At 54.5% G+C, this 57,671-nt stretch carries 53 protein-coding genes, 3 tRNA genes and 2 pseudogenes (1 of these 58 only partly in view); 17 read left to right on the top strand and 41 right to left on the bottom strand.

Going from position 1 to position 57,671, the window contains the following annotated elements; translation table 11 throughout:
* Positions 1 to 6: the end of a flagellar biosynthesis anti-sigma factor FlgM gene (gene flgM, locus C8D90_RS01015; protein WP_115456558.1), read on the top strand. Its footprint begins 294 nt before the window's first position; only the last 6 of its 300 coding nucleotides appear in the window; its start codon lies off the left edge, out of view; it ends in the stop codon at positions 4 to 6.
* 5 nt (positions 7 to 11) lie between these two features.
* Positions 12 to 440, top strand: coding sequence for a flagella synthesis protein FlgN (locus C8D90_RS01010; RefSeq protein WP_196238475.1), 429 nt, complete (start codon positions 12 to 14; stop codon positions 438 to 440).
* A 4-nt stretch (positions 441 to 444) separates the two neighbouring features.
* Here the strand turns inward: C8D90_RS01010 and C8D90_RS01005 are convergent, their stop codons facing one another.
* The 14 genes from C8D90_RS01005 to flhB all read right to left on the bottom strand — a co-directional run bounded on the left by C8D90_RS01005 (position 445) and on the right by flhB (position 16,545).
* Entirely contained in the window at positions 445 to 819 is a 375-nt protein-coding gene (locus C8D90_RS01005; protein WP_115456556.1) for a thioredoxin domain-containing protein, read from the bottom strand.
* Positions 820 to 833: 14 nt separating this feature from the next.
* On the bottom strand, positions 834 to 2,099 hold the full coding sequence (locus C8D90_RS01000; RefSeq protein WP_115456555.1) for a hypothetical protein: 1,266 nt from the start codon (positions 2,097 to 2,099) through the stop codon (positions 834 to 836).
* Between the two features lie 106 nt (positions 2,100 to 2,205).
* Positions 2,206 to 3,198 carry a hypothetical protein gene (locus tag C8D90_RS00995; RefSeq protein ID WP_115456554.1) on the bottom strand — a complete coding sequence of 331 codons (993 nt, stop codon included), beginning with the start codon at positions 3,196 to 3,198 and terminating at the stop codon, positions 2,206 to 2,208.
* Positions 3,199 to 3,216: 18 nt separating this feature from the next.
* Positions 3,217 to 4,209: a beta propeller repeat protein gene (locus C8D90_RS00990; protein WP_115456553.1), complete on the bottom strand. Its 993-nt coding sequence runs from the start codon at positions 4,207 to 4,209 to the stop codon at positions 3,217 to 3,219.
* Between the two features lie 26 nt (positions 4,210 to 4,235).
* Entirely contained in the window at positions 4,236 to 5,213 is a 978-nt protein-coding gene (locus C8D90_RS00985; RefSeq protein ID WP_147291307.1) for a beta propeller repeat protein, read from the bottom strand.
* A 71-nt stretch (positions 5,214 to 5,284) separates the two neighbouring features.
* Complete coding sequence (locus tag C8D90_RS21920; RefSeq protein ID WP_147291306.1) at positions 5,285 to 6,277, bottom strand: hypothetical protein; 993 nt, start codon at positions 6,275 to 6,277, stop codon at positions 5,285 to 5,287.
* Positions 6,278 to 6,294: 17 nt separating this feature from the next.
* Complete coding sequence (locus C8D90_RS00980; protein ID WP_162844338.1) at positions 6,295 to 7,563, bottom strand: PAAR-like domain-containing protein; 1,269 nt, start codon at positions 7,561 to 7,563, stop codon at positions 6,295 to 6,297.
* Positions 7,564 to 7,574: 11 nt separating this feature from the next.
* Complete coding sequence (locus tag C8D90_RS00975) at positions 7,575 to 8,582, bottom strand: hypothetical protein (RefSeq protein ID WP_115456550.1); 1,008 nt, start codon at positions 8,580 to 8,582, stop codon at positions 7,575 to 7,577.
* Positions 8,579 to 9,688, bottom strand: coding sequence for a DUF2169 family type VI secretion system accessory protein (locus tag C8D90_RS00970; RefSeq protein ID WP_115456549.1), 1,110 nt, complete (start codon positions 9,686 to 9,688; stop codon positions 8,579 to 8,581). Before C8D90_RS00970 ends, C8D90_RS00975 begins: the two co-directional genes overlap by 4 nt.
* Before the next feature lie 14 nt (positions 9,689 to 9,702).
* Complete coding sequence (locus C8D90_RS00965; protein WP_115456548.1) at positions 9,703 to 10,245, bottom strand: DUF6484 domain-containing protein; 543 nt, start codon at positions 10,243 to 10,245, stop codon at positions 9,703 to 9,705.
* A gap of 4 nt (positions 10,246 to 10,249) precedes the next feature.
* A complete protein-coding gene (locus tag C8D90_RS00960; RefSeq protein ID WP_115456547.1) occupies positions 10,250 to 12,529 on the bottom strand; it encodes a type VI secretion system Vgr family protein in 2,280 nt (759 codons plus the stop codon).
* Between the two features lie 392 nt (positions 12,530 to 12,921).
* Positions 12,922 to 13,323, bottom strand: coding sequence for a flagellar protein FlhE (locus tag C8D90_RS00955; protein WP_115456546.1), 402 nt, complete (start codon positions 13,321 to 13,323; stop codon positions 12,922 to 12,924).
* Positions 13,320 to 15,401: a flagellar biosynthesis protein FlhA gene (flhA, locus tag C8D90_RS00950; RefSeq protein ID WP_115456545.1), complete on the bottom strand. Its 2,082-nt coding sequence runs from the start codon at positions 15,399 to 15,401 to the stop codon at positions 13,320 to 13,322. The genes C8D90_RS00955 and flhA overlap by 4 nt, the downstream gene beginning before the upstream one ends.
* Complete coding sequence (gene flhB / locus C8D90_RS00945) at positions 15,394 to 16,545, bottom strand: flagellar biosynthesis protein FlhB (RefSeq protein WP_115456544.1); 1,152 nt, start codon at positions 16,543 to 16,545, stop codon at positions 15,394 to 15,396. The genes flhA and flhB overlap by 8 nt, the downstream gene beginning before the upstream one ends.
* A 180-nt stretch (positions 16,546 to 16,725) precedes the next feature.
* Here flhB and C8D90_RS00940 point away from each other — a divergent pair, with 180 nt between their 5' ends.
* Positions 16,726 to 17,157: an Rrf2 family transcriptional regulator gene (locus tag C8D90_RS00940; protein ID WP_115456543.1), complete on the top strand. Its 432-nt coding sequence runs from the start codon at positions 16,726 to 16,728 to the stop codon at positions 17,155 to 17,157.
* Positions 17,158 to 17,347: 190 nt separating this feature from the next.
* On the opposite strand, the gene C8D90_RS00935 is transcribed toward C8D90_RS00940, so the two are convergent.
* Entirely contained in the window at positions 17,348 to 17,917 is a 570-nt protein-coding gene (locus tag C8D90_RS00935) for a DedA family protein (RefSeq protein WP_115456542.1), read from the bottom strand.
* Positions 17,918 to 18,178: 261 nt separating this feature from the next.
* On the opposite strand from C8D90_RS00935, the gene chaA reads away from it, so the two are divergent.
* The 6 genes from chaA (at position 18,179) to C8D90_RS00905 (ending at position 26,713) form a co-directional block, all read left to right on the top strand.
* On the top strand, positions 18,179 to 19,288 hold the full coding sequence (gene chaA, locus C8D90_RS00930; protein WP_115456541.1) for a sodium-potassium/proton antiporter ChaA: 1,110 nt from the start codon (positions 18,179 to 18,181) through the stop codon (positions 19,286 to 19,288).
* Between the two features lie 849 nt (positions 19,289 to 20,137).
* A complete protein-coding gene (locus C8D90_RS00925) occupies positions 20,138 to 20,665 on the top strand; it encodes a fimbrial protein (RefSeq protein WP_115456540.1) in 528 nt (175 codons plus the stop codon).
* Positions 20,666 to 20,801: 136 nt separating this feature from the next.
* A complete protein-coding gene (locus C8D90_RS00920; RefSeq protein WP_115456539.1) occupies positions 20,802 to 21,497 on the top strand; it encodes a fimbrial biogenesis chaperone in 696 nt (231 codons plus the stop codon).
* Positions 21,498 to 21,546: 49 nt separating this feature from the next.
* Positions 21,547 to 24,102 carry a fimbria/pilus outer membrane usher protein gene (locus C8D90_RS00915; RefSeq protein ID WP_115456538.1) on the top strand — a complete coding sequence of 852 codons (2,556 nt, stop codon included), beginning with the start codon at positions 21,547 to 21,549 and terminating at the stop codon, positions 24,100 to 24,102.
* 532 nt (positions 24,103 to 24,634) lie between these two features.
* On the top strand, positions 24,635 to 25,966 hold the full coding sequence (locus tag C8D90_RS00910; protein ID WP_115456537.1) for a fimbrial protein: 1,332 nt from the start codon (positions 24,635 to 24,637) through the stop codon (positions 25,964 to 25,966).
* Between the two features lie 18 nt (positions 25,967 to 25,984).
* Positions 25,985 to 26,713 carry a fimbrial biogenesis chaperone gene (locus C8D90_RS00905; RefSeq protein ID WP_115456536.1) on the top strand — a complete coding sequence of 243 codons (729 nt, stop codon included), beginning with the start codon at positions 25,985 to 25,987 and terminating at the stop codon, positions 26,711 to 26,713.
* Positions 26,714 to 26,820: 107 nt separating this feature from the next.
* Here the strand turns inward: C8D90_RS00905 and phoH are convergent, their stop codons facing one another.
* From phoH to efeU, 4 genes are all read right to left on the bottom strand, one after another.
* Positions 26,821 to 27,609 carry a phosphate starvation-inducible protein PhoH gene (phoH, locus tag C8D90_RS00900; RefSeq protein ID WP_115456535.1) on the bottom strand — a complete coding sequence of 263 codons (789 nt, stop codon included), beginning with the start codon at positions 27,607 to 27,609 and terminating at the stop codon, positions 26,821 to 26,823.
* Between the two features lie 478 nt (positions 27,610 to 28,087).
* A complete protein-coding gene (efeB, locus tag C8D90_RS00890) occupies positions 28,088 to 29,335 on the bottom strand; it encodes an iron uptake transporter deferrochelatase/peroxidase subunit (RefSeq protein WP_115457216.1) in 1,248 nt (415 codons plus the stop codon).
* A 79-nt stretch (positions 29,336 to 29,414) separates the two neighbouring features.
* Positions 29,415 to 30,554, bottom strand: a complete 1,140-nt coding sequence (efeO, locus tag C8D90_RS00885; RefSeq protein WP_115456533.1) for an iron uptake system protein EfeO — start codon at positions 30,552 to 30,554, stop codon at positions 29,415 to 29,417.
* A 31-nt stretch (positions 30,555 to 30,585) separates the two neighbouring features.
* Positions 30,586 to 31,419 carry an iron uptake transporter permease EfeU gene (efeU, locus tag C8D90_RS00880; protein WP_115456532.1) on the bottom strand — a complete coding sequence of 278 codons (834 nt, stop codon included), beginning with the start codon at positions 31,417 to 31,419 and terminating at the stop codon, positions 30,586 to 30,588.
* 380 nt (positions 31,420 to 31,799) lie between these two features.
* Here efeU and C8D90_RS00875 point away from each other — a divergent pair, with 380 nt between their 5' ends.
* Complete coding sequence (locus tag C8D90_RS00875) at positions 31,800 to 33,428, top strand: phosphoethanolamine transferase (RefSeq protein WP_115456531.1); 1,629 nt, start codon at positions 31,800 to 31,802, stop codon at positions 33,426 to 33,428.
* Between the two features lie 51 nt (positions 33,429 to 33,479).
* Here the strand turns inward: C8D90_RS00875 and C8D90_RS00870 are convergent, their stop codons facing one another.
* The 4 genes from C8D90_RS00870 to C8D90_RS00855 form a co-directional block, all read right to left on the bottom strand.
* The gene (locus tag C8D90_RS00870) at positions 33,480 to 35,987 is read right to left on the bottom strand and encodes a PEP/pyruvate-binding domain-containing protein (RefSeq protein ID WP_115456530.1); all 2,508 of its coding nucleotides are present in this window, start codon (positions 35,985 to 35,987) and stop codon (positions 33,480 to 33,482) included.
* Positions 35,987 to 36,889, bottom strand: coding sequence for a phosphatase PAP2 family protein (locus C8D90_RS00865; protein WP_115456529.1), 903 nt, complete (start codon positions 36,887 to 36,889; stop codon positions 35,987 to 35,989). The genes C8D90_RS00870 and C8D90_RS00865 overlap by 1 nt, the downstream gene beginning before the upstream one ends.
* Positions 36,886 to 37,974, bottom strand: a complete 1,089-nt coding sequence (locus tag C8D90_RS00860; protein ID WP_115456528.1) for a lysophospholipid acyltransferase family protein — start codon at positions 37,972 to 37,974, stop codon at positions 36,886 to 36,888. The genes C8D90_RS00865 and C8D90_RS00860 overlap by 4 nt, the downstream gene beginning before the upstream one ends.
* A 122-nt stretch (positions 37,975 to 38,096) precedes the next feature.
* Complete coding sequence (locus C8D90_RS00855; RefSeq protein WP_115456527.1) at positions 38,097 to 38,576, bottom strand: SAM-dependent methyltransferase; 480 nt, start codon at positions 38,574 to 38,576, stop codon at positions 38,097 to 38,099.
* 472 nt (positions 38,577 to 39,048) lie between these two features.
* Between C8D90_RS00855 and C8D90_RS00850 the strand changes: the two genes are divergently transcribed.
* Positions 39,049 to 39,567: a fimbrial protein gene (locus C8D90_RS00850; protein WP_115456526.1), complete on the top strand. Its 519-nt coding sequence runs from the start codon at positions 39,049 to 39,051 to the stop codon at positions 39,565 to 39,567.
* Positions 39,568 to 40,029: 462 nt separating this feature from the next.
* Entirely contained in the window at positions 40,030 to 40,227 is a 198-nt protein-coding gene (locus C8D90_RS00840; protein WP_115456525.1) for a DNA polymerase III subunit theta, read from the top strand.
* A 325-nt stretch (positions 40,228 to 40,552) separates the two neighbouring features.
* On the opposite strand, the gene C8D90_RS00835 is transcribed toward C8D90_RS00840, so the two are convergent.
* The 17 genes and pseudogenes from C8D90_RS00835 to C8D90_RS00760 form a co-directional block, all read right to left on the bottom strand.
* Positions 40,553 to 41,032: an anti-virulence regulator CigR family protein gene (locus tag C8D90_RS00835; protein ID WP_115456524.1), complete on the bottom strand. Its 480-nt coding sequence runs from the start codon at positions 41,030 to 41,032 to the stop codon at positions 40,553 to 40,555.
* A 635-nt stretch (positions 41,033 to 41,667) separates the two neighbouring features.
* Complete coding sequence (locus C8D90_RS00830; protein ID WP_115456523.1) at positions 41,668 to 43,311, bottom strand: phage tail fiber protein; 1,644 nt, start codon at positions 43,309 to 43,311, stop codon at positions 41,668 to 41,670.
* A gap of 51 nt (positions 43,312 to 43,362) precedes the next feature.
* Complete coding sequence (gene gpJ / locus C8D90_RS00825) at positions 43,363 to 46,716, bottom strand: TipJ family phage tail tip protein (protein ID WP_221810633.1); 3,354 nt, start codon at positions 46,714 to 46,716, stop codon at positions 43,363 to 43,365.
* A 54-nt stretch (positions 46,717 to 46,770) separates the two neighbouring features.
* The gene (locus tag C8D90_RS00820) at positions 46,771 to 47,400 is read right to left on the bottom strand and encodes a tail assembly protein (RefSeq protein ID WP_170143772.1); all 630 of its coding nucleotides are present in this window, start codon (positions 47,398 to 47,400) and stop codon (positions 46,771 to 46,773) included.
* Positions 47,388 to 48,107, bottom strand: coding sequence for a C40 family peptidase (locus tag C8D90_RS00815; protein ID WP_115456522.1), 720 nt, complete (start codon positions 48,105 to 48,107; stop codon positions 47,388 to 47,390). The genes C8D90_RS00820 and C8D90_RS00815 overlap by 13 nt, the downstream gene beginning before the upstream one ends.
* Before the next feature lie 2 nt (positions 48,108 to 48,109).
* A complete protein-coding gene (locus C8D90_RS00810; protein ID WP_115456521.1) occupies positions 48,110 to 48,859 on the bottom strand; it encodes a phage minor tail protein L in 750 nt (249 codons plus the stop codon).
* Positions 48,856 to 49,191 (bottom strand): phage tail protein, encoded by a 336-nt coding sequence (locus tag C8D90_RS00805; RefSeq protein WP_115456520.1) that lies wholly within the window; start codon positions 49,189 to 49,191, stop codon positions 48,856 to 48,858. Before C8D90_RS00805 ends, C8D90_RS00810 begins: the two co-directional genes overlap by 4 nt.
* Positions 49,191 to 50,372 (bottom strand): phage tail tape measure protein, encoded by a 1,182-nt coding sequence (locus tag C8D90_RS00800; protein WP_115456519.1) that lies wholly within the window; start codon positions 50,370 to 50,372, stop codon positions 49,191 to 49,193. Before C8D90_RS00800 ends, C8D90_RS00805 begins: the two co-directional genes overlap by 1 nt.
* A gap of 10 nt (positions 50,373 to 50,382) precedes the next feature.
* Positions 50,383 to 50,673, bottom strand: a complete 291-nt coding sequence (locus C8D90_RS00795; protein WP_115456518.1) for a phage tail assembly protein T — start codon at positions 50,671 to 50,673, stop codon at positions 50,383 to 50,385.
* A gap of 23 nt (positions 50,674 to 50,696) precedes the next feature.
* A complete protein-coding gene (locus C8D90_RS00790) occupies positions 50,697 to 51,095 on the bottom strand; it encodes a phage tail assembly chaperone (protein WP_115456517.1) in 399 nt (132 codons plus the stop codon).
* The gene (locus C8D90_RS00785; RefSeq protein WP_115456516.1) at positions 51,092 to 51,541 is read right to left on the bottom strand and encodes a phage tail tube protein; all 450 of its coding nucleotides are present in this window, start codon (positions 51,539 to 51,541) and stop codon (positions 51,092 to 51,094) included. The genes C8D90_RS00790 and C8D90_RS00785 overlap by 4 nt, the downstream gene beginning before the upstream one ends.
* A gap of 58 nt (positions 51,542 to 51,599) precedes the next feature.
* Positions 51,600 to 52,007 carry a phage tail terminator protein gene (gene gpU, locus C8D90_RS00780; RefSeq protein WP_115456515.1) on the bottom strand — a complete coding sequence of 136 codons (408 nt, stop codon included), beginning with the start codon at positions 52,005 to 52,007 and terminating at the stop codon, positions 51,600 to 51,602.
* On the bottom strand, positions 51,991 to 52,128 hold the full coding sequence (locus C8D90_RS22070) for a hypothetical protein (protein ID WP_162844337.1): 138 nt from the start codon (positions 52,126 to 52,128) through the stop codon (positions 51,991 to 51,993). The genes gpU and C8D90_RS22070 overlap by 17 nt, the downstream gene beginning before the upstream one ends.
* Positions 52,115 to 52,438: a phage holin family protein gene (locus C8D90_RS00775; protein WP_162844336.1), complete on the bottom strand. Its 324-nt coding sequence runs from the start codon at positions 52,436 to 52,438 to the stop codon at positions 52,115 to 52,117. Before C8D90_RS00775 ends, C8D90_RS22070 begins: the two co-directional genes overlap by 14 nt.
* Before the next feature lie 189 nt (positions 52,439 to 52,627).
* Positions 52,628 to 52,885: a transcriptional regulator gene (locus C8D90_RS00770; protein WP_115456514.1), complete on the bottom strand. Its 258-nt coding sequence runs from the start codon at positions 52,883 to 52,885 to the stop codon at positions 52,628 to 52,630.
* 396 nt (positions 52,886 to 53,281) lie between these two features.
* The gene (locus tag C8D90_RS00765) at positions 53,282 to 53,980 is read right to left on the bottom strand and encodes an XRE family transcriptional regulator (protein WP_115456513.1); all 699 of its coding nucleotides are present in this window, start codon (positions 53,978 to 53,980) and stop codon (positions 53,282 to 53,284) included.
* Between the two features lie 79 nt (positions 53,981 to 54,059).
* A pseudogene (locus C8D90_RS00760) lies at positions 54,060 to 54,245 on the bottom strand (transposase); the annotation flags it as partial.
* Between the two features lie 14 nt (positions 54,246 to 54,259).
* Between C8D90_RS00760 and C8D90_RS22185 the strand changes: the two are divergent.
* Positions 54,260 to 54,433 (top strand): annotated as a pseudogene (locus C8D90_RS22185) (tyrosine-type recombinase/integrase); the annotation flags it as partial.
* 113 nt (positions 54,434 to 54,546) lie between these two features.
* On the opposite strand, the gene C8D90_RS00750 reads toward C8D90_RS22185, so the two are convergent.
* Positions 54,547 to 54,636, bottom strand: a tRNA-Ser gene (locus C8D90_RS00750).
* 91 nt (positions 54,637 to 54,727) lie between these two features.
* Here C8D90_RS00750 and mtfA point away from each other — a divergent pair.
* The 4 genes from mtfA (at position 54,728) to C8D90_RS00725 (ending at position 57,645) form a co-directional block, all read left to right on the top strand.
* Entirely contained in the window at positions 54,728 to 55,498 is a 771-nt protein-coding gene (gene mtfA / locus C8D90_RS00745) for a DgsA anti-repressor MtfA (protein ID WP_115457212.1), read from the top strand.
* Between the two features lie 118 nt (positions 55,499 to 55,616).
* Positions 55,617 to 55,692 (top strand) — tRNA-Asn (locus C8D90_RS00740).
* A gap of 240 nt (positions 55,693 to 55,932) precedes the next feature.
* Positions 55,933 to 57,384, top strand: a complete 1,452-nt coding sequence (locus tag C8D90_RS00730) for an AMP nucleosidase (RefSeq protein WP_115456511.1) — start codon at positions 55,933 to 55,935, stop codon at positions 57,382 to 57,384.
* A 185-nt stretch (positions 57,385 to 57,569) separates the two neighbouring features.
* Positions 57,570 to 57,645: transfer RNA gene (locus tag C8D90_RS00725), tRNA-Asn, on the top strand.
* The last annotated feature ends 26 nt before the right edge of the window (positions 57,646 to 57,671 follow it).

Here is a 57,671-nt window from a genome sequence, read left to right as displayed (position 1 = left end):
AAGTAATTTTCATGCCAGGATTATCCGACACGCTGGAACAAATTCACACCACGCTGGGTACGCTCGGCGAGGTGCTGACGCAAGAACAGGAACAACTGTGCGCGGGCCGCATCGATGCGGTGCGCCTGCAATCATGCACCCAGCGTAAAGAAACGCTGCTCGCCACCCTGCGGCACCTGGACACCCGGCGGCGCGGCGACAGTGAGATTCCCCCGCCTTATGAAGATCACCCTGCGCTTTCCGCCCGCTGGCAGGCCATCCGCGAGCTGACTCAGCGCCTGCAACACATGAATCAACATAACGGCCGCCTGCTGGAACAGCACCTGCAAAGAAATCAGGAGATGCTTGGCACGCTGCGCGGCCGCCACGGCCCCTCGCTGTACGGCCCCGACGGGCAGGCGCACCCCGGCCCGATGCCGGGCAAAAAACTGGGCGTCTGAACCTTTACAGCGGCTCGGTGAGAAAATCGCGGATGCCGGGATCGTCAATCCGGCCGCTGACCCCGGAACCGCGAATCAGCGCCAGCAGCGTTGATTTATCCGGCCTGAACGTCCCCAAAAACGCCACCCCTTCACGATGGTGAATCAGCAGCACCGGCAGGGTTTCCAGATCCACTTCGGTAACCATGTCAAAGTGCTCGTCAATATCCAGCCAGACAAAACACCCCGTATGCGAATTTTCCCTGGCCGCTTCCTCAAACACGGCCCGCCACTCTTCACAGTTATTGCACCAGGCGGCGCACATGCAGACAATAAGCGGCAGCCCGTGGTTGAGTGCGGCAACGATGGCCGGCTGATCTTTTTCCGGGTAATACAGCATGATCGCGCTCCTTATTATCCGTAAACCGTAGTGCGATCCAGGTCGCCCAGCGTAACCAGATGCCAGCGGGCACAAAGCACCTCCAGCATTGATGCATCCGCATCGGCGAGGATGCGGCGGCAGGCTTCGGCAACAACCGGCATGCCGAGCAATACCCGTTTCCCTTCCGGGCGCCAGGTTGAGACGTAGCGCGCCACGGCGTCGGGGTCCGGCGTGGACAGTTCCCCGGTCAGTTGCGTCAGGTGCGCGCTGATGTCGTCCGCCTCGTCTTCGTCGCTCTCTTCCGCCTCATCGTGATTAAAGATCAGATAGCTGTCATCATCGATATCCAGCCCGGTGATCAGGCTGACGGCCCACCAGCTCAGGGGAGCCAGCGCTTCCTGACGCATCAGGTCAAGAAGCCGGGGCACGGACTGCGGATCGCCGTGGTGAGCGAGAAAAAGGATTTTCAGGTAGTCGGGCAGCACGTTCAGCGCGTCGTTAACTTGCGCTCCGGCTGCCGGCGCGATATGCCCCGCCAGCCGTACCAGGAATTCGATCAGGTGCTGCCAGGCCGGTTCGTCCATGTCCTCCGGCTGCGGCGTATTCAGGCAGGCATGCAACACGCCCATCACCAGGGGGAACAGCGTGCGGGTGTCGGTTTTGGCGGCGAACAGCGCCAAAACGGCGGCGCGCCGCACCAGAAAAGATTCATCCTTGCAGGCATGATAAAGATAGGAATTCCACGGCGGCAGCGGAACCTCAGCCAGATAACGGCAAGCCATCGCCCGGATCAGGGCGTAATCGCTGTCGAACCAGGCATGCAGCAATTCATCGTTCAGCGGCAACCGCCCGGCGGCGTACAGGCCGGCGGCCACCGCCTGCCACAGCGGCTGGGGTGAATTCAGCCATATTTCCAGGCGCTCGCCATAGGCGGTGGCCGGTAGCTGACTCAGGGCGGAAATCACGCCCGGCGCGGCGACGCCTGCCGGCATTGCTTCCAACTGCGGGATTAAGGCGGCGATGCGTTTATCATCACCGGAGCCGTATGCCAGCCAGGCCGCGACAAAGGCTTCCCCTTCCGTCTGCCAGGTTTCCAGATTTTCCAGCGCCTCCGCCCATCCGGCGTCTTCTCCGTAGCGCAGGCCGTCGAGGTGCGCGCTCAGCAGGCGGTGAAAGTAGGCCAGCTTTTCCTGATCGACGGAGTGCGAAAAGGTGCTGTGCTCCGTCAGGTACCAGTAAAAGGCCGCATCTGACGCGTGCTGGCGAAGAAGCGGGGGAATGACGAGAGGAATGGTCATAAAAGGCATCCTTGTCTTGATCAATCTTTGCCTGAAAAATATGATTTTGACCGCTATTTTAAAGGCTGAATCTGTTTTTTGCTGTCGATGGGTTCACTAAAACCCGCTAGTTAAAACGGGGAATGATATTGTGCCAATGTTCGCCGTCATAAGTCCAGGCTTCATAGGCTCCGGCGACTAAAAGCATATCATCAGATGAATCAATATTTCCCCCTAAAGATATTCTCTTGCCTTGATAAAAAATATCATGATGCAAATGCTTTCCGTCCCAAAACAGCAGGCGATAATCATAGGCCAGCCAGAGTTTATTATCGAACCAACGGAGCGTGTTCATTTTCTCGGGTTGTTCGAATGTGCATATTTGTTCCCAGTGGTGATTTTTTCCTTTCCAGAGGGCGTTTCTGGCACCGATATAGACATTACCGTCCTGGGCGCAGCAGACGGTGTAAAGGAAATCATTTGCTGGGAAGTTACAGTTACTCCATTGTTCACCATCGTATTTCCAGACATCCCCTTTCCCGCCTGCAGCATAAATATCTTTCGCGGAAAATCCGTCAATATCCTGAAACCCACAGTTTTTATCTTTCGCTTCTCCCATCGGCCCTATTGGGGGGTAAAAACCGTTTCTGACGTTTTCCCATTTACCCACAGCTGCACGCTTATAAAGAAGCCTCCGGCTGCAGGCCGCCCAGGTATCTCCGGCAATACAACGCAGTTTTTCACAAACCGGAAGGCCGCCTTCATTCAAGGTTTCATAAGGCCAGCGCGGCTTCCCGCCCCCTAATGGCAGCACTGTTCCGTCAATGTCATTTGACAGCATGAGCAACTGGTTGTTTTGTTTTCGGTCAATACCAAGAACCGGCATATCAAAATCATCTAATTCGACAAAACCTAATTTTAAATGCGTGCTTTCGCTATTCAGCACACCTATCAGGCGGGTGGTAATTTCTCTATCATTTAGAGATACAGCATCATCGCTGCTGATGTCTTTTCTTGCTAAGAAGTAAAGGCTGTCTTTATCTTTTATTATACACCCGGTAAATGTATATCCGGAGCACACACCGTTAATGTAGTCTTTCTTGGGTAGTTTTCCGAACATCAGACCTCCATGGCGAATTTAATTAAACTCAGGAATAATGTTATGCCAGTCTTTCCCATCGTAGGTCCATGCGGAATAAGAACATGCGACCAGTAACATGTCGTCAGAGGCGTCAATGGCACCGCTTAGTGGTAATTTTTTACCATTATGGGTAATGTCATTATGTAATTTCTGTCCGTCCCACATAATCAATTTATAGTCGTATGCCAGCCAGAGTTTTTCGTCGAACCAACGCAGGTCGTTCATTGCCCCCGGATGTTTAAAGGTGCAAACAAGCTCCCATTGATCGTCCTTACCTTTCCAGAGTGCTTTTCTGGCGCCAACATAGACATACCCGTCTTTAGCGCAGCACACGGTATACAGATTATCGTCGGTTGGGAAAGCGCACTGACGCCATGTTTTGCCGTCGTACTTCCAGATATCCCCTTTTCCTCCTGCGGCATAAACGTCTTTTTCTGAAAAGCCATCGATATCATTGAAGCCACAGTCCGGATTATTCATTTCGCCATAAGGCTCTATGCCCGTCCCAAAGCCATTGCTGATTCTTTTCCACACTCCCATATTTGTTCTTTTATATACCAACCGTCTGTTGCCGGCGACCCAACTGTAGCCATCAATGCACCGAATTCTTTTACATCCGGGTAAAGAACCTTCTTGTAACGACTCATAAGGCCACGTTTTTTGTCCGCCGCCGATTGGTAATACCGTTCCGTCGTTGTCATTAGCTATCACAATGACCTGATTTTTGGGAACAACGGAAATGCCCAGAACAGGATGGTTGAAATCATCAACACCGAGCCCGCCCAACCGCAAAAACTCACCATCTCCTTCCGCTGCAGCAATAACCCGGCCAGGAATCTCGTAGTCATGCAGTGAAGAAGCCTCATCAGAAGTCAGGTCCTTTCTTGCAAGAAAATAAACCCTATTTGGATCGTTGATAACAGCAGCAAGGAGGATCTGTCCACTACAGACCTCTTTAACCTGTTCTGACCTCGCCGTTTTCCTAATCATGATCGATAGCAATGCTCCCCGACAGCTTAATTAAACTTAGGAATAATGTTATGCCAATCTTTTCCATCGTAGGTCCATGCGGAATAAGAGCATGCAACCAGTAACATGTCGTCAGAGGCATCAATGGCACCGCCGAGTGATATCTTTTCCCCATTATGGATAATGTCATTATGCAGTTTCTGCCCATCCCACATAATTAATTTATAGTCATATGCCAGCCAAAGTTTATCGGCAAACCAACGTAAATCATTCATTTCACTCTGGCGTTCAAATATACAAACCTGTTCCCATTGGTTATCTTTACCTTTCCAGAGTGCTTTTCTGGCGCCAACATAGACATAGCCATCTTTTGTACAGCACACGGTATACAGATTATCGTTAGTTGGGAAACCGCATTGATTCCATGTTTTTCCGTCATACTTCCAGATATCCCCTTTACCCCCTACGGCATAAACTTCTTTTTCTGAAAAGCCATCAATGTCATTGAAACCATAACTGAACGCATCTTTTTTGCTCAGATCCAAGCCTTCAGTAACGTTTTCCCACTTACCAATATCCACCCGTTTATAGACTTTACGATTTATACCTACTGCCCATGTATAGCCATCAATAGGACGGAGTCGTTTGCATTGCGGATAACCATTCTTTTGCAGTATTTCAAATGGCCAAAACTCTTTGCCGCCACCCATCGGTAAAATTGAACCGTCGCGATCGCTTGCCGCAAGCAAACCCTGGTTTACCGGCTTTTGTGAGATACCAATTATCGGTTGCGCGAATTTTTTTATTTCATTGGCCGCGATCAGTAAATCATCTTCATCTGGGTTTTCTTCCAGTACAATGATTCTTGTGGGGATTTTATGATCCTCGAGATCTGAGGCATCTTCTTCGCTCATATCTGCGCGAGCGAGGATGTAGGCGAGATCGTTGTAGCGAATGGCACAGTCCAGGAATATCTGCCCTTTGCACATATTCGATATATTCGCATTATCCAGAATCTTCTTCACCCCACCCTCGCAAAAATGAAAAAATATTGTTCACATCTATCTTTAGATGCATGTAATGCTTACCAGATTATTCAGTTAAAATTAGGAATAATATTGTACCAATCCTTTCCATCATAAGTCCAAGTTTCATATGATCGGGTAACAAACAGCATATTTTCAGATGAGTCAATATTACCACCTAAAGATATTTTTTTATCTTTATAAATAATATCGCTGTGCAAGTCACTCCCATCCCAATAAAGTAAACGATAGTCATAGGCGAGCCATAATTTATTATCAAACCACCTAAGATCATTCATTTCCTCTGGCTTTTCAAATTCACATATTCTCTCCCAGTGATGTTCCTTCCCACGCCAAAGTCCATTTCTGGCACCAACATACACATTACCATCTTTAGCACAACAAACTGTACATAAATAGTCATTGGTTGGAAATCCGCATTGGCTCCAGGAATCTCCATCAAATCGCCATATATCGCCTTTTCCTCCTACTGCGTATATTTCTTTTTCAGAAAATCCATCAATATCTTTGAAACCACAATCTTTATTCTTCGTCTCACCAAGAGGACTCATGCTTGCATCAAAACCTTTCCTTACATTAACCCACTGGCCAATATCTGTTCGTTTAAAAACAAGCCGTCTGCTACAAGCAGCCCAAGTATAACCGTCAATACAGCGTAAACGCCGGCACATTGGCATACCCTTTTTAAGCAGTGTTTCAAATGGCCAAGTGTCCTTCCCTCCACCTATAGGTAAAATACTGCCATGGTTATCATTAGCCAGTAATAAAGCTTGAGCAATAGGTTTTAATGAAATACCGATTTGAGGGAGCTCAAAGTTATTAATATCTACAGCGCCAACTTGTAATTCGTTACAATCCTGTCGTTCATGTAGTAAAATAACTCGTGTTGGTATTTCATAGTCATTACCCTCCGCAGCCTCATCTTCAGTAAGATCTTTTCTTGCTAAAAGGTATACAATATCATCAGTTCTGATTGCACAGCCAACAAAAATATGCCCCTGGCATACATCTTCAATATTTGATTGTGATATAATCTTTTTCATATTTTCTCTTCTTTAAATTAAATACTCATAGATGTCTGGTTTGCCCTTTGCTGGACTTTCTGAGCAACAATTTTAATGATGTCTGATTTTTCATTTTGCGTAAACTCGTTTGCCGTATTACCGACAGGCCCCATCTCGTTCTTACACTCTTTATAATAACTTTTCAGTTGTTCTTGTATACAAGATTTTGAACATCCAGAGTTAGAAGAAAACGTATCAATGACCGATTGAGCGCCAACATCAATTGCCTCATCCATACTCAGCGTTATTAAATCCAGATCTTTTCCTGTAGCCAGCATTTTATCAACTACAGCCTCTCTCATTCGACTACCGAACGCCTCATGCATTTCTTTATGAGATCCGCGGCTATGAGTAGTCCCCTCTACGCATATACAAGGAGCACTTCCATAGCCATATTTCTTACATTCGGCAGTTTTTGCCATAGCATGGGGCACTACATGATGACCTGTTTGACCATTACAGCATCCTTTAGAATGTCCATTTTTTGATTTATCCCCATTAGCTTTAGTTTTAGTAACCAATTCACATTTCTTGGCTGACAAGCAATCATTCTCTTTTGCACTTCTTGTTTGTGCATTAGCAAAATCATCAAGGCTCGTAAATGCCTCTCTATCCAAGTTAACACTTTCAAGTGCCGTACTTAAAACAGTCAATGGGTCATTTTCATTACCTTTACTATTTTCAGCAGAAGTCGTTACCGGTTTTATCTGCAGTAGCCCATCACTACAATGCTGATCTGTCCAGTCCTGCCCTTTCTCAACGCCTTCAGCACATTTCGTATTTATCTTATTTCTTTCATGTTTACACGGATCACCATCAGATCCAGCCACAATCGCTTTAGACAAAAAAGGAAACGTCGCCGTATTCCCTGGCTTGGAGCCATGGTTATGTGTCATCAGGTCGATATTACGGCATACCCCTTTTCCCTCGACCTTTACATTCATCGACCATTGGTTGTAATACGTTTTCCCTTTAATCTTTCGCGTCAACAATCCCTTCTGTAACGCAGGCGTTGCCGGTTCATCCCCCGTACTCGTAGAAAAATAAGAGCGATCGGTCAGGGCGATCGGCGAACGTTTGATACGAACCGTGGACGAGCCTTTTGCCAGCGAGGAAGGCGATGCCGAGTTGGGATAAGTCACCAACAAGGGTCCAGCCGGTGGCGTAGGCGGAGTCCAGCAAGGATCGGGAAAAGCAACGGATGTTTTACCACTGGAAGCTTTACAGCTAATTTCATCGCCATTGGCATATACATGGGTACTCATAATCATCCCTCTTAATATTCTACGGTCAGCACCACCCGATACCCCGAATCCGCACTAAAATGCACCAACCCACTGCGCCCCGGCGCGTCCTTCCCTGTCATTAACTCGGACAGATAAGCCAAAATCAGCGGCCCTACCGCCGCACCGGTTTCGCCCAGGCTGCTGGCCGGCGTCAGGTTGGGGAAGTCGGCGACGGGCTCGTCGAAGCAGCGGGTCAGCGCCAGCGAGATCTCCTTGAAATAGTAAGCCTCGCCGCTGATGTCGCCGATGTGAAACTGGTAACCGCTCAGCGCTTTACCGCTCTGTGCCTGTGCCATACGAATCGCGGCCGTCATGCCTTCCGCGCGGTGGACCTTTTCGTCCTGGAGCCAATGCGCCTCTTCCTGCGCAATGCCGACGCCGGTGATCCGCACGCCCCGTTCTCCGGGCCGGACGGCAGTCACCACCACCGCGCCCGCGCCTTCGCCGGGGATAAATCCGTGGTTATCGCCGCTCAGCAAGCGGTCGTCGTTCAGGTAATAGTTCAGGGTTTCCGGTTGAAAATAGCTGTCTACGCCGACGATCAGGGCATATTCCGACTGTTTATTGGCGAACAGCGCCCTGGCATAGGTCAGCGCGGACCCCAGCGCGGATTTACCGTGCGGGAAAACCCGCGAGGTGCGGTGGAATGAATGGGAAATACCGTTGACCGTCTGCTTCGCCCACAGGGCATTAATTCCCGGCCGGTTTTGCTCCGGCAGCAGCAGAATCAGCGTCATCGCCTGCGGCGGTATGCCGGGCAAGCGTTGCAGGCACTCCTGCGTCACCCGCTCAAACATCCAGGTGTAGCGCTCCGGTCCCCACAAGGGGTTTTGATACAGCTGCGCGCCGATCACCGGTTTTCCGCCGGCGCCGACAAAATCCGTCTCGTGAAAATGGTCGATCTCCGCCCGAATCGCCGCGCTGGCGGCCGGAGCTGAGTAGCCCACGGAACAGCACATGCCCCCGGCGATAATGCGGAGCTGCGGCATCTGAATCATACGTCACGCTCCCGCGTCTTTCCGTCGCTGCAACTGCCGCATCCCGCCAGCCCCATCGTTTTCTTGGCCCACCACTCTTTACACACCGGGCCGATGGAAATGGTGTCGAACTCTTTCAGCTTGCGCTTAATCGGCAAAGTTACCCGCCAGACCACCGAAAAACGGCCTTCATCCGGCTCAAAATAGAGGGTGTCCACCACCACGTCGGGCTTGATGACCTGATAATCAACCGTCAGCACCTGCACCGGCATGTTGTCCAGACGCGGCAGCCGGAAACGCACTGCGGGGCGGCCCGGCATCATATGCTGCAACATCACCTCTTCACCGCCGCGCGGGAAATCAATTTGCTGATCTTCCGGCACCGACTGGTGGTAGCGGATATCAAAATCGCGCGGCAGCAGGGGGAAATCATTCCGGCGCCAGTTATCGTCGTAGGTTCCGGCGTAACGCCGCCGCTGCGGATGGTTGCGCGGCAAAGCGGAAAATGCGACCGGGCGCACGCCGTCATCCGGCTTACGCACCTCGTCGCCCGGCACCAGCAGGCTGGGCAGCGGCAAACCGGCCACCAGATTAGCCGGCGCTTTGCTGGCATAACCAGTGCCGACGCCATTATCCATATACATTTCTATTTGCGTCTGCCCGTCATGCTGCCAAAAATGCATGCCGCCAAAGGCGTTGCCGTAGTGCAACGGCATGGAGGTGAAAGGTTGCATCTCGCTGGCCTGCCAGCCCAGCACGGCCGGAAGCCAGTTGCGGCTCCCGCATACCCGCAGTTGTTTCGCCATCGAACCAACCTTCGCCGCCACGGTCAGCGCTTTCACCGGGCGGCCATCCGGCGCGTGGGCGCTGGCGTTAAAGACCACGTCGCACTTCTGCTTGCGCAGGCAAAAATCATGTTCCGCCAGCGGCGCGGTGGTGCCCGGATCGCCGACGTAGCTGTCGGCGGTCAGCAAAGGCTGCGCGGGGATCTGCGGGCGCGGCTTTTTATCGTTGGCGGGAATGCGGTACGTCGCCTTGATCGCCAGCACCAGGTGCTCGCGGCCTTCGTTGTCCAGGGCTACGTTGATGTCCGCGACGGTATGCTTCGCGGCGTTGACTATTTCCATATCACCGGCGCTCCTTAGTTAACCTGCACGGACCCCGCACGTATGCGCTGTGTCGCTCTGGCCTGGCTGTCGATATACAGCCCGCGGATATGAATGACGCCGTCCGCGCGCAGCACGATGCGTGAAGCCCCGCACTGCAGCACCAGCTCCTGCTGCGCGTCGATCTTGACCCGCTCACGTTCGCCGTCGCGGATCACCGTCACGGCCGGCTCAGGCAGCGCGGCGCTCGCCGTTTGTTCCGCACCGGCATACAACAGGCCCATGATCAGCGGCTTGTTGCCGTCGCCGTCAATAAACTGCACGGCGCAGGTTTTCCCTGTCTCATTCTCAGTGATCGCACACACGGAAACGGCACTCATTTCATCCGGTTTCAGGGCCGGAACCACGACCCGTAATCCGCCGGGGCCGGCGCTGACGATTCTGCCCAGCATGATATGCGGCAACAGCGAACCCTGACCGCCCGCGTTCACCGGATGGTGCAGCAGCGACTCCAGCGCCGACGCCGGGCATTCTTCCCCGGCGGCAGGCAGCGGAACATCCTGTCGTACTTCCTTCATCGCGTCAGTTCTCCAGCACTTTTTTGCCTTTCAGCACAATATTGCCGCCGGCTTTAAAGCCTTGTTCACCGTCGGTTTTCATGTTGAATTTCTTGCCGTTGATGCTGATATTGCCGTTTTTGTCGAGCTTGATGTGCGACTTGCCGCAGATCAGCTCGATGGTTTTTCCGGCCATGATCTTGATGTTGCCGTCGGCATCCACCGAATAGTTAACGCCGGTTTTGGTGTTGAAGTTCTTCGCGACCGTGGTCGATTTATCCTTCGCCACGCTCTGTTTATAGCTGTTGCCGACCAGCACCGTTTTGCTCAGGCCGATCTCCTCCGCCTGCGCCAGACCAACGCTGGTGTTCATCGCGCCGGCAACGGAAATCTGGTACGCGGCGCCGATGGTCAGCGCTTTGGCCGCGCCGATGCTCTCTGCTTTGGCGATAGCGACGGTTTCCACCTGGTTGGAAAGCACCGTCAGCGTGTCGTTGCCCGACACCGTTTTGCTGCGGCTGCCGCCGATGGTGACGGTTTCATCGCTGCCGACGCTCTCCGTGCGGGTGCCGCCGATGGAAATCTCTTCCGTACCGTCCACCGTTTCGGCGCGGTTGGAGTGGATCGTGATGGTTTCGTTGCCGTCCACCTCTTCCGTCCGGTTCTGATGCACGGTCACGCTTTCGTTGCCGTCCACTTCCTCGGTACGGTGACGCTTGATAAAGCTGCTTTCATCCTGGCCGATGGTTTTGGTGCGGTTCACGCCGACGTCCAGGGTTTCATTCTTCTCGATGTCGGTATCCATATTGCGCTCGGCATGGATCCAGACCTGCTCTTCGCCCATCTTGTCTTCAAAACGCAGGGCGTTGGCGGTGTCTTTATGGCCGGTTTTGCTGCGGCTGTAGAACCCCATCTGGGTGGCGTTGCCCGGCAAATCCCAGGGCGGCATGTTGGCTTCGTTATACACGCGGCCGATGATGATGGGACGATCCGGATCGCCGTTGATGAAGTCCACCACCACTTCGTCGTTCAGACGCGGGATCTGCACCGCGCCGAACCCCTGCCCGGCCCAGCTGCTGGCGACGCGCACCCAGCAGGAGCTGGTGTCATCGCCCTTGGCGTAGCGGTCCCAGTGGAACTTCACTTTGACGCGGCCGTATTTGTCGGTCCAGATGGTTTCGCCTTCAGGACAAACAACGCGCGCCGTCTGCGGCCCCTGGGTTTTCGGCCATTTGGTCACGCGCGGGCTGCGCCACACCACGTCGGACGGCACCACGGTGAAGTCGGTACGTTGCCCGCGCACGGTATCCGGGCCGCTGGCGTAGGCGTTATCCCACAGGTTGTAGTGACTGCGCACGATCAGGTATTCGCGGTTGTCGGCGTCCCTCGGCGCTTTGAACAGCGTCAGCGTTTTGCCCGGCGTCATCATGCTGGAGGTGGCGGACGCCTTCATTTTTTCATGCTGCGCCGCGCTTTCCTGCTGGCGCACCGTCGCGTAGGACTGCGCATGGGAACGATCGATAAAGCGTCCGGGCCATTCAAACTGCTCGGCGCGCTCCGGCGAGTAGGAGTCCGGGTTGGATTTGGTTTCCAGCAGGGAGGCATAAGGCTTGTGAAAATCGTAGTCGTCCACGCTGAGGTAGTTCGGCGTGACGGAATCATAAACCTGCCATTCATCCACGCAGACGTCATCGATCAGCGACGAAGCGGCGGTGCCGCGGAAGGGAACGGCCGCCAGCGCGATCGGGTTGTGCGCCTCCGGCGCATCCGCCAGCACCAGCGTATGGCCGTCTTCACTGTGTTCGAAATAATAATAGATCCCTTCGTGCTCCATCAGGCGGCTGATAAAATCGAAGGCGCTCTCATTATACTGAACGCAGTAGCCCCACTGGCGATAGCTGTTACGCAACTGGTTATCAAAGCGAATATTATAATCACCGAGCACCTGCAAAATAATATCTGCCGCGGTTTTATCCTGAAAAATACGGAAGTCTCTCGTCTTGCTCAGATACCATAACCGGGGCCACACTTCCGCCTGATAAATATAATAGCGCGATGATTCCGGCTCTTTTCCTTTCAAAGCCAGCGACATAATATCGCCATTCAGCCAGTGATCGGGCAAATTATACTGTTTTATCTGTAAACCCAGCGGTTTACCCAGTAATGACTTCAAATCAATCTGCCCGTCTTTGCTGACTAACTCAACGGTATAGTGGAAAAGCGTGGAAAGTTCCTCTTTTCCCTGCATAGAGCGAAATAACAGCTTATCCGCCAACGGGGTATGTGCAACGACCATTCGGTCCATGATGTCTGATCCTGTGTCGTATTCGGGGATAACGGCATGATTTTCATGGCTGAAAATCAGTTTCGTCCGCAAGATGGTGATTATTTATCTTTGTGATACTTGGTATTATATTGAATAACGTCGTGATGAAAAGAAGTTCTCACGAGAAATGATATATTTGTGTGATCGCTAATGGATGAATAATTTAAGCCGCTTGCTTTCAGCGTAATCAGGAGAATTCTTAACGGGGTTTTATTGCCTGATACTTATTAGATAAGTATGATCTTTCGAAATATATTCAGATAAGATATACGATTATCAATATGCGATATTTAAATTAATAAAACACCCTTTATATAGACGTTAATATCAGCAACGGATGCAATATCTTTCATTCATACCTGGCCCGTTCGTCACTGATAATTGACGATGACCTGATTCGAGGTGACGCGTAACGGCGGATAAAGCACGCCCTTTCCTTCGACATGATAAACAAAGCGCAGCGGCGCGCCGGCGGGCGCGCCGGACAATGCGTTGCTACGCCCATGCGCCGAGCCCAGCCATATGCAACGCTGCGGCGTGCACAATTTTACCCTGAGCCCGTCCGGCGACGGATTCAGCAACTGAAAACGCCAGACGACCTCACGAATGCTTGCCTGCGCGGGAACCGCGCCCGACGGTGCGAGCGGCGGAGAAGAGGCCGCCACGCCGCGCCAGCTGATCCCCGGGCCGGTATCATCCGCCGACCAGCTGCCGCTGGCGGCATACGCGCCGCCGCTCAGCAGCATCAGCACCAGGCCATGGCACAGCCTCATTCCGCCGCCCCGATGGTCGACGTCATGCGGATCTGCCGGTTATCGCTGATTTCCATATTGGACAGCACCACCATCTGCGGCAGGCTGCGTTGCAGGAAGCGCGACAATAAGGGGCGCAGCGCATGGTTCACCAGCAATACCGGCGGCGCACCAAGCAGTTCCTGGCGTTGCAGCGCTTCACGCGCCTGCTCCAGCAGGCGATCCGCCAGCCCCGGTTCCAGGCCGCCGCCGCCCTGCAATGCCTGCAGCAGCAGGCGTTCCAGCGCCGTGTCCAGCCCGATAACCTGAATCTCGCCGTCGCCGGGGAACCATTGCTGGGTAATGGCGCGCCCCAGTGCCACGCGCACCGCGGCGGTCAGTTCATACGGATCGGGCTGCGCGGCGGCATGCTCCGCCAGCGTTTCCAGAATGGTGCGCATATCACGGATAGACACCCTTTCACCCAGCAGGTTTTGCAGCACCTTATGCAGCGTGGTCAGGGTCAGTACGCCCGGGATCAGATCCTCCGTCAGCTTGGGCATCTCTTTGCTGACCCTGTCCAGCAGTTGCTGCGCTTCCTGACGACCGAACAATTCACTGGCGTGCAGCCCGATCAGGTGATTGAGGTGCGTCGCCACGACCGTCGCAGCCTCTACCACGGTGAACCCCTGAATCTGCGCCTGCTCGCGCAGTGCGCCGTCAATCCAGACCGCGGGCAGGCCAAAGGCAGGATCCGTGGTCGGGTCGCCGCTGAGTTCTCCGGCGGCGTTGCCCGGATTGATCGCCAGCCAGCGGCCGGGATGCGCTTCGCCGTGCCCCATTTCGATGCCTTTCAGCAGGATGCGGTAGCCGGAAGGCGTCATCTCCAGGTTGTCACGGATATGCACCACCGGCGGCAGGAAGCCCATCGACTGGGCAAATTTTTTGCGAATACTGCGGATGCGCCCCAACAGCTCGCCGTTTTGCTGGAAATCGACCAAAGGAATCAGGCGATAGCCGACCTCCAGCCCCAGCGGATCTTCCAGCTGAACGTCTTCCCAACTGGCCTCAACCGCGGCGGGCGTATCCATGACGGGAACGGCGGCCACCGCCTCTTCCCGGACGCCTTCACGCTTGCGCACCCACCACGCCAGCCCCAGCAGCGCGCCGGTGAACAACAGAAACACCAGGTTGGGCATCCCCGGCACCAGCCCCAGCAGGCCGAGCACCGAGGCGCTGAGCAACATCACGCGCGGATTGGAGAACAGCTGCGTCATCATCTGTTCGCCGACGTCCTGATTGGTGCTGACGCGGGTAACGATGACGCCGGCGGCGGTGGAAATCACCAGCGCGGGGATCTGCGCCACCAGGCCGTCGCCGATGGTCAACAGGGTGTAGGTTTCCGCTGCGTCCCCCACCGGCATGTTGTGCTGAATCACCCCAATCAGCAGTCCGCCAATCACGTTAAGCGCCATGATCAGCAGGCCGGCTATGGCGTCGCCGCGCACGAACTTACTGGCGCCGTCCATTGAACCGTAAAAATCCGCCTCCTGGGTCACTTCCGCGCGGCGTTTCTTCGCTTCGTCTTCGCCAATCAGGCCGGCGTTGAGATCGGCGTCGATCGCCATCTGCTTGCCCGGCATGCCGTCCAGCACGAAACGCGCGCCAACTTCGGCAATACGCCCCGCCCCCTTGGTGATAACCATAAAGTTGATCACCACCAGAATAATGAACACCAGGATCCCGATGGCGAAGTTGCCGCCCACCAGGAAATGGCCGAATGCTTCAATCACCCGCCCGGCCGCCGCGCTCCCCGTGTGGCCCTCCATCAGCACCACGCGCGTGGAAGCCACGTTGAGCGACAGGCGCAGCAGCGTCGAGAACAGCAGCACTGTCGGGAAAGCGGCGAACTCCAGCGTGCGCTGGGTAAACATCGCCACCAGCAGCACCATGATGGACAACGCAATGTTGAAGGTGAACAGCAGATCCAGGATGAACGGCGGCAGCGGCAGCACCATCATCGAGAGGATCATCAGGATCAGGATGGGGCCGGCCAGTATTTGCCACTGCGTACTTTTCATGGCGCCCGGCAGGCGAAGGAGTGTGGCCAGGTTAGGCATCTGGGGTTGTGTCTCCGGCAAAGTCCAGTGCTTCCGGCACCGGCAGGTTTTCAGGTTTCTTCGGCGCCTGGCCGCCTTCGAGCCGCCAGCGTTTCAGTTGATAGACCCAGGCCAGCACTTCCGCCACCGCGGCGTACAGCGTGGAGGGTATTTGCTGGCCGATCTCGGCGTGGCGGTAGAGCGCCCGCGCCAGCGGCGGCGCTTCGAGCTGCGGGATGCGGTGTTCATTGCCGACTTCCCGGATACGCAGGGCGATCTCGCCCGCGCCTTTCGCCAGCACGTTGGGCGCGCTCATCCGCCCTTCCTGATAGCGCAACGCGACCGCATAGTGCGTCGGGTTGGTGATGATGACATCGGCCTTCGGCACGTCGCTCATCATGCGCCGCCGCGCCGCCGCGCGCTGTTGCTGACGGATGCGGCTTTTAACGTGGGGATCGCCTTCCTGCTCTTTAAACTCTTCCTTAAGTTCCTGCTTGGTCATGCGCAGTTTTTTCAGGTTGCTCCAGATCTGATAAAACACGTCGAACGCCACCATCGGCACCAGCCCCAGCACGATCAGCAGCGCACATTGCCCTATCAGGCCGAGGGCTTCGCGCAATGCGACCAGCGGCGGCATGGTCATCAGCGTGAAGAACTGCGGCCAGTAGTGCCACAGAAAACCGCCGACGATGCCGCCGACCATACCGGCCTTCAGCACCGCTTTAAGCAGTTCCGCCAGCGCCTGTACGGAGAACATGCGTTTGAATCCGCTGATCGGATTAAGCTTTTTCAGGTCAAAACTGATGGACTGTGGGCTGAACAGGAAACCGCCGATCAACATCGGCGAAATCCAGCCCACCAGCGCCAGCCCGAACACAACAGGAAACAGGGCGATGGCCGCCTGCTGCAATAACGTTCCCAACTGGCGCAGCATCTGCTTGTCGTTGCTGATCATCAGAGGGTCGAACTCCATTCCCTGCGCCACCATGCTGCCCAGTTGTTGCGCCAGCGTTCCTCCGCCCAGCAATAGCAAGGCCGTCCCGACGGCCAGCATCAGGATAGATGTTAATTCACGCGAACGCGGAACCTGTCCCTTCTCGCGGGCCTTTTCCACCCGGTGGGGTGTGGGGGCCTCTGTTTTCTCCAGATCGCTATCTTCAGCCACGGGGATGATCGGGTAATGGGTAAGTGGAAGTAGCATGGCAGAGAATGCGGGTAACGATGGCGGGAACAGAGGGGGGAAATGCGGGCTGATTCAGGCATTGGGCGGGCCGCCGCGCAGGAATCTCCGCTGCGGAAAGCCGGTTTGTGGTACAATCGTTCAGTTCGTCACCACGGGGAAACTATGAAATTAACCACCTATACCGACTTCGGTCTGCGCGCCCTGATGTTTCTGGCGCTGTTGCCGCCGGGGCAGCGTTCCAACGTCGCCGATATCTCCACCTATTATGATATTTCGCGTAATCATATGGTGAAAGTGGTCGGCCAGCTTGCTTCGCTGGGATACGTGCGCGCCATCCGAGGAAAGAACGGCGGCATTGAGCTGGCACGCGCGCCGCAGGAGGTTAACGTCGGTAAGGTTATCCGCGAGCTGGAGAACAATCTTGACGGCATCGATTGCAGCGCGCCTTACTGCAAGCTGATCCACGTCTGCCGTTTGCAGCGGGCGCTGAAAGCGGGCATGGAGGCATTTCTCACGGCAATGGAAGACTACACGCTGGCGGATCTGGTGGAAAACCGCGAAGAGTTAATCACCGTACTGAAGCTGGGTGAGTAGCCCCGGTACGGCAACTCACGCAGTTCCCAATCCTGTTTCCCCCCCACCAAACGTTGTTCTTTACCAGAATAGCCATGCTTGCCGCCTTAAACATGCATTTCAAAATCAATGTATAAGCCATATAATAAGCATTTAATATGCAACTTACTGTATACGGGCAACGTTAAAAATAAGCGGTGGGTGCAGACCGTCAGGCGTCGTGTTTATGGCGCTGTTTGAACAATTTCACGCCAATTAACAGCAGAAGCAGGCAGATTGCCAGAATCAGAAAAGCGATGCGGCGCTGATGTTGATCGGCAAACAGGCGATGCAGCAGTTCAGTGGCGCCGTAGCCCAGCGTGACGATGCAAAATGCCCACACCACCGCGCCAATCAGGTTGAGCAGAATAAATTTGCCCGGACGCACGCCGGCGGAGCCGATGACGATGGGGCCGATGGTACGAAAACCATAGGCGAAGCGCATACCGAGGATCAGCAACGTTTCATGCGCATGGACCTTTTGCCGGAACTGTGCGATACGCGCCTGTTGGCGCCGGAAGCGTTGCAGAATGCGCGAGCCGAAACGGCGGCCGATAAAATACAGCCCCATATCACCGATACAGGCGCCGGCCATCGTTAACAGCAGCACCAGCGGATAAGACAGGATATGCTTATGCGCCGCGGCGCCCGCCAGAAACGCGATGGTTTCACCTTCCAGAATACTGCCCACGACCACCGCAATATAACCGTAATCGGCGATCCACTGACCGGCTTCCGTCATCGTTGACCCCTCTTTATTTCGCAACACCGGTCATGATAGCGGTAAAGACGCCACACCGACAGAATTCTCCGACTTCAGCTATCATTATTCACACTCATTAACCGTGATGCACATCTGCTAACTTCGTAAAAATGCGTAAAAAATTATTTTGATAATTGCTTTTTTGATAGGATAAACATACTTTTTTCGACCTATCGATTGTCTTTTACGATTGATCGCCTGCTTATAAAATTATTCGCAGATAAAAAGGAGAGCCCCACCATGAAGTCTCACACCGAAGCGTGCCAAGGCAAGACCCGGCATACGGAATACACGCTGGCCTTGCCCATCATCGCTTTAGTTATCCTGGCGCTTTGGGGAAACGTCACCAACTTTGCGGCAATTGCGGGGATTAACATCCTGGCGCTGGTCGCCATCCTGAGCAGCGCCTTCAGCGTTGTGCGTCACGCAGACGTACTGGCCCACCGCCTGGGCGAGCCATACGGTTCGCTGATCCTCAGCCTTTCCGTCGTGATTTTGGAAGTCAGCCTGATTTCCGCACTGATGGCAACCGGCGACGCCGCGCCCGCGCTGATGCGCGACACGCTGTACTCCATCATTATGATCGTCACCGGCGGCCTGGTTGGTTTTGCCCTGCTGCTGGGCGGCCGCAAGTTCGCCACGCAGTTCGTTAATCTTGCCGGTATCAAGCAGTATCTGATTACCCTGATCCCGCTGGCCATTATCGTGCTGGTGTTCCCGTTCAGCCTGCCGGGCGGAAACTTCACCATCGCTCAGGCGCTGGTCGTTGCCGCGATTTCCGCGGCTATGTACGGCGTATTCCTGCTGATTCAGACGAAAACGCATCAGAGCCTGTTTGTTTACGAACATGAAGATGACGGCGACGACCCGAACGATCCTCACCACGGTAAACCGTCGGCGCACAGCAGCGCCTGGCATACAATTTGGTTGATCGTACACCTGATCGCCGTTATCGCCGTCACCAAGCTGAACGCCAACCCGCTGGAAAGCCTGCTCACGACGCTGAACGCGCCGGCGCAGTTTACCGGTTTCCTGGTTGCGCTGCTTATTTTGTCACCGGAAGGGCTGGGCGCGATGAAGGCCGTGCTGGCGAATCAGGTACAACGCGCCATGAACCTGTTCTTCGGCTCGGTATTGGCCACGATTTCCCTGACGGTACCCGCGGTAACGCTTATCGCTACCCTGACAGGGCAAACGCTGGTTTTCGCCCTGGACACGCCACAGATGGTCGTGATGCTGGCTTCCCTGATGCTTTGCCAGGTTTCTTTCAGTACCGGAAGAACCAACGTGCTCAATGGCGCAGCGCATCTGGCATTGTTCGTCGCCTATCTGATGACGATTATGCTCTGACGCTGACGAAACAGGATAAAGCACGGTACGGTTACGTGCTTTATTCCTATTCGCCATCCTTACCAATTTAGTTCCTCATAGCCCAGAAACAGCGGTATTTCACTGGCATGACGCCTCTTTCACATAAGCGTAATCAAACTCTCTCATGTCGTTAAGATTTTTCTATCACCCACTCATAAGTTAATTCCTAAACCAGGATAAAACCGACCTCCACGATATATCGCATTTTTTATCAAACGTAAGATTATCATTCGAAACCGCATCGCAACTATATGATTTTTATTGTTATTTTTCTCTATGGCGCTTTTTAAAATATTAGTAATATTTTTTGCGACAAGTCAGAATAAAACACCAGCATTTGGTAATTTTTTATATCTTTTTAGACTTAAACCCCAAGAGCATCACTTCTGTAAGAAAAATCTAATGAATTTCAGCATTAACCGCCCTCCCCCTTGAATGTAAGATTAATCCAATATAAGATGATTCTCATTGAAATCTAACGGATATTTTTTGCACATAGGGAAATGCCTACCATGATAATAGTCGGCTTTATTTGTACTATTTATACTGCAGCCACTCCCTAATTCAGTAGTCTGATCCATACCTATTTAGTTATTGTCTCCTGGTATGCTGGGGGGCCACGCTATACACAGGGAAATAAGATAAACGGAGGTTGATCGGGAAAATATTCATTGTTGCTGTTATTCAGGTTTCAAATAAGCAAACCATGAATCATTTTACAGTTTTAAAAGATATCGCCAAATATTTCTGAGCTGTCAGTGGCCTGCCGCTGCAGAAATATAGCAGGATTGCACATTTACTCAATATGGATTAATCAGGAAAATACAAATGAAAAAGATTCTTTTAGCAACGCTGGTCTGCCTGCCCATCACCGGTTTTGCCGCCAGTGAAAATACCATTCAATTCCAGGGCGAAGTTACCGATCAAACGTGTTCCGTTGCTATTAACGGCATGGAAGCTAACCCGACTATTCTGCTGCCGACCGTTCCGGCCAGCGCACTGGACGCATCAGCCAAGGTTGCCGGTCTGACCCCGTTCACCATCTCCCTGACCGGTTGCACCGCATCCGCCACGGGTGACCAGAACGTAGACACCGTATTCGTTGCCAACAACCTGACCGCTGATGGCCGTATCGGCAACACCGGTGACGCAGAGAACGTTACGCTGCAACTGGTTGATCCGGCGGCTCCGACTACCGCTCTGGACGTAACCGGCACCACCGGGGCTCCGGGCCTGGTCATCAAGAAAGACGCTGAAACCGCTTCCTATGACTTCGGCGTTCAATACTACGCTGAAGGCGCCGCCAAAGCCGGTAGCGTGCTGGGCAGCGTACAATACGCTGTATCTTACAAGTAATTGTGAGCGCCGGTGTCCTTTCGGGGGCACCGCTTCTTTCAGAGCAGACTTTTAATAATCATTAATAATAGACATCTCTCTTAATTAAGCAGCTATTTTTGCGACGCCTCCTTATTATTTGCACCGGGTTATTACAATGAAAAAAATCATTACTTTCGCCTTTATTGCTGCACTGCCGGCCTTTGTAAATGCCAGCGCCGTCCTGGAAAACACCCGTATCATTTATGCCGGTAATAAAGACGGAAAAACGGTAAAAATATCCAATAACGATCCGACGCCTTATATCGTTCAGGTCTGGACGGACAGCGGCAACGTTAATGCTAAACCTACCGATCCCAATGCGCCCTTCGTCGTGCTGCCGCCCAGCTTTAAAATGTCACCGAACAGCGTACAAACGGTCAAAATGATCTACAGCGGTTCAGCACCGGCTCAGGACCGGGAGTCCGTGTTTTATTTCAATATGGTGCAGGTTCCGCCGGTCAAGCAGAACCAAAACGCCATGGCATTAATCCTGAAAAACCGGGTGAAAATCTTCTACCGCCCTGCCGGGCTTCCCGCTCCGAGCAAAAGCGTGCTGGAGAACGGCCTGAGTTTTCACGCCGATGCGCGCGGCGTCAGCATCAATAATCAATCGCCTTATTTCGTTTCCGTGGCCAGCGCAAAAATGACCTGTTCCGGCAGCCAAACATCGCTTGCTGCCGACATGATTGCGCCCAAAAGCAATAACGTCCACTGGAAAGGTAAAACAGCCGGTCGGGCAGGATGCGCGATCGAGTACACGTATATAAACGACTACGGCGGACAGGTAACGGCCAGCGCGAAAGTACAATAATTTTCCCAACCTGATTTTGGGTCGTCTGATAAAGGACTTTTCAGGCATCATGTTGAATAAATTCCTCACATATGAATACCTTTTCGCGCTGCTGTTGCTAACCTCCGCCAGCGCCGCCGCAGCGGAAACCGCTGTGCCTGAAACGACCGAGGTTCAGGACGGTGAATTCTATTTCGACCAGAATATGCTGGTCGGCGGCGGTAATGTAGAAAACCTCAACCTGCTGAAGTCCACTGCTAATGTCGCCCCCGGCGAGTATCAGGTAGACATTTACCTGAACGGGGAGTTTGTCTCCAACCGTATCGTGGAATTCAAAGCGGATGCCCGTCAAAACGGACTCTCCCCCTGCCTGGATAAACAATACCTGGCCGACGCCGGCGTCCTGACCAGCGAAATCAGCAATATCCCCTCCTGCTCGTTACCCGATCTGGTAACAGGGGCCACCACGGATTTCAAAGAGAACGAGCTGCGCCTCAACCTGTTTGTTCCCCAGGCCAAAATGCGCCGTACCCCGCGGGGCGCCGTGCCGGCATCAAGCCTGGATGCGGGTAACAGCATGCTGTTCCTCAACTACGACGCCAACTATTACCGCAGCCGGTCCAGCGGACAAACCTCAGATTCCGGCTACGTCGGCCTGAACAGCGGCTTCAACCTCGGGCTGTGGCAGTTGCGCCAGCAGTCCAACTTCACCAGCTATCAAGGCAGCGGTTCACGCACCAACAAGTTTAAGTCACTGAATACTTATCTGCAGCGCCCGCTGCTGGGCCTGCAAAGCCAGATGACCCTGGGCGATGTTTACACCTCGGGCAGCCAGTTCGGCAGTCTGGGGATGCGCGGCGCGAAGCTGGCGTCTGACGATCGCATGCTGCCGGATTCCCAGCGCGGCTACGCGCCGACGATCCGCGGCATCGCCAACACCAACGCCAAAGTGGTGGTCAAGCAGTCAGGCAACGTGATCTACCAGACCAGCGTGCCGCCGGGTGATTTCGCCATTGACGATCTCTACCCCACCAACTATCAGGGGGACCTGGATGTTGAGATCCAGGAAGCAGACGGACGCATCAGCTCGTTCACCGTGCCGTTCAGCGCGGTGCCGGAATCAGTGCGTCCCGGCCAGTTCAAATATGACCTGGCCCTGGGCCGGGTGCGCAACATCAGCAACAGCAATGATTTCGTCGCGGATATCGTCGGGCGTTTTGGTATTTCCAATAACCTGACGCTGTCCACCGGCGTGCGCGGCGCAGAAGGATACCGCGCAGCCCTGCTGGGCACCGTGTTCACCAACACCACCGGCGCTTACGGTGTGAACGCCATCTACTCCAATGCCGAGGTGCCGGATAAAGGCACGCAGAACGGCTGGCGTTTCTCGCTGAACTACAGCAAAACCTTTACGCCAACCAACACCAACATCGCCCTGGCCGCCTTCCGTTATTCTACCAAGGGCTTTTACGATCTGAGCGACGTACTGGGCCTGCGCGCCGCGCAGTCTAAGGGCAGTAACTGGGTTTCCAGCTCTTATCAGCAAAAAAATCAGTTCACCGCCACCGTCAGTCAGTCGCTGGATCAATACGGCCATATCTACTTTTCCGGCTCCACCAGCAACTATCGCGGCGGGCGCAGCAACGACACACAGCTGCAGACCGGCTATAACTTCTCGTTGAACAACGTGTCTTACAGCCTGTCTTATTCGCGTCAGAAAACCGGGCGGACCTACTACGGTACCCAAAACGACGCCAACACGGCGCAAAGCTACAACGGCAGTACGGAAAACGTCATCATGTTTTCCTTTTCCATGCCACTCGGCGGTTCGAACTCGTGGTCAACGTCTTACAGCCGCCAATCCGGCAACAGCAAAGGCTATCAGCTTCAGTCCAGCCTCAGCGGCTCTGCGGGGGCGGAAAACTCACTCAGCTACGGCATCACCGCCGCCTATGACGATCAGCAATACAGCAGCGGCGAAGGCAGCCTCAGCGGCTCGCTGCAAAAGCGCTTCGCCAATGTCACGATGGGCGCCACGGCGGCCACCGGCCGTAACTACACCCAGGGCGGCCTGAGCGCGCGCGGCGCGGCGGTCCTGCACGGCGGCGGCCTTTCGCTGGGGCCATACCTCAGCGACTCCTTCGCCCTGGTCGAAGCCAAAGGCGCGGAAGGCGCTGTGATCAAGAACGCACAGGGCGCGCGTATCGGCAGCAACGGTTATGCGCTGATGCCGTCGCTGACGCCCTACCGCTTCAACGAAGTCGTGCTGGACCCGCAGGGTATCAGCAACAACAACATTGAGCTGGAGAGTCAGTCCAGCCGCATCGCCCCTTACGCCGGCGCGATGGTGAAAGTAAAAGTGAAAACGACGGAGGGTTATCCGTTACTGCTCAGTTTCGATCAGAACCTGTATCCGCTGGCGCTGGGCGAAGACGTTTACGACGACGCAGGAAACAGCGTGGGAATGGTCTCTCAGGGCGGAATGATTTATGCCAGGGCTAAAGGACTTAAAGGCGTGTTGTATACCCGCGGCGCAGTGGTACGCTGTGCATTGCCCTACGAGGTTAGCGATAAAACGGCAGGCCAGCCGCTTTATCGCGCTACCACCGTATGCAAAAGGGGGTAAGTAATGTCACCGATTTCCCGCCGGGTGCTGCCGATGCTGGCGCCGAGCGCACGTTCTTATATGGGCGGCGCGCTGGCGGAATGCTACCGCGTCAGTTACACCGTGCGCTGCCGGCGGTAGTCAATATCAACAGCCTGGCCTTCCAGCCCGAAGGGACCATTATCGCCAGCGGCAGTAACGCATTCACTGAAACGATGGTTACGGTACCGGGCCTGACATTGCCACCGGCGCAGAAATTCAAATCAGCGACAAGAATGTAAAGGTGCTTAACCTGCTGAGCGCGGACTCCGTTTCCACCGTTAACGGGTTTACGTATTACACTAAAACCTGACCGCCGCCCTGAAAAAATTGCCGGGTAAAGAGATGACCACCGGGAAAATCAAGGCTGCGGCACAGGTCATTATTCAGGTTCAATGATGCTGTATCGGCATAGCGATCAGGACGGTGAAGAACCGTTGATGCAATGCCAGTAATGATATGTTCAGAGGGAAATATGTATTACAACCACCGACGGATTTCACTCAAGCACACAATGACCTTATTGGTTATTGGGGCAGCGTCTTATGCAAGCAGCGCGGCAGCGCAGTGCTACCGGGTCAGCTACACCTCGCTCCCTGCATCAACAGCCAATAACTACGTTGAGCCGGGCAAAGGCACCTTCGGCACCTGGGGCGGTGCAGCTGACAGCGCAGGCGGAAGCGGCGGCCTGCCGTTGGTGATCAACATTAACAGCCTGGCCTTTCAGCCCTCGGGAACCGTAATCGCCAGCGGCAGTTCATCATTTTACGAATTGGGAGACGTCACCTTTACCCCGGAACAAGTTCTGTTCCGCTGTACTGCCGATGAAGCCGCCAAGGGGTTGTATGAGTATTACGCCACCAACGGCGATTCAACCTACGCCGGCATGCATGACGACGGCGCCACCGAGGGCATTCCCGAAACCTACCGTACCCGTTATCAGGGGATGGGGATTCGTATCACAAACACGAACACCGGGGAATATTTCTCGCGCTATTGGAAGGCCCGCGAGCTGACCAATCTGGATAAGGATTCTCAGGGCTGGATCCTGGTTAAGGCTAAAAACTTCAGCGGCGTCCGCACCGAACTGATCCGGCTTAACAACAGTAGCGGGCTCACATCCTCCGGTCAGTATGACTGGTCCCAGCCCGCAGCCTATATCGCCTTTAAAGGGGGTACCCGCAGCACCAACCTTGAAGTTGGCGCAGATTCGGCGACGAAGTATAACGGCTGGCATGATTACTGGCCCGGCGCGATCAGCCTCCATAAACGTATTACCATCCGCCGCAGCGCGACCTGCCTGGTGTCGAACGTGACGCCCAACGTAACGTTTCCCATTATTTCGGTCGCCGAGCTGAATCAGAACGTCACCCGCCAGGCGCCAATCCAGATTCAGTTTTTCTGTCAGACCGGCGCACCGGCTAACAGTGGTCTCACCGCCTTCGTCAGCGGCACGGCGGCCAGCCAGACCGCCATGGGGATTCTGGTGAATACGGAAAACGCTATATCTGCCTTTGCGGAAGGGTTTGGCACCCCCAATGGCGGCGTAAACTACCTGCTTTCCGACGGTTATGATACCGACCCGAATATCGCTACCGGTGTGGGGATCCGCATCAGCGACAAAAACTCAAAGGCGCTGACCCTGCTGACCGCATTAGGGGGCTACGGGACAGGTGAAACTGCCGGCTGGTATCCGGTACTTGATGCGACCGAACAGGGGTCGACCCTGAATGGCATCACCTTCTACACTAAAAATTTAACGGCTACGCTGATGAAATTACCGGGTAAAACCGTTACTACCGGGAAAATCAAAGCCACGGCCCAGGTCGTTATTCAGGTTCAGTGACGCAAACAAGACAGGTTGATGATGATAAAGTCTGCGATTATTCAGGGTTTACTGTGCTTTTTCCTGCTGGCATCGGGAATGGCGCAGGCCAACGTCCAGTTCGACGCCTCACGCGTCGTATTCGATGACGCGAATCGTGAGCAAAGCTTTCTGTTATCCAACCGGAATGACTATCCGGTCGTGGTACAGGCCTGGGTTGACGACGGCGCGCTTAACAGCAACGCCGGGTTTAAAGGTTCGCCGGTTATCACCTACCCCAGCATCTTCAAAATGGATGCGCACACTAACCGCAGCATCCGCCTGATTAACAGCGCTATCGGGCAAAAAAACGCCGGCACCGAACGGCTGTATTGGCTCAACGTACAGATCTTATCGCCGAAAACCGGTAAAGAGCTGAACACCGGGAAGCCTGAGCTGAATGTCTCGCTGTTGCTGAAGTTTAAGCTGTTTTACCGCCCGCACGCCCTGAAGGGGCCATCTTCGGAGGCGCTGAAGTCGATGCGCTTCAGCCGCGTCGGCAGTACCCAGGATCGGCTGCGCATCAGCAATCCGTCACCGTATTACGTGACGTTCAACCGCCTGAGCGACGGTGATACGCCGGTTTTGCGGGATCTGATGTTGCCGCCGGGCGGCAGTCAGGAACTTCCCCTGCTCGCGCCGTTACCCGCCTCTGCATCTGGCCTGAATTACGCGGTAGTCGACGACAGCGGCCTGATTACGCAGGGCAGCGTTTCACTGACAAAGTAAGTGTCATAAATATGTCCCGGAATTGCAGCATAGCGGCGTTAAGCTTGCCGTTGCCGGGAAAAAGCAGAGTCGCCCGCGGGCGACTCCTGAAGACGCGCTGACGAACGTCAGTAATAAGCATGCAGGGCGCGCTGGCACAGTGCCGAACGCACGCAATCCCCGGCTTCAAAACGAATAATGGCGACCATTTCATCCTCACAAAAGCGTTGCAGCGCGTCCGTGAGGCCCGATTTTACGCCGGTCGGCAGGTCACACTGGGTTATATCCCCGTTGACCACCACCGTGACGTTTTCCCCCAGCCGGGTGAGGAACATTTTCATCTGGCTGGCGGTAACATTTTGTGCTTCATCCAGAATAACAAACGCGTTTTCGAACGTCCGCCCGCGCATGTAGGCAAACGGGGCGATTTCCACCTTCCCGATTTCCGGGCGCAGGCAGTATTGCAGGAACGAGGCGCCCAGCCGGCGCTTCAGTACGTCATACACCGGACGGAAGTACGGCGCGAACTTCTCCGTCACATCGCCGGGTAAAAAGCCGAGGTCTTCATCGGCCTGTAACACCGGCCGCGTGACGATAATCCTGTCGACCTCTTTATGAATCAGCGCCTCCGCCGCCCTGGCCGTGCTGATAAAGGTTTTGCCGCATCCGGCTTCGCCGGTGGCAAAGATTAACTGCTTGGTTTCTAATGCCGACAAATATCTGGCCTGTGCTTCCGTTCTGGCTTCCAGCGGCGCGTTATCCCGCTTTTCACGCGCCATGCCGATGGCTTCCACGCCGCTCATTTGCACCAGAGAAGTCACCTGCTCTTCCTCACGCAAACGTTGATGGCGGTTTTCGCGTTTAATCACACGTTTAGCCTCACGACGCGCTCTGATGACAGCTTTCTGTTTTCCCATAGTGTGGCACCTTACAGTTTGGTTGCGTTCATCGTTTCATTGCCGGTCTATCCGCTGAGTTCACATGTCGGAAATCCCCCTCTGTTTACGCCTGAGACGTTAGGTTTAATGACCGACGGCGCGACGCACGCCGCCCGCGGCCGGAACCGGTAGAGCAAACTGATATCGGGATAAAGTGAGTGAAAGAGTGAAATGTGCCGTGAAGAAGATACGCAGCGCCGGGATGCGCCACAAAAAGCCGGGAGAAGAAATTGATGTTTACATCGCAGCAGCCCAACTAAGGACTTTTTCATCCGCGCTCCTCATAAACTGCGCAGGAATCAATACTCTCCTGCGTTTGATGGGGAAACTACCGCTTGATGATGTCAGTATAATGACAATTTAGCGCGGCGCGCGAGGTTTTTGAGAAAAAAATGTTACCCGGAAGAAAGTTTTAGAAAATTAAGCGGTAGCGGGCATCCGAAATGCCCGCCCGCGCTCAGGCAAACATGCCCTGCCCGAGATAATGTTCGCCGTCGGGTACGCCGGGAAGCGCGAAAAAATAGCCGCCGCCGAACGGTTTTACGTACTCTTCCAGCGCTTCGCCGTTAAGGCGTTTTTGCACGGTCAGAAAGCCTTTCTCCAGATCGTGCTGATAGCACACAAACAGCAACCCCATGTCCAGTTGACCGGAGGCGGTGACGCCCTGTGAATAGCTGTAGCCCCGGCGCAGCATCAGGCTGGACTGCGTTTGCGGCGTACGCGGATTCGCCAGGCGGATGTGCGCGTCGAGCGGAATGATTTTGCCGTCCGGATCGCGCGCATAGTCCGGGACGTCATGTTCCCGGGTCATGCCGAGCGGCGCGCCGCTGGCTTTGTTGCGCCCGAAAATGTTTTCCTGTTCGTGCAGCGGCGTGCGATCCCAGAACTCCACGCGAAAACGAATCAGACGCACCGCCTGGTAGCTTCCGCCGTGCGTCCACGCCGGTTCATCCTGCCCGGCGCCGACCCAGACGACGCCTGCCATCAGGTCATCGTCGCCGGTGTCGGGGTTGGCCGTACCGTCTTTGAACCCCAGCAGGTTGATTGGCGTCTCTTCGCCTGCGCTTTGCGCCGCATGGGCGGAGATAAAACCGTCGCGCCGCCAGCGCACGCTGAGCAGGTCCGGCGTGTGTTTAATCACGTCACGCAGGGCATGAATCACGCTGTCGCCGCTGTTGCTGCATATCTGCAACAGCAGATCGCCGTGGCACTGCGCCGCGTCCAGCGCATCGTTGGGAAAGCGGGTCATGCGTTGCAAACGACGCGGTTTCTGCGCCGCCAGGCCGTAACGTTCGTCAAACAGGGAATCGCCGACGGAAACCGTCATCGTCAGGTTATCCGGATAGATCTCCGGCCCCATAATGCCCGAATCCGGCGGCGGCAGTTTGTCGTCGGCCTGCTCTGCCGGCCCGCCGCCGGTGAGAAACGCGATGCGCGCCGTCAGCAGACGGAACAGACGTTGCAGCTCCGCGCGATCGGTCGCCAGTACGTCAAACGCCACCAGCATCATCGATGCCTGTTGCGGCGTCAGGATACCGGCCTGATGACGGCCGTAAAACGGCTGTTTCTGCCGGCGTGCGCCCTGCCCCCCGGGCGCCGTCGCCAGCGGCCGGGTTCCCACGTCTGCCCCGGTGGCGTTACCCAGCGCCAGCGCGCCGCCCAGCACCCCGGCGCCCATCAGCAGACGGCGGCGGGAAGGCTGCATCTTTGCCTCTGCTTTCCGCAGCCCGGCTTTCTCCAGCAGCGTATGAAACGGGCAGGCATTTCTGTTCATCATGTCCGCCTCAGTCCAGCCCCAGCACGCCGCGCAGTTGGGATAAATCCTCCGCCAGCGCGGTAATCGGCCCCTTCATCGCATTGCGATCGGCATCGCTCAATTTGTCATACGGCTCAAACCCCGTTTTGGTGCGGTATTTCGCCAGTACGCCGTCCACTTTTTTGAAGTTGACGTCAATCTTGCCCAGCAGGGCCGGATTGGCTTTTTCCAGCAGCGGACGCAGCAGATCGACGATCTTCTGTGCGCCGTCAACGTTGGCCTGAAAGTCCCACAGGTCGGTGCGACTGTAGCGATCTTCCTCGCCGCTGATTTTGCTGGCTGCGACTTCTTCAATCAAACCCGCCGCGCCGCCCACCACTTTACTGGGCGGGAAGGTCAGCATGCCGATACGTTTTTGCAGATCCAGAACATCGTTCATCAGGCCGTCGGCCATTTTGTCCATGCCTGCCGTGCTCTTATCACCGAACAGGGCTTTTTCCAGGCGGTGGAATCCGGTGAAATGCGGATCCTGCGCTTTCTGTTCAAAGTCATCTTCGCGCGCGTCGATACGCGCGTCGAGATCGGAAAACAGCTCCGCGATAGGCTCAATGCGCTCATAGTGGCGACGGGCCGGCGCGTAAAGATTTTGCGCCTGCGCCAGTTCCCCCTTCTTCACCGCCGTGGTGAAGGCGCGGGTTTGTTCAACCAGCTGGCTGACTTCCTGTATGACGTATACCTTATAGTCGGCAATCGGCCCCACCAGCGACAGCGCATCCGGCTTGGCGGACTTCGTCTCCCCCGCCGCCGTCACGATAATTTTGCCTTTCGGGTTACTGAGCAGGCCGCAGGTCATGTCATATTCACCCGGCTCCAGCGTCGCCGTCATTTTCTGCGTGAAGCCCGGCGCAATGTTTTCCCGCTCTTCCACCACCATCACGCCTTTGAGGATCTCCCACTCCAGCCCTTTCTGGCTGTCATTGTGGATGGTGAAGCGGGTTTTCCCCGCCGTCAGGTTCAGCGTCATCGGGTCGCACTGTTTATCATTCACGCTGATTTTAACCTGAGGAAGATCGTCCGCGGCGACGGCGGAGAACGGCAACGCAAAAAATGCCGGCGCAGCAAACAGCGCCAGATACAGCGCCTTACGGCGCAGGATCGGTTGAGACATAAAACGACTCCCTGAGAAACGGATAATGAGGTTATTGTTCAGCTTTGCCCGCCAGCGCCCGCTCGCGGGACGGCAGGAAAAAGAAAATCAGCGCCGGGATCAGATACAGGAAATAGACCAGGACTTCGCTGACGCTCGGCGTTTCCTGATAGCCCAGCAGCCCCTCCAACAGAGTGCCGGCCAGGGAATGCGTAGACAGTACGCCGCTCAGATCGAACGCCACGCTCTGCAGCTGATTCCACAGCCCCGCTTCATGAAACGCCCGGATCGCCCCGGCCGCCAGCCCGGCCGCGACGAACAAAATGAACAGGCTGGTCCACTTGAAAAACTGCGCCAGATGCAGCTTCACGCCGCCCCAGTAAATCAGCATGCCCACCGCGCAAGCGCACAGCAGGCCGGCGATGGCGCCGATCGGCGCGGCGATGCCGACATCCTGCTGAAACGCCGCCAGCAGGAAAAATACTGACTCCAGCCCTTCGCGCGCCACGGCGAGAAACACCATAAACACCAGCGCCCAGCCCTGACGGTGCCCGGCGTTTAATGCCTGATCGATCGCCCCTTCCAGATGCGCCTTCACCGAGCGGGAAACCCGCCGCATCCAAAACACCATGTAGGTCAGAATGCATACCGCCGCGACGGCGACCACGCCTTCAAACAGTTCCTGCTGTTTTTGCGGGAATTCGCCGGTGGTTTCATTGATGAAGATCCCCAGCCCCAGGCACAGCAACGCCGCCGCAATCACGCCGACCCACACTGCGCCAAGCCATTGTGAACGCTGGGTACGCTTCAGATAACCGGCAATCAGGCTGACGATTAATGCGGCTTCCAGCCCTTCGCGGAACATAATCAGAAACGGTACGAACATAGATCTCCCCGGCGGAGTTACCGCCAGCGCAAAAGCCGAAAAAGAATGATATCGATTATCATTACGGTAAGTAAAAACTCAAGCGGGAAGATAAAATATTTAATGATAAAAATGTGGCAAGTTGTTACGGCAGATAATAAACGTAATAACCTGCTCAGAATTCCGGCGGGAAATTCGTTACGGAATAACAACGGGGGTAATTATATTTTTCCGCCGTCAATAACCCTGTTATTTTTACGCCTATTGATTCTTCCTTGTCTTAATGCAGCCTTAAGCTTCCCTGTCTAAGATTCCCTTCCGAAGGCCCAGCCTTATCAGCGCCCACACCGCATGCCAGGCGGGAATGCGCGTAAAAAATCATATATTCAGGAGCTACGTTTTTGCGTATCGTTACACCGAAAGCCAGTTTTTTAACGCTGACCATTTTGCTCGCGCTTTATTTCACGTTGATCCCCAACCTGCCGATATTACTGCATTTCCAGCGCATTCTGAGCGCGTTAGGCGAATATAAACTGGGGTTCGTCATCTCTATCCCGGTATTACTGCTGGCCGCCCTGAACTTTGTTTTTACGCCGTTTAGTTTTAAGGTGATATTTAAACCGTTCTTCTGCCTCATTTTGGTCGTCAGCGCGTTTGCCAGCTATGCCATGCTGAAATATCAGGTTATTTTCGATAAAGGCATGATTGAAAACATTCTGGAAACCAACAGCGCGGAAGCCGATTCTTACCTGAACCTTTCCGTCATACTGTGGATCGTTTTCACCGGCGTTCTTCCCGCGCTGCTGCTGATACGCACCCGTGTCACTTACGGTCATAACGTTTTGATGCGGCTGGGCATGCGGCTGCTTTCCATGCTGATTTCCCTGCTGGTCATCGCGCTGATCGCCGCGCTGTATTATCAGGATTATGCGTCGGTCGGCCGCAATAACCGGACGCTGAACCTGGAAATCGTGCCGACCAACTATCTCTACAGCACGGTTCAGTACGTACACAAAACCTATTTCACGCAGAAAATGCCGTTCAGGAAAATCGGCGATGACGCCGCGCTGGTACAAAAAGCCGGGCAGAAACCTACCCTGATGGTGATCGTGCTGGGCGAAACCGCCCGCGCCCAGAATCAGTCGCTCGGCGGCTATGAACGCCCGACCAACGCCTTTACCGCCAAAGAAAATAATCTGGTCTATTTTGCCAACGTCAGCTCCTGCGGCACGGCCACCGCCATTTCGGTGCCCTGCATGTTTTCCGACATGTCTCGTACCCAGTTCGACAATAATAAAGCGCACAACAGCGAGGGGTTGCTGGACGTGCTGCAAAAGGCCGGCATTTCCGCCTTCTGGAAAGACAATGACGAAGGCTGCAAAGGCGCCTGCGACCGCATTCCCCATGAGCTGGTACCGACCGACAGCGACAAAACCCTATGCAACGGCAGCGTCTGCTATGACCAGGTGCTGCTGAATAACCTCGACGACAAAATTCCCGCCGACGGTAAAAACAAGATCATCGTACTGCACCTGATCGGCAGCCACGGGCCGACCTACTACAAACGCTATCCGCCAGAGTTCCGCACCTTTACCCCGGACTGCCCGCGCAGCGACATTGAGAACTGTAGCCAGGCGCAGTTGGTCAACACCTATGACAATACCATCCGCTATACGGACTACGTCGTCTCACAGGCGATTCAAAAGCTGAAAGAGTACGAGAAGGACTACAACACCGCGCTGTATTATGTTTCCGATCACGGGGAGTCGCTGGGGGAGAAAGGGCTTTATCTGCACGGTACGCCGTATAAATTCGCCCCGGAGGAGCAAACCCACGTCCCGATGGAAATATGGATGTCACAGGGCTACATGCAGGCTAACGGGGTAAATCTGGACTGCCTGAAGCAACAGGGCAAAACGCAGGCGTTTTCGCACGACAACCTGTTCCATACCGTGCTGGCGATGATGAACGTTAAAACGAAAGAGTACGATCCGTCGCTGGATGCGCTGGCCGCCTGCCGCAAACCTTAACCATCTGTCAGACTCCGGGCCGGCATCATACCGGCCCGGAGTCTATAACGCTCAGCGGGACAGGATGCTGACCGTTCCCGCTTTTCCGTCCACCTTCACCCGCATGCCGTTGGTTAACAGATCCATCACGCCGCGCACGCTCATCACCGCCGGCAGTTGCAGCTCCCGCGCCGTCACCGCGCCGTGGGACAAGGGGCCGCCGCTTTCGGTGATCACGCCGCTGGCGCGGTAGAACAATGAAGTCCACGCCGGGTTGGTGGTTCGCGCCACCAGAATCGCGCCTTTGGGGAACGCGGCAAACTCCTCCGGCCCATGGACCAGGAAGACTTCCCCTTCCACCGTTCCCGGACTGCCTGCCATGCCCTGCATCACGTCGCCCGGCGGCATTTCCGGCACCGCGTCATCCTCGCCAAGGTTCCAGGCGGGACTGCGCTGCTTCGCCACCTGCCAGGCCGCCTTATTGGCGCTGATCTGCGCGCTCAGCCCGTCAAAGCGGTTTTGCGCCACGGCGGCGTCCAGATCGGCGAAAGAGGAGAAATAGAGATCGTCCGCCGCCGCGAGCACCCCGCTTTTCACCAAGCGTTCGCCGATTTCCCTCACGCCGCGGCGGAACGGCAGCGTCAGGCGCGTGGTCTGATAATGTTCCAGATCGTCCAGGTAGGTATAAACGCGCGCCAGCCGGATCACTTCCTCAACAAAATAGCGCAGGTCTTCCGGTACGCCGCTCAGGTAAGCGTGCTGCGCCGCAGAGGCCGACAGCTTGCCGTCAAGCGCCTTCGCCGCCAGATCTTCATCCGGCAGTTCCGCCAGCATCTTCAGTTGGTCCAGCACCACGTGCGGCACTTCCAGCCAGGTGGGATAGTAGGCGTCAAAATCCAGCTCCCGGTGGCCGTGACGTTGCAAAAAACGATCGAAGTCGGCCTGAAATGCGGGGTAATCAGCCAGCCGCCCGGCCAGCGTCAGCGACGGCGTTTGCTCAAAGCCCCTCAGCAGCGCGGGTTCCTGGCGAATCTGGCGCGAAAGCGCCCACAGTTCGGCGTTAACCTGCCCGGTTTTGGTGTCGGATACCGAGAGCAGCAGGTCAAACACCGATTTTGCCTCTGCAGGCGGCATCGACATCTGAAGGATCTGGTACAGCACTGCATACAGGGTACGCTGCGTCAGGGAAATCGCGATATTCGGCAGGAAGTAGCGGGTGCCGGCGTCACGCACGCGCAGCAGATAATCCCAGCACTGCGCCATCGTGTAGCCGCCAAGCGCTTCGCGCATCAGGGCACCGATCTCCAGCAGGTAGGTGTCCAGATCGCGCATCCAGCGCACCGGCAACTCCTGCACCCAGGCATAGCGTTGCGCCAGCTGCGGCAGCGCTTCCCGCAGGTGTTCCAGCGAACTGATGCCGCCCGGCATCCGCCCGGCGTACAGCTCTACCGCATTCTGGTTGCCGTACACGTAGCATTCCTTCACGGCAAACCATTTGCCGCCGAAGTGCGGCAGGTCCATCAGCGAGAAGGAGTAGTTAAGCGATTTATGAAACCCCTCTTCCACCAGATCCCAGGTCAGCGGCGTTACCGCGTTGGGAAAACGTTCGGCGGACTCATCACGCGTCCAGCGTTCGGGGATAAACGTCACCGGGCGGGATTGCAGCAGGTAAAGCGACGGGCCGGAAAACGCCCATTCGATATCCTGCGGAAAACCAAAGAATGCCTGGGCCTGGTGCGCAATACGCGCCACCGCCAAACACTGCTCATCGCTGAGCGAACTTTGTAACTGGCGGGACTCCGGCAGCGGCACATCGCGCACGCCCCGGCTGTCTTTCAGCAGGATGGCGGATTTGCGCCCGATGTTGCGTTCCACCACGTCCAGTTGCGGCATGGCGACGCGGTATTCGTCCACCTCGCGTTCGCCGCCAACCACGCTTTCGCCCAGCCCGAAGCAGGCGTTAATCAGTACCCGCCCGAGATCGCCGCGCACCGGGTCAATGGAGAACGCCACCCCGGCGGCGTCGTTTTCCGTCATTTCCACCATCTGCTGGATCACCACCGCCATCGCGGCGTCGAGGTGCGGAAGGTGCAGGCGCGCACGGTAACGCATGGCGTGTTCATGCCACAGCGAGGCGTAACATTCGCGGATGGCGTCGAGGATCGCCTCCGTGCCACGCACGTTCAGCAGCGTATCATGCTGGCCGGCAAACGCCGCGCCGGGTAAGTCCTCAAACGTGGCGGACGAACGGACAGCCACGTTCCACGCGAGTGCGTCCAGGGCTTCCAGCCGCCGGGCAACGGCGGCGGCAAGAGAGTCCGGCAGGAGCGATTGACGAATAAGTTGCTGAACCTCCCAGCTGGCCGCGGTAACGTCATCATTTTGCAACAATGCCCGGATGCGCGGCCTGAGCGGCGCCAGAAAGTCCCGGTAGGCCTGCGCGGTAACGATTAAGCCGGGCGGAACGGGCAGGCCGCCCGCCGTCAAGCGCGCCAGATTGGCGCCTTTTCCGCCGCTCAAGGCCAGTTCGTTGGCATGAGGATCGTTAAACGTCAGGATCGGGTCGGAATCTGTCAGCATTATTTCATCCTTATCGGGTTCTTACGGCTGGCAAAGCCGCTGCTGCGCAGCCATCCCAGTACCAGCACGGCAAGCAGAGCGCCGGCGAGCAGATCGATACCATAGTGATAACGCAGATACAGCGTCGCCAGAATGACGCCCGCCACCAGCGGCGACAACAGCAGCGCGCTGCCGTAATGGCGTTGCATCACCAGATAACCCAGCACGAACAGGCTGATCCCGCAGTGCAGGCTGGGGAAAACGTCCATCCCCGTTCCGCCGCGCGCCACCAGCCCGGTCATTAACCCCGTCATCCAGCCGCCTTGCGGCGGATAAGGGAAGACCTCCGGGAAGGCCGCGTAAGGTCCGGCCGCAGGCACCAGCAGGTAGCCGATAAAGCCGAACAAATACATCAGCATCAGGCCGTAGAAAAAGCCCCGCCCAGCGGGATCGTAACGACGAAACGCATACACCACCACCGGGATCAGGATGATGAAATAGAAAGAGAAATAGCACAGGCTCATTAATTCGCTCAGCCAGACACGCTCCCAGCCCAGCAGCAATTCGGGAACGCCCACACCGAACAGACCGCGGTCCATCGCCAATAGGTTGGCATCGGCCGAGCGCGGCATCGCCAACTGAATCGCCTTAAACAGCGGAAACACCAGCCAGCTGACGGCAAACTGCAACACACCGGTCCAGTTGCGCCAGCGCAGTGATGAAGAGCGCATCGCGCGCAGCAGCATCAGCCAGACGACCGTGCCGGCCACGATGGGCGCGATAAACTGTGCGTCGTTAATTTTCCATGTTGAATAGATCCCCAGCCCGATAATCAGGGCTATCAGGGTAAAATAGATCCAATAGCTTGGGCGGTTCTGATACGCCGAACCGAGAAAGCTACTGTTTTTCATTACCAGACTCATACTCCTCCTTCTCCCCACACTGCGCGCTGGCGCCACCCTAAATACGCGGCGCAGTACCACAACCACAGCCAGGGATAAATCACGCCGGCCACCGCCAGGCAAGGCTGCCACAGCATCGCTGCGGCAAAACCCCCTGCCAGGCGGAAAAAAGTCACCGTATTGCGTCCGTCAGCCCGCCTGCCGGCCAGCCATGCACACAATAAAACCGGAAAAAGCGTTGAGACGAACGGCAACTGCCACGCCCAGGCCCACGCTTTTTTTATCGTTCCCATCGTTTCCGGTACGTCTGTGACAGGAACGGCGCAGCGTTCAACCCGTTTAAACGCCGCCGCATACGACTCGCCGCGCCGGCGGCATTGCCGGGCGTAACGCTGAACGTTCGCCAGCGTTTCTTCATCGGCACAGTTCACTGACACACGGTCCAGCGCTTCACGCACACATTCTGTAATTTCCGCTTCCCAGGCATCCTGCGTTTTCTCCGCGCGGTCCGGCAGCGCCAGCGGCGCACCAATCATCAGTTCAACGCGCGACCCGAAAACATCGGGCGCCTGATAAAAGCTGCCGACGGGAATTACCCGCAGGGCATACCCTTCCTGCAACAGCCGCCGGATTATCTTAACCGCTCCCGGTTGATAAGGCTGAGGCGCGGGTCCCCATTCGCTGGTTCCTTCCGGGAAAATGATCAGATCGCCGCCCTGTTTCAGATGAGCGATGCCATGCAGCGCCGGATTTCCCGTCTGTGCCCGGCTGAAGCCGTAGCGCTGGCGATCTTTGTCGCGCACCACCGGTATGCCGGTAAACAGCAGGCGCAGGAAGCGCGAACGTAACAACTGCACGGCGGCAAGAAACTGCGCACGCGGCGACACCCGGCTGAACATCCAGCCGTCGGTCGCACCGTTGCGGTGACTGGTAAGAAAGAGTGTAGGAATGCCGTCGTCCGGCGCACAAACGCGCTGACCCCGTTCATCCACGAGGCCAATTGATGAATAATAGAAACCAGTCAGCGCGCGGGCAATGAAGCGATACCAATGCGGCAACGCCTTGCCCGGCGTAAACCGCAGGTAAGAAGGGATTGGGTTTTCCATAACGCGCGTTAGTCGTGACGTTCCTTGTTAAACGGTAACAAAACTACCGAACAATAAAGGGTTAGGCCGGGGATTACAATCGGGGGACGTTGTTTTTGTGGCTCAGGTGAAAAGCGCGGGTATTAATTTGGGCCAAATACCTTTTCCCAGTCATAGTCTGCGGATGCCTCCAGTGAATTGGGCCACCCGGCACACCAGGGCGGAACGCCGGGATTTTCGACCCGGTCCAGGCTCGGGGTGTAGGGTTTGAGATCAATAACCGGGCTTGCCTGGTCAGCGTCGATATAGTCGATCCAAACCCGGCCTGAATGCGGGTCAATATGTAATATCCGGGCCACCGTCAGCGCCAGAGGGTTGGGCCTTTGAGGCGAACGGGTCGCAAAAACCCCCATCATCTCCCCCGCATCGCGGTAAGGCACGGAAGAAACCCGTGTACGGCGCAATTGCGCCGTGTCACTGCGGTCAAACCACCACAGAATATTGATGTGGCTAAACCCCTCCAGCCCTTTTAACGCCGGTATATACATTTTCTCCAGAATGACACAGGTTTCGTCCCCGACAATTTCGACGGTTCCAATCGGCGTGATATTTAACGTTTTCATTGACATCTCCTTGGGTAGAAAAAGATGCCACCGGTGACATTAAGGAAGCCTAGAGAAACTTTATGGATACTACAACATCAAATAACAATATTTATTCGCCAGCGCAGAGGGCCTTGCTGTCCGTATTAGCAGATGAAGAAAGGCATTCTACATTGATATAAATCCGGAAAATAATAATACATTGCGTGTCAAACAAGAAAGCCTCTCCCTCAGGGAGAAATTGCACAGAGTAATATCCCCACCCGTAACACTAACATCCTAGCAGCAATAGAATAACCTTTAGAAACAAAGGGTATTCCTTTCTTTATCCGCCGCATCCCATTAGTCAAATAAATTTATCTTAACTATAATCTCACTAAATCAATAAAGAGATACGTCCAAAGGATGGCGTTCGCCGTTATCCCATGACGGATAAATATAAGTAAATCACTCAATGGCGAGAGCCATTTATTACAATGGAAGGTGTTAATCTATGAAAAAATCGTTTATCTATACCTCACTGACTGCGGCTTTAGCTTTCGCGGCAGCAACCAATTCGATGGCTGGAACCCTCAACTTTCACGGCACAATAACGCATCCGGGATGTAACGTCTCTGCCGACAGTCAGGATCTTCAGATTGAGATGGGTTATATATCCGGCGCTGTTTTCAACGGCTCAATCGGCCAACTCACCGGCGCCAAAAACTTTACCATTCATCTTGTGGACTGCCCTGTGAGCAGCACACAGGCCGTATTAACGTTCGAAGGGCAAACAGTGACAAACTCTGATGAAATTTTAGCGTTGACTGACACAAGCTCGGCGTCTGGCCTGGGTATTCAACTCACTAACAGCCAGGGTCAGATTATTAAACTCAATCAGCCTACAGAGCCGCAAGTTATTACTGCCGGTGAAAATCAGTTAAATTATGTGGCTCGTTTTATTACGACATCAAATACGGTAAAAAGTGGTGAAGCCTATGCAAACGCCGTGTTCACAGTAAACTATTATTAATGATAAATGGCGGTTGGCGTAAAAATGTCAGCCGCCATTTTGATGGTGCCCGATAAAAGCTTCAGTAAATATTATTGATAATTGCACGTTATTGTATCGTAAAGTGCCTGCCATAACCGCTCAACGTAATTCCCCCATAACGCATAAACCGGCTGATAAATCCCCTGAGCTTTGGACCTTTCTTCAGCCAGCGCTGTGGCGTCTTTCGTTATGGGAGATTGCCGCTATGCCCGGTATCGCCCCATCCGGGCTGCGTTTTCTCAACGTGATCGACTATTGCGCGCAGTTTTAGAGCAGGCTGCTGAATCAAACTTTGCAGCTCAAAAAATCAAATAACTGCATTATAATTAGTATACTTTACCGTTTAAGCCGTACATGAGATAACGTGTTTTTAGCTACATTTATATTTTTTATTTAAATGTGAAGGTTGGGATTCGCAAAAAGAAAAATATGGAGGTAAGTATGGGACAACTTATGGATGGCATTGAAGAGGCAATGAGAAATCAGGCTGATTTCATGGCGTCTACATACGTGTCCATGAAAGTCCTCGGAAAAGAAGTCAGTATTGATCCCTTTTTGAAAAGTGTTCCTGATGAGTTAAAAGATTATTTTCTCGAAAGAACTGAATACTACCATGACCTCTACAAGCCTATAAAATAATTGACTGATAATTAGCATCGTTCAATTTTCTCAGCTCACGTTTAAACAGGTAATTTTGTTCCGTAGCTTTTAGCCATTCGTCTGGCTCTCAGATCGTAGATTCCACAAACACGGTTGAAACCGGCTCCCCGTACCGGTGCCTTATCATTTCGGATGCAGATATACATTTCACCCGGGATTTTTTGCAAGAATTTCAGGCCCGCATAAAACAGGCCAGACAGGCGGATGCCTGTTATGCTAAGGGGCAGGCACAGATTCAGATACGAGGAATAAAGAGGGCTCGCCGCCGAATGGCGGCCTTATAAGAAAAAGAACCGATATATGGCTACTCAAAGACGCCATTGATAACTGAAGCAATAATAGCTGTGCTCAGTGCCACTAAAACCAAATCATCCCCAACAATACGCCATTCATATCCTGGATATGATGGCAACAGCCCCAGCAAGGATGCGGGTACCGCCTTTTTCGCAATACCCGGAGGCAACGGTTTACCTCTGACTAAATTCTTAGCGATGCCTGGAGGCAAAGATTGATAACCGGTTAACCCATAGTTGAGCGCAAGCGGTCGTACTCTGTCATATGTAACATTCACCGACACCAACGAATCACGTGAAGACCGGTCATTCTTATTCTTGGCCTTATTTTGACCATTACCAACGCCTTTATTTCCGTGATTATTGTTGCTGTGACCATTGCCGTTTCCGTAGCCATTGCCGTTACCAGGATTAGCTATCGCATAGCTTGACAAAAACACAAGAGATGACAGTAACGTTAACAAAACAGGCACTGACTTTTTCTTGGACATGTTGCACCACCTATCTGAAGATGTTCGCGTCATATTTAGCCACGGGATACTGAGTAAGCCATAAGGATTAATCTTAAAGAATATACTTAAAATAGCACAATGTGAGTGTCATCCTTACAAAGTCAGCCCTGCGCTGGATAGAAAGCTTTAATACTATTGTCGGTTGCACGCAGCACTATGCGTCGTTTTTTCCCAATGGATTTTCTCACATTTTCTCAACGTGATATCCATCGCGGACAAGTGGTAGGATAAGTGTTTGAATTATGGCGGAAAGAGGGGGATTTGAACCCCCGGTGGAGTTGCCCCCACTCCGGTTTTCGAGACCGGTCTTATTATCTGTTGTTTCATACAGTTAACTAAAATAGCGAGAAAATTGATTAATATTCACACACTGAAAACTCATAGAGTTAGCCCATCGTTGAATATCATTTTCTCATGATTTTTTGCTGCATGCCTGACGCTCAAAACAACTAAACTAACGAATTGCGCACTGTCATGGGGTGTCAGGGGTCGGAGGTTCAAATCCTCTCGGGCCGACAAAAATTCCCGAAGAAAACCAGCCTGTTATGGCTGGTTTTTTCTTTTGTAAAGAAACGTCATGGTAAAACCCTGACAGCGCGCTAACGATCCGCGGACTATTTCTGCGTCTCCTGTGGTTCGGCTTCCTCAGCCGGCGGCGCGTCATTTCCCGCCGGTTGCGGCTCTACCTGTTCCACTGACTGTACCGCATCACCATCACCTGCAGGCAGTGTTTCTACCGGCTCGGGTTCGCCTTCGTGTGCCGTGGTGCCATCCTCGTCACCAGTAAGTAATGTCTCTACCGGCTCCGGAATCGGCTCAGGTTCAGGCTGCGGCGGCATTTCGAGGCGCAGATCCACCCAGCGGCCGGCGGGAATGTCCATCGGGTCGCCGGCCACAACCATCGCGGTATCCAGGTCAAGCTTGCGCTTGCTCACCGTGACAGTGATCGTCCCGTCTTCCGCCGTTTCCGTCTCAACGAAGCAGAGGCGGTTTCCGTTCTGGTCCTGCGGCACTTCAAACGTCCAGCCCTCAACTGCCAGGCCAAGCGAACCGGATACAATGTAAACTCCTTTCCGTTTGCGTTTCGCTACCACCCCGGCGGCTTCATCATTAACAGCGCCGACGCCGGTTGATAATGTGAAACCGTCGAGATAGTCATCACTCATTGCGTGCGGATCATTGCTTAGGCGCACGATAGGGCTGGCTTTCTTAATAAACCCGTTTGAATCGACCGTTGTGTTCTTATCGTCCCAAACTTTACGCCATGCCCCTACAGTCCCATCCTCTTTCGTCCTAAAATACAACCCGAAACTCCCACGGGAAGCAATCTGGAAACCATATGGAATATCCTGATAGTGAGCAATATTCAATCCCATAAAAACAGAACCTGATGGAGAATTAATGCTGCTACAGATAAATGTGTTTTTGTTGTCAGTAAATGCCTTATCCCAATCAGAGCCTATAGAATATCCGCCTATTCCGTAATCTCCTGTTTTAATTAGTGGTACACCCCTAGAATAGATATCACGATTTATATCTACCCGATCAGCTCTCAAAATTAAATATGTGTTATGGGTGTATGATTGTAGGGTGACGTCGCTATTTAATGATGAACCACGACCCAAATACCAATCATTAGTTTCAGTTCCAGCTTCAGGATCGATATCTTTCCCAAGTATATAATAAGCGCTTCCTTTGGTAGGAGCTATTAGTGTAATAGCGTTTTCTTTTTTTGACACATCCAGCGCTCCATTTACAACGACTTTTTTCGTGGTGATTCTTTCACTCAAGCCAAGGTTCTGAATAGCTGCAGACTTATCTGTCAGGTCAGATAAATTAAGGGTTTTATCAGCCATATTATCCTTTACTGCTTTGATAGAGGCTGCGTCTGATTTTGCTGATGCCGATGCGGCTTGCGCCTCATTCCGAAGCTGTTCAAGCTTTAAAATGTCTGCCGGCGTCAACTCCTCTTCCCCCATCGGATTGAGAAAGTCGTTCAGGGTTCCCGGAATTGAATCGCTCAGCACCTTAATTTTACCAACACGCTCCGGCGGGCCGCCCTGCTCAATGGTGATAACGCTGTACTCGCCAGGCTCTACAGTCAGTTTATATTTTCCCGCGGCGTCCGTTACCGTTTCAGAATATGCACGTACAATAACGGATACTGATGTATCTACTGCGACCAACATAATGGTACAATTTGCGCGAATATTTCCAACGGGGCCAATAAGGGTACCGCTCAGAATAATAGAAGGCATTCTATTCTCTCCAATAAATTTTAAGGATATTATTTCTAACAGATGAGGGAATTAAAACCCGATTACTGATGAGGCTCTATAAATGAATAACACGCCTTCGAATCTCATTCTTCCACCATCATTGCGATTCGGGAACTCTATAGTTACTGCTCCGGTTTGTTCATACGTAGATGCAGGAATTGTCAACATAAAATTATTAACTGTCATATTTTCCGCGCCAGAGTTACCAGTGTCATACGTCCAAAGGATCGTATCATTCCAGCGAATCGTCATATTTTGACGCCATGTAGTATAAAATACAGACGCACCAAGAAATAGCAGCGACCGCTGAAAAGGCGCGCCTTTTAGCGTACATATTTTGTAGCGAACCCCTGGTGATGTATTAACGGAGCCCCATGCCCATTTACCTGCCACAGATGACGAGAATATATCGCCATAAATATATTCAGCATATAGGCGTTTAACGGTGCAACTTTCATTTATCGTGACATTATTCAATGTCCCGCTGGTTGCTGTAATTCCTCCTCTTACAGTGGCATTCTGAAAATCAGCAGTACCGTTTTTGTTTATACGCCAACCGACACCGGCACCGTAGCTCGTTGACTGGATATAATCGCCAATTTTCGCATTGGTGATCGTCCCGTCTTTAATGAACGCGGAGTTCATAAACACCTGACCGTTGTCGATAGCGAACGGTGTTGATACCGCCGTCCCGGTCCCGTCTACGGTGTTCAGGACCGCAAAGCGGTTTGCCACCACCAGGACCTGCGTCTGCATTCCGCTCGGCGTGTTCTCCACCCCGGCGCCGATGCCAGCCATATATTGTTTACCGTTCGCGTTTTTAGCGACTTTTACTGACCACATATCCTCCAGCTTACTGGCGTCCTCTATGGGTTTCAGCAGTTCCTGCCCCAACTGCGTCTGGGTGATCTCTCCGGTGAGATAGCTCAGAACATCATTAGCATCACTACTGGCTGCACCGCGTACCCATCCGGTCCAGTCGCTCTGATTCCCTGTACGGTCTACCAGGCACGCTCGATAAAAATAGCCAACGCCGGCCGCCATACCGGGCTGTAGGTACTCGCGCTGCGGATAGGGCACATCCGTCAGCAGTACTGCGCCGGTACCGTCGTTTTGGTGACTGTACTGGACCACCGTTTTCAGCGTATCCTCTGCCCCTGATGAGAAGCCCCACGTTAGACGAACGCCGAACACAACATTACTGGACGCCGCAAAGCCGACCGGGACTGGTGGCCTCCCCTCTTTTCCTTTCAATTCCACTTCGACAGAGGTCGCCCACAGTGACGCAATATCGCTGGCGTTCACCGCCCGCACCCGTACCAGATAGCGGCCGGAATAGATGCCGGAAACCTCGAAACCCTGCGCCGAGGTGCGCGGCACGCTTACCCAGTTGCCGCTGTCCTTGCGCCACTCGGCTTCATAGGCGATCGCGCTTTCCACCGCATCCCAGCTCACGCGCATGATGGTAATGGCTATATTCTGGCTGATGGTGGAATAACTGCCGATCCCGATGTTCTTCGGCCCCGGCTGAATGGTTGGCGGCATAATGGAGATCGGGCGCTCCTCCAGCCGGGCACCGGTATCAATCCGCGCGTATTTGTCCGGGTCGTGCGCGACGGCGGTGATCTCGTAGCTGTTATCCCCGTTATCCCGAATGGAAACCACGCGGAACAGTTGCAGCATCAGATCATCCGCATCCACCGCCCATACGGCCTCCGCCTGCGGTGTTTCGCTGTATGCCGTTGTTACCGTCACCATGTGACCGTTCACCGCCTGTACCGTCCGCGCCTGCGTGGTACCGCTCGGCAGGTTGACCTGCAGGCGGTCGCCGGCCTGCGCGCGAGGCTCACGGTCCAACGTAATTTTTCGCCCATCAACGGCGCTGATCCGCCCTCCGATCGATGCGTTTGCATGCCGGTAATCCGCCACGGCAATCAGGCGTCCAGGCATAGGAATGGCACCATCTAACCCAACAGAAAACGAAACCGTGTTGTCGCTGCTGTTGCTGAGCAGTGTCCAGCGTCCGCGCCGGTTGGCCTCGCTCTGTCGTGTGCAGCCAATGGCGGCGATCTGCGTCTGGTTGATGCCGTAGCGCCGCACCAGACGCTGCTCGGATACCATTTCAACCGTATCAGAATAATGGTTTCCGGGATCTGACCACGATACCGCCGCCGTGGTGTAGCGCGTTTTCTCGCTGGATGAGGAGTAGGTAAACTGGCCGTTGACCACGTTGGCGCGGGTAAACGTGTAGCGCACGTCTTCCGGCATATCGCAGACCGTAACGATCTGCTCGCCACCCCAGTACGTCATCCCCCTGAACACGGCCGCCAGATCGGTCAGCACCGTCCAGGCGTCTTCCTGTGACTGGATATACACATCACAGAGGAAACGTGGCTCAGTGCCGCTGCCCCCCTTGCCATCGGGGACCAACTGATCGCAGTATTGCGCAATCCGGTAGAGTTCCGTCTCGTCAATCTGCACTGACTCCAGGCGATCGCCGAGTCCATAGCGCTCACTCAGCAGCAGATCATAGAAAACCCAGGCCGGGTTATTGCTATGCGCCCATTTAAATCCGCCCGTCCAGGTTCCGGTGTAGGTACGCCGAACCGGATCGTAGTTGTCCGGTACGCGAATGATCGCCATATCGGGAATGCAGGAGATCTGCGGGATGCTCTGGAACTGCTTGGCATTAAACTCAGCGTAGAGCAGCGCGGTGCCCGGATAGCGCAGTTTGGCATCGATGATTTCGCTGATCGCCTCAATATTCATGGTGTCGGCGATGCGGTTGCTGTTGGCATTCTCCGTCAAACGTCGCACCCGGATCTGCCAGCCCGTGGATGCCTTTGGCAGGTTCACCCGGTGGCTGCGCTCATAGAGTGATGTCGTTTTGTCATCGATCGCCGCTTTCAGCATTTCGACATAGGCGCCGCCGTCGGTCGCTACGTCGATTGCGTACTCGATGCGATACCCGACCGTATCGCCATTGTTTTTCTGTTGTTGCAGCGCCGGCCAGCCGAAGCGAATGCGCACCGCAGACAACTGCGTGTTGACGACCGCCCGTACCCACGGCGCGCTGCTTTTCAGCTCGGTATTAACGGCGATTTCATTCTCAACGCTGGGAATGCCCTGGATGTATTCCTGCGCCTGTGTGCCGGGACGAAACTCCCAACGCGCATCAGGAAAGTTGATCGTGCCGTCGGCGTTGCCGTAGGGCGTGCCATCGAACAGAACGCGCGTATTGTCCAGATTTCCCGCCCATTCGCCCTCACCCAACGCGATCAGAATTTTGGCCGTGGCCACCGACTGAACGCTGTCCGGCGCCTCGGTTGGGGTGTGGCTGCTACCGCCGCCACCCTTATTGCCTGTGATTATCGTCATTGCCATATTACGCCCATAAAAAAGACCGCTCACGGCGGCCGGATAGAAACCTGTTGGCGGTTACTGTTGGTCTTCGGCGTAAATTCCCGCGCTGATGATGGCGCCTCCGATTTCTCGCCGACCGTAACCAATCGCCACGGGGTTCCCCTGTGCGGTGGAGTTCACCGGGCCGCCGAAGGCATAGGAGGGTTTGTTATCCGGGTCCTGGCGCATTCGTAAGCCAGAGGTTTGAGGGGATAGCATCTGAATGACGCCGCCTAGCGCGATAGAGGCACCTGCCATTGCTAACGCGCCTCCCCATAATCCTGTAGCACCAAACGCACCAACCAAGCTACCGCCACTAAAAAACGCAGCGGCGGCAATCAAGCCAACGCCGAGTATTGTCTGGAATAGCCCGCCTCGCTTGCTGCCGATAACGACCGGTACCAGATGGATATCCTCGCAGCCTTTTGTCATTTCCAATTCAGCCTCGGCAATATTGCGCTTACGCTCATTGCCGACAAATACCGCAAACGTCAGCCCGCGCTGATGCGCTTCCAGCAGATAAGACTCGAAGCCATCCAGCAGGTTTTTTGCCGCCGAGATCATTTTTGGGACGTGGTGCGCCCTGTAGTGAAACTCCCGACCAAAACGAGCAATCAGCGGACCGTGGAAAACCATTCGCCGCAACGGAACATCTATAAAAGACATAACAACTCCTCATGCCTCACAATTTTCATCGTTCGCTCCGCCCAGTATCCGCCATACGGTACGCGGGCACTCAGTTGACCATAGAGGTGATGCAACAGCATGTTGCCCTCCAGCAGCACGCCGGCATGATTCCATTTGTCGGCCTGAACCTGCATGATGACCAGATCGCCGGGCTGCGGCGGTCCGCTGAATTCACGGAACCCGCACTCGTACCAGCAATCCCGATAGAAATTCTCCTGGTAGTCCTTCTCCCACCAACAATAATTCACCCGGTAGTCGTGCAACTCGATGCCGTGTTCCTGCCGAAAATACGACATCACCAGCCCCCAGCAGTCATAAACGCCTAACACAAACGGCCGCCCCAGCAGCGGCAACTCACCGCGCGGCAGGATAGTGCGGAAGTCGCCCTCCGGCCAGCTTACAATGTGCCAAGGGAGTTCGGTCATGTCGCACTGCGCGCGGTCCTGCTCGCTGGGCTGCGTTGTGGCGTCGGGGTGGCTATGGACGATCCCAACAATGATGCCCTGTTCCGCCGCCGCTTTGTAATCTGCCGGGTCAAGCTGAAACTGCTCCGCCGGCACCGTAGCGAGATTGCCGCAGGGAACATAGCGGGTCACTCGCCCCTTTTGCACCAGCAGCCCGCAACTCTCGCGCGGATACTCTGCGGCGGCGTGAGCCTTGATAGCCTCAATCAGTTTTTGGCGCATCGTTACCTCCGGATCAGCGCGCTGCCGGGGAAGCCGCCAAACGGCAGCGGATTATCCTCCCCGAAGCGCTTTTTGCAGTCGGACAGCAGACCTCCACAGACGTCCAGCGACGGGTCGTCTACCGGGTTTCCGTCCTCGTCAAAGTAGCGCGTGCCGGCGTAGTCGCAGCCCTTTCCGGTCCGGTACCACCCCCTGGAACACCAGGTGCATTGCGAATGGATCTGGCGCGTCGGGATCACCCGGCCACGCAGATCGACGAGGCTGGACAGTTCGAACTCTATCGCCGTGTCCGTTTCGGTTGAACGGCGATCGATGTACCACAATTGCTGACTTTCCTGTTCCGGATCTGCCGTCAGGTTCCCACCGGGAAAGTTACGCGCATCGAGATAGTGTTCGAACGTCCGGTGGATGATCACCCGTGCCTGCACCATGTCATCAAAGCGGATGCACAGCGCGGAGATCAGCCCGTTCTGGTTGGCTACCGTCAGTTTCGGCGCCGCTGCCTGTCCATCTGTGGACATCTCTATGTCGGAGATCTGCACCGGCCAGGGGCCGTACTCCTGCCCCTGCCACCAGATCGACTTCGCCGGTAGTTTCGATTCATCACCGCCAGCCGCTTTCAGTTCCTCCTCGGTATAGGGCAGTGTGTGGCTGTGAAAGCGCAGGATATCGGCGCCGAACGCCGAACCGTCAACCTCAATCAACTCGACGCGGTTTCCCGGCTCCAGCTTCTGACTGTCATTGGTTATCATGGATGGAATGCCTCGATAAATGTCGCGTGCAGCGTATGCTTCCCGGCGCCCAGGGAAGTTAACGACCAGGTTTCGCAGCGATAAAGCCCGAGCGCGCCCAGCGGCGGTTGCCATACAAACGACTTCCAGCCCTGATGCCGCTCCAGAAACGCAGCGATCGGCGTTACCAACGTTTCACCGCCGGTAAACTCTACTTCCTGCTGCCGACTGCGCGGGTTCGGGCCGTCGCCGGAAACCTGCGCATAGCCGTCACCGAATTGGGTTTTACGCACCCGGTAAGACACGTCACCCGACGTATTGACGCGGGGACACCATGTGAAAGTTTCGATCATTAACTCCCCCTAATCGCGCGGGTAATCGCGCCACCTGGCCGCAGGTCGCGATCGCGCAGTTTGGCGTATTCCTGCTGAATGAACTGACCGATATTCCGGCCAAAATTCTCATAGCCGGGTGCGGACTGTACGGAGTTATTACCATCGCCGGTGATGTTGACGATGACCTGTGGTGCCGTATTCACAGGAATGGAGGAGATACTGTTGCTGACGGCCCGGTAGTTTGCTGCCGGCTGTGTCAGCGGCATTGGCGTTACTGCGTCGGCAAGGGCGCCGGAGACATCGCCTTTCATCATACGGTAGAGATTTGCCGCCCCGAAACGGGCTGTGGACTCTTTATCAAAGACAAACTCACCGCGGTGAACGATACCGGCCGGTTCATATTTTCCGCCGTCACCGGTATAACCGCCGCTATCAAACAGCTTGCCAATCCATTCACCGACCCCCTTAACCCAGCCGATTTCACTACCTGAGAAAAATCCCCCCAAGGACTTCAGCCCGTTAACCAACGCCGCATTGAACATAATTTTCTGGATCGACTTAAGCACATCGACAGCCCAATCCTTCCAACTGACCTTGTTACCAGCCAGAGCATCACCAATATTCTTGACTAACCCTTTCATGGCATTTTGCGTCACCGCGGCTGCCTGTGACGAATAATTCGATATATCGCCTATCCATTTACGCATCCCCTCTTCCACGCCGGTCAGCCAGTCTGTTGCCGGTTTATCGCCAGACTCCTGAGACTTTATTTCAGCGGGTTTGGTCCGTTGATTTAGCGGAGGAAATTGTTCTTTCTGCTTCTCAATCAGTCGGATACGCTGGCTAACCACCATCAGACCACGCTGTGCCGAAGTTAAATCATCAGTATCTGCACTTGCCAATCTCAGACTGACAGACAACGCGCTGTAGCCATCGGCCATTTTGATCAGCTCGTCGGCCACTGATACGGCGCTGAAAGCGCCATCCAGAGACCGCACGGCCTGATGGGTTGAAACCATCTGCGACAACAGGGCGGCCATCGCGCGCTGATTTTCCCACGTCGAGGCAGCGGCCTGCTCGTTACCGGTCTGGACGACCTGATAATAATCGCTGCTTAGCTGGGTCACTTTGACCACTTCGTTTTGTAGCGATGGCAGCCCTGCTGACATCTGAATAATCAAATCACGTAAAGATTCCATAGCTCCTCACCTATTGCGCCAGCATGTTAAACAGCGCCTCAAATTGGCCCTCACCCTCATCAACGGCGGCCGTCTGTTCTTCATCGCCTGTTTCACCGAATTTCGGCATGAATTCATCCACCGAGGCTTCCGCTCCCTGTGCGTTAAACACCGCCGCCGTGATCTGCGCGGCATGCATATCACCGCGCCAGTCTCCCAGCGGGGAACGGCGGTCATAGGCAAGCCACATTTGCAGCTCACTGGCGGTCAATGTCTTATTTAACTCGTTGAGCGTCTTACCCAGCCGAAGGGCCAGCGTCATCAGGAAGAATGTGAGAGGGGAGTCTACTTTTTTTGCGCATCGTCAAACGTTAGCGCCAGATCAATGGCGCGACGCAGCAAGCGAGAGTGAACGGGACCGATGTGAGGCGCCAGTGTCTCAGCATCCTCCTCACTGAAAATCGCCACGCCCTTTTCATCCAAAAGGACATCAACCAGCATCAGCGCATCGGCCAGACGAGATAGCCGATCCTGCTCCGGAGCATCCGGCTCCATCGGCTCGTCTTCACCGGATTCCGCTGGCCGCAGTTTGGCGACGAGCTCATTAAACCGTGTCCACGTCGCACCCGACGGCTCGCGCAGAATGAAGGTTTTGCCGCCCCACTCCGGCACCGTTACTGAGGTATGCCGAAAGCCGGCCAGCGGCGCCATGATCATGGCTTTGAGGTTTGCACTCTTTTTCATTTGGCCCCCGGCATGATTTTGACCGGCTTACCTTTCACCCGCAGACTGTAGGTGCCGGTAACCAGTGAGTTGGTGGCCGCAGACCAGTTATCCTGACGGACCGAGGCCAGGAAAGCGAAGCCAGCGCCGCTGGGGAAAACCACCTTAACCGCGCGCAGCGTACCGTCTTCATAAGCCTGGCTCAGCGACTTCTGGCCATCGTCGTAGGCGCTAAAGTTGCGGGTCAGGGAGAGCTCGGCCGCCGCCGGCAGTCCATCCTCCATCTCTTGTTCTTCCGAGCAGAGCGTGGTCGTTTCGATATCCGTTTTCTGCCCGCTGGTGTAACTAATTTCTTTAATGGAACACGAGGTCGGGAACCACTTTACGGTTGTCGGGTTCGCTTCGGTTGCCGGACCATCAGAAACAAAAATCTGTGAACCCTGAGTTTTTTCAAATTTACTGGCCATAACTTCTCCTAACATAAAAAAACCGGCGGATGCCGGGATGATGGGGGTGAAAAAAACGTTACATGCGATAGGTAATGACACTGCGGAGATCGGCCGAGCGCCAGGTCGTAGCCTCATCATCGTGCAGATAGTCGTATCCCTGGGGATTATTAGTGATCGTTAAGGTATTCAGCTCAACCGAATCACGGACCGCCGGAGAGAGATATTGCTCAATCCAGCAATCCAGGTCCGTATCAGAACAATCGGATTGCAGAAATACCTCAGCATGCAATACGGCTTGCCATCCATATTCACCGATCGTACCAGCCTCCGCCGTACATTCAGCGTCAGACAAATATATCGCAATCGCCGGCAAATCCTGGGTGCTCAAGAATTCCGGACGACCATCGTAGAAGCGGGTCGCCTCCGGTGACGCTGACTTAATGGCGTCCATTACCGCCTGGCGGATCTCAATATGCTTTTTCATCGTTTAGGTACAGGCCTCCGTTGGTTACGTCGTACAGCTGATAACGCATTCTTCTATAAGCAATCAGTTTGCAGCCTTCGGCTTGTTTGATCAGGGATAAGCCGGTTTCACTGATTTTCATCACATTTATCCCTCCTGAGGCGGCTTAAAAACCGCTTTTCAATAATTCGAATCGCCTCGGCGCCGGACCAACCGGCCAGACCCGCGACACCACCGGCAATTTCCGCCTCCCAATTGGAGTAACTCGCCGCCAGTAACACCAGCGCGCCGGCAAAAATAGAAATGCAAATTTTTAGTAGAAAAAACGACAGACGGAATCTTTCACCGTTTAGAATTCTCCACGCGTAGTTGGCTAACGTGCCGAGCAGCGTCATCGCTACGACGATCACACTGCCAATCATGCTGAATGAATCAGGTTCTTTGATAGGCATTTTCGTATTTCACCCCTCAAGGGTGCCGTGTACAGGAATAGCCCGCCCACCCTGGCCATCAGGGACAATGAGTTCTGGTAAGTGATTGGCACTTGATGAGCGGACTAAAACAAAAAAGGCTCGCGGGTATATTGCGAGCCTCATCAAATTCTTATAGTTAATACACCGAGACATAACCTCGTAATGCAGTCAGACCTGAGCCGTAATGTTTTCTGACTTACTTTTTTTGGTGCGATACATTGCAACACCAGGCAGGCAGTAAGACCCGCTCCCTACCTCCTCTTTTACCCCGACCGCCGCCATATCGATAGCTTTACACGTCGTGCGGCTCATCCCTGACAAGGTTTGAGCAATTTTATTCTCAAGCGACTTTCCTGCGACGGCTTGCTCCCGCACTTTGCGACGGCGTTCTAGCCTGCGCATCTTGCATAGCTTCTTCGCGTTCATGTTTTCCTCTTGGTTGGCTTTGGGATGGGGTCGCGTATCTGATCACCGCAATCACTCCATTCTAAAGACAACAAAGTTGGTGGACACCTTTCGGCATTCCTGTCTGATTGTTAAAGAGCGGTGAGCGTTGCCTCTCGATGCCAACAGTATAAAACTATAGTTGTTTTTTCATCAACAACCAAGGTTGTTATTTTAATGATAAAAGTTCGATGTGGTTGTAATTAAAGCGAATTTAATCGTGTTGCGGGCTAATTATCATGCGAGGTTGGCTTGAACCTGTTTCTGTCACTCGGGAGAAGAATTCGCTTCTGCCGCACAGCACATATAGGCTGAGCGGCAGAAAAAAGAAAGCCCCACAACAAGCGGGGCTTAGCGACCTAAATTTTGCCGATAGAATTACCAGGCCATAACTGACCAGTTAATCACGCGGCCAATAATTTTCACCGTCGCCGTATCAGCTTCTTCATCGGGATACTCATCCCTGTTGTAGCTACGAATACTCAGACGATGACCGGGAAGACGGTAAAGTAGCTTTATCCTGAACAGGTCGTCTTGTTCAATGGCGTAAATACCTCCGTCAGTAACTCTCGTATGCCCCATATCTACCGTAACGGTTGATCTGTTGGGAATCACTGGCGCCATGCTATCACCATGCACGTCGAAGCTGATTACGTTTGCCGGCTCCGCCCCATACTTACGCAGCGTTGAACGAGAAAATCTTAGCTTGTATCCGTTGTTATCAACGTTATTCATACATCCGTGTCCGGCAGCAAGCTCGATACTCTTGTAATAGGGAATTTCGACCTCATCATCGCCTACCGGGGTGGATCGATCCCAAGTCTCTACCCCCCTCCCTTGTGGAGAAATATTGGATTCAAGGCCTGAACGCATCGGTTCCTCGCCGTCGGACAGCCACTCCGGCCTTACATTTAAGCACTTCGCTATGTCAATCAACCGCGTTGAATTACTGGCTTTACCCACCTCGATTTTTTGAATAGCCGCCTGAGTTACGCCCACACGTTCACCCAGCTGTTTTTGTGAGAAACCAGCCAGATTCCGTGCGAACTTTAATCTTTCTGCAAGGGTCGTTTTCATGGTTGTAAATTTACAACTCTAGTTGTTTTCGGGCAAGCAAATATTGAATGTAGTCCCTCCGATTTTTAGGCTGTGTCCTTTAATTGTATAGCCGTTGATAAAAGAGCCTGATGCAGCCCAGTTTCACCATCGTCAGATAATTTCTCGCCGTTTTGTCGTTTGATTTTCGGGGAATGACTGCTTTTATACCTTTGTTTTTCAGTTCGTTGCGTAACTCATGCCCGGAATACGCTTTATCGGCCAGTACCGCATGGCCACGGCGTTTTGACCGCCGCCAATAAGCTCAATCGACCTCTTGACTGTACATTTCACGATCTGAAGGCGAAAGGAATCTCTGACAACGAAGGCAGTGGGCGTGACAAGCAGCTATTTAGTGGACACAAAACAGAAAGCCAGATTTTGGTATATGACAGGAAGGTAAAAGTCAGCCCTGCGCCGGATAGAAAGCTTTAATATTATTGTCGGTTGCACGCGGCGCTATGCGTCGTTTTTTCCCAGTGGATTTTCTCACATTTTCTCAACGTGATATCCATCGCGGACAAGTGGTAGGATAAGTGTTTGAATTATGGCGGAGAGAGGGGGATTTGAACCCCCGGTGGAGTTGCCCCCACTCCGGTTTTCGAGACCGGTCCGTTCAGCCACTCCGGCATCTCTCCGTGGCGTGAGTGATATAATGCGCCAGTTATGCGCGATCTTGTAGTCAAAAAAGATCTGAACCGTTTAACTGACTATTTCATGAGCAACCCGATGATTAAATGGCCCTGGAGTTCGGCGACAAACGAGACGAGTACCCATTATCCCTGGCAGGAGGCCCTGGCAATTCCTTTGCTGTCGGTCTTATCCGGGGAGGAAACAGAACGTCTGAAAACGCTTGCCGCCCGAATTCTGGAGCAAAAGCAGTTCGTGCCCGTTCAGGGGCTGGAGTTTACGCCCGCGATGGAGGCCCGTTTGGCCTGCCTGTTCGCCCTGCCGGTGCTGGAACTGGGCATCGAGTGGCTGGATGGTTTCCACGAGGTGCTGATTTACCCGGAGCCCTTCATCTACGATGAGCCCTGGCAGGACGACATGGGACTGGTGCATTCATCGCCGGAGGTGCAGTCCGGGCAAAGCCTGGCGCAGGGGCCTATCGTGCTTAACTGGCTCGATATCCGCGACTCCTTCGACTTTTCCGGCTACAACCTGGTGATCCACGAAACCGCCCATAAGCTGGACATGCGTTACTCCGGCGTTGCGACCGGCGTACCGCTCATCAACCTGCGCGATATTCCGCAGTGGGAGCACGACCTGCATGCGGTCATTGAGGCGATTCAGGAAGAGATCGACGTCCTCGGTGAAGAAGGCACCAGCCTCGATGCCTATGCCGCCAGCGATCCGGCTGAGTGTTTCGCCGTGCTCTCCGAATACTTTTTCAGCGCGCCTGAACTGCTGGCGGAGCGTTTTCCCCTGATGTATCAGCACCTGGTGAAGTTTTATCGTCAGGATACGCTGGCACGCGTTACCCCCCTGCCGCCGCATTAATGGTGCCGGTTTGCGCGCATAGTACACCGCGGTGTATGAATTACAGGCAATCGCATTTTTCTGGCGGAAAAGGCGTTGACACTCCACGGTACGGCAGATATTATGCGCCCCACACGATTCCTCTGTAGTTCAGTCGGTAGAACGGCGGACTGTTAATCCGTATGTCACTGGTTCGAGTCCAGTCAGAGGAGCCAAATTTTGAGAAGCCCGCCTTGTTCGGGCTTTTTGCTTTCCGATAACCGTATTTCCCGCTGTAATCCCCGTTGGTTCCTCACCGCCATTTGCCACAGCGGCAGCCATTTCCCTGCTATCAAACCAAAAGCTGCAATTTCCCGTTGCTTTAGTGAATCATTTGTAAAAAGATGCCTCTTCTGTTCTTTATGCCTCATGACATACTAAGGTTCTGACCCAGCCAGAACCGGTAAGGAGAATCAATGAGTAATGATCTGCATCGTGGCCTGACACCTGCCCAGGCGCTGGATAAGCTGGAAGAACTTTATGAAAACGCGGTTGCCGCCCTGCGTGCGGCGATTGCGGAATACACGCTCAACGGCACGCTGCCGGACGTAGACGCCCGCAGCGATGGGTTATTCGTGTACCCGGAATTGCGCGTAAGCTGGGGCGGCACGCCCCGCAGCCCGAAAAATACCCGCGCTTATGCCCGCTTTACCCATCCGGGTTGCTATACCACGACGGTAACGCGCCCCGCGCTGTTCCGGGACTACCTGAACGAGCAGCTTACCCTGCTGCACGACGACTATGGCGTACAGATTGAGGTCGGCCCATCGCAGCATGAGATTCCCTATCCGTATGTGATTGACGGGCTGAACCTGGATCGCACCATGAGCGCCGGGCTGACGAGCCACTTCCCGACCACCGAGCTGGCGCAAATCGGCGATGAAACCGCCGATGGCCTGTTCCACCCAACCGAAGCCTGGCCGCTCTCCCATTTTGATGCCCGTCGCGTGGACTTTTCGCTGGCGCGCCTGCGTCATTACACCGGTACGCCAGTGGAGCATTTTCAGCCCTTTGTGCTGTTCACCAACTACACCCGCTATGTGGATGAGTTTGTGCGCTGGGGCTGCCAGCAGATTCTTGATCCGGACAGCCCGTACGTGGCGCTTTCCTGTGCCGGCGACATCTGGGTGACCGCCGAAACGGAAGCGCCGGAAGAAACCATTTCCGACCTGGCCTGGAAAAAGCACCAAATGCCCGCCTGGCACCTGATCGACAAAGAGGGCCGCGGTATCACCCTGATTAACATCGGCGTCGGTCCCTCCAACGCCAAAACCATCTGCGATCACCTCGCGGTGCTGCGCCCGGATGCCTGGCTGATGATCGGCCATTGCGGCGGCCTGCGTGAAAGCCAGCAAATCGGCGACTACGTGCTGGCTCACGCCTACCTGCGCGACGACCACGTTCTGGATGCGGTACTGCCGCCGGATATCCCGATCCCCAGCATTGCCGAGGTGCAGCGCGCCTTGTATGACGCAACCAAGCTGGTCAGTGGCATGCCTGGCGTCGAGGTGAAGCAGCGGCTGCGCACCGGTACGGTGGTGACCACCGACGACCGCAACTGGGAGCTGCGTTACTCCGCCTCTGCGCTGCGTTTCAATCTCAGCCGCGCGGTGGCGATTGATATGGAGAGCGCGACGATTGCCGCTCAGGGCTATCGCTTCCGCGTTCCCTACGGCACGCTGCTGTGTGTTTCGGACAAGCCGCTGCACGGTGAGATTAAGCTTCCTGGTCAGGCGAACCGCTTTTATGAAGGCGCAATTTCCGAACATCTGCAAATAGGGATTTGCGCCATTGATCTGCTGCGCGCCGAGGGGGACAAACTGCATTCACGGAAACTGCGTACGTTCAATGAGCCACCATTCCGCTGATTGAACCGGCCCGGCCCCGGAACCGCGATCCGCTGCGTTCCGGGGCAACATCACCGGGGAATATGGCTCACTGCGCCACCTTACCTGCCTGTTTTGTCTAATTATTCGGCATCCAATTCATCTTTCTGAAAACAGCCTTTGACAACCCTCTCCCCCCTCGTTAATATGCGCCCCGTTCACACGATTCCTCTGTAGTTCAGTCGGTAGAACGGCGGACTGTTAATCCGTATGTCACTGGTTCGAGTCCAGTCAGAGGAGCCAAATTTTGAGAAGCCCGCCTTGTGCGG

It is taken from the genome of Enterobacillus tribolii (genome assembly GCF_003363015.1).
Taxonomy (GTDB): Bacteria; Pseudomonadota; Gammaproteobacteria; order Enterobacterales; family Enterobacteriaceae; genus Enterobacillus; species Enterobacillus tribolii.
Note: the sequence above shows the minus strand (reverse complement) of the source record. Positions and strands in the feature narration are given on the sequence as shown.

Bases quoted from the DNA above. Each gene is read 5' to 3' on its own strand.
- C8D90_RS01010 (WP_196238475.1), top strand. From the start codon at position 12: ATGCCAGGATTATCCGACACGCTGGAACAAATTCACACCACGCTGGGT.
- C8D90_RS01005 (WP_115456556.1), bottom strand. From the start codon at position 819: ATGCTGTATTACCCGGAAAAAGATCAGCCGGCCATCGTTGCCGCACTC.
- C8D90_RS01000 (WP_115456555.1), bottom strand. From the start codon at position 2,099: ATGACCATTCCTCTCGTCATTCCCCCGCTTCTTCGCCAGCACGCGTCA.
- C8D90_RS00995 (WP_115456554.1), bottom strand. From the start codon at position 3,198: ATGTTCGGAAAACTACCCAAGAAAGACTACATTAACGGTGTGTGCTCC.
- C8D90_RS00990 (WP_115456553.1), bottom strand. From the start codon at position 4,209: ATGATTAGGAAAACGGCGAGGTCAGAACAGGTTAAAGAGGTCTGTAGT.
- C8D90_RS21920 (WP_147291306.1), bottom strand. From the start codon at position 6,277: ATGAAAAAGATTATATCACAATCAAATATTGAAGATGTATGCCAGGGG.
- C8D90_RS00980 (WP_162844338.1), bottom strand. From the start codon at position 7,563: ATGAGTACCCATGTATATGCCAATGGCGATGAAATTAGCTGTAAAGCT.
- C8D90_RS00975 (WP_115456550.1), bottom strand. From the start codon at position 8,582: ATGATTCAGATGCCGCAGCTCCGCATTATCGCCGGGGGCATGTGCTGT.
- C8D90_RS00970 (WP_115456549.1), bottom strand. From the start codon at position 9,688: ATGGAAATAGTCAACGCCGCGAAGCATACCGTCGCGGACATCAACGTA.
- C8D90_RS00965 (WP_115456548.1), bottom strand. From the start codon at position 10,245: ATGAAGGAAGTACGACAGGATGTTCCGCTGCCTGCCGCCGGGGAAGAA.
- C8D90_RS00960 (WP_115456547.1), bottom strand. From the start codon at position 12,529: ATGGACCGAATGGTCGTTGCACATACCCCGTTGGCGGATAAGCTGTTA.
- C8D90_RS00955 (WP_115456546.1), bottom strand. From the start codon at position 13,323: ATGAGGCTGTGCCATGGCCTGGTGCTGATGCTGCTGAGCGGCGGCGCG.
- flhA (WP_115456545.1), bottom strand. From the start codon at position 15,401: ATGCCTAACCTGGCCACACTCCTTCGCCTGCCGGGCGCCATGAAAAGT.
- C8D90_RS00940 (WP_115456543.1), top strand. From the start codon at position 16,726: ATGAAATTAACCACCTATACCGACTTCGGTCTGCGCGCCCTGATGTTT.
- C8D90_RS00935 (WP_115456542.1), bottom strand. From the start codon at position 17,917: ATGACGGAAGCCGGTCAGTGGATCGCCGATTACGGTTATATTGCGGTG.
- chaA (WP_115456541.1), top strand. From the start codon at position 18,179: ATGAAGTCTCACACCGAAGCGTGCCAAGGCAAGACCCGGCATACGGAA.
- C8D90_RS00925 (WP_115456540.1), top strand. From the start codon at position 20,138: ATGAAAAAGATTCTTTTAGCAACGCTGGTCTGCCTGCCCATCACCGGT.
- C8D90_RS00920 (WP_115456539.1), top strand. From the start codon at position 20,802: ATGAAAAAAATCATTACTTTCGCCTTTATTGCTGCACTGCCGGCCTTT.
- C8D90_RS00915 (WP_115456538.1), top strand. From the start codon at position 21,547: ATGTTGAATAAATTCCTCACATATGAATACCTTTTCGCGCTGCTGTTG.
- C8D90_RS00910 (WP_115456537.1), top strand. From the start codon at position 24,635: ATGACCTTATTGGTTATTGGGGCAGCGTCTTATGCAAGCAGCGCGGCA.
- C8D90_RS00905 (WP_115456536.1), top strand. From the start codon at position 25,985: ATGATGATAAAGTCTGCGATTATTCAGGGTTTACTGTGCTTTTTCCTG.
- phoH (WP_115456535.1), bottom strand. From the start codon at position 27,609: ATGGGAAAACAGAAAGCTGTCATCAGAGCGCGTCGTGAGGCTAAACGT.
- efeB (WP_115457216.1), bottom strand. From the start codon at position 29,335: ATGCAGCCTTCCCGCCGCCGTCTGCTGATGGGCGCCGGGGTGCTGGGC.
- efeO (WP_115456533.1), bottom strand. From the start codon at position 30,554: ATGTCTCAACCGATCCTGCGCCGTAAGGCGCTGTATCTGGCGCTGTTT.
- efeU (WP_115456532.1), bottom strand. From the start codon at position 31,419: ATGTTCGTACCGTTTCTGATTATGTTCCGCGAAGGGCTGGAAGCCGCA.
- C8D90_RS00870 (WP_115456530.1), bottom strand. From the start codon at position 35,987: ATGCTGACAGATTCCGACCCGATCCTGACGTTTAACGATCCTCATGCC.
- C8D90_RS00865 (WP_115456529.1), bottom strand. From the start codon at position 36,889: ATGAGTCTGGTAATGAAAAACAGTAGCTTTCTCGGTTCGGCGTATCAG.
- C8D90_RS00860 (WP_115456528.1), bottom strand. From the start codon at position 37,974: ATGGAAAACCCAATCCCTTCTTACCTGCGGTTTACGCCGGGCAAGGCG.
- C8D90_RS00855 (WP_115456527.1), bottom strand. From the start codon at position 38,576: ATGAAAACGTTAAATATCACGCCGATTGGAACCGTCGAAATTGTCGGG.
- C8D90_RS00850 (WP_115456526.1), top strand. From the start codon at position 39,049: ATGAAAAAATCGTTTATCTATACCTCACTGACTGCGGCTTTAGCTTTC.
- C8D90_RS00840 (WP_115456525.1), top strand. From the start codon at position 40,030: ATGGGACAACTTATGGATGGCATTGAAGAGGCAATGAGAAATCAGGCT.
- C8D90_RS00835 (WP_115456524.1), bottom strand. From the start codon at position 41,032: ATGTCCAAGAAAAAGTCAGTGCCTGTTTTGTTAACGTTACTGTCATCT.
- C8D90_RS00830 (WP_115456523.1), bottom strand. From the start codon at position 43,311: ATGCCTTCTATTATTCTGAGCGGTACCCTTATTGGCCCCGTTGGAAAT.
- gpJ (WP_221810633.1), bottom strand. From the start codon at position 46,716: ATGGCAATGACGATAATCACAGGCAATAAGGGTGGCGGCGGTAGCAGC.
- C8D90_RS00820 (WP_170143772.1), bottom strand. From the start codon at position 47,400: ATGTCTTTTATAGATGTTCCGTTGCGGCGAATGGTTTTCCACGGTCCG.
- C8D90_RS00815 (WP_115456522.1), bottom strand. From the start codon at position 48,107: ATGCGCCAAAAACTGATTGAGGCTATCAAGGCTCACGCCGCCGCAGAG.
- C8D90_RS00810 (WP_115456521.1), bottom strand. From the start codon at position 48,859: ATGATAACCAATGACAGTCAGAAGCTGGAGCCGGGAAACCGCGTCGAG.
- C8D90_RS00805 (WP_115456520.1), bottom strand. From the start codon at position 49,191: ATGATCGAAACTTTCACATGGTGTCCCCGCGTCAATACGTCGGGTGAC.
- C8D90_RS00800 (WP_115456519.1), bottom strand. From the start codon at position 50,372: ATGGAATCTTTACGTGATTTGATTATTCAGATGTCAGCAGGGCTGCCA.
- C8D90_RS00795 (WP_115456518.1), bottom strand. From the start codon at position 50,673: ATGACGCTGGCCCTTCGGCTGGGTAAGACGCTCAACGAGTTAAATAAG.
- C8D90_RS00790 (WP_115456517.1), bottom strand. From the start codon at position 51,095: ATGAAAAAGAGTGCAAACCTCAAAGCCATGATCATGGCGCCGCTGGCC.
- C8D90_RS00785 (WP_115456516.1), bottom strand. From the start codon at position 51,541: ATGGCCAGTAAATTTGAAAAAACTCAGGGTTCACAGATTTTTGTTTCT.
- gpU (WP_115456515.1), bottom strand. From the start codon at position 52,007: ATGAAAAAGCATATTGAGATCCGCCAGGCGGTAATGGACGCCATTAAG.
- C8D90_RS22070 (WP_162844337.1), bottom strand. From the start codon at position 52,128: ATGAAAATCAGTGAAACCGGCTTATCCCTGATCAAACAAGCCGAAGGC.
- C8D90_RS00775 (WP_162844336.1), bottom strand. From the start codon at position 52,438: ATGCCTATCAAAGAACCTGATTCATTCAGCATGATTGGCAGTGTGATC.
- C8D90_RS00770 (WP_115456514.1), bottom strand. From the start codon at position 52,885: ATGAACGCGAAGAAGCTATGCAAGATGCGCAGGCTAGAACGCCGTCGC.
- C8D90_RS00765 (WP_115456513.1), bottom strand. From the start codon at position 53,980: ATGAAAACGACCCTTGCAGAAAGATTAAAGTTCGCACGGAATCTGGCT.
- mtfA (WP_115457212.1), top strand. From the start codon at position 54,728: ATGATTAAATGGCCCTGGAGTTCGGCGACAAACGAGACGAGTACCCAT.
- C8D90_RS00730 (WP_115456511.1), top strand. From the start codon at position 55,933: ATGAGTAATGATCTGCATCGTGGCCTGACACCTGCCCAGGCGCTGGAT.